The sequence below is a fragment of the Roseococcus sp. SYP-B2431 genome (genome assembly GCF_004336745.1).
GTDB lineage: Bacteria > Pseudomonadota > Alphaproteobacteria > Acetobacterales > Acetobacteraceae > Roseococcus.
Genome location: NZ_SJXD01000029.1, coordinates 57672 through 112170 on the forward strand (window position 1 = coordinate 57672; position 54499 = coordinate 112170).

53 protein-coding genes (1 of these 53 running past the window's edge) are annotated in these 54499 nt (G+C 70.5%); 23 read left to right on the forward strand and 30 right to left on the reverse strand.

Going from position 1 to position 54499, the window contains the following annotated elements; genetic code table 11:
- The 9 genes from EJV46_RS20230 to EJV46_RS20270 form a co-directional block, all read right to left on the reverse strand.
- A protein-coding gene (locus EJV46_RS20230; RefSeq protein ID WP_131550537.1) for a CheR family methyltransferase crosses the window boundary here: on the reverse strand, positions 1-884 show its 5' end (the start). It extends 3514 nt beyond the left edge of the window; only the first 884 of its 4398 coding nucleotides appear in the window; the start codon lies at positions 882-884; its stop codon lies beyond the left edge, outside the window.
- Positions 885-1142: 258 nt separating this feature from the next.
- Positions 1143-2489 carry an HlyD family type I secretion periplasmic adaptor subunit gene (locus EJV46_RS20235; RefSeq protein ID WP_131550538.1) on the reverse strand — a complete coding sequence of 449 codons (1347 nt, stop codon included), beginning with the start codon at positions 2487-2489 and terminating at the stop codon, positions 1143-1145.
- The gene (locus EJV46_RS20240; RefSeq protein WP_131550539.1) at positions 2486-4213 is read right to left on the reverse strand and encodes a type I secretion system permease/ATPase; all 1728 of its coding nucleotides are present in this window, start codon (positions 4211-4213) and stop codon (positions 2486-2488) included. The genes EJV46_RS20235 and EJV46_RS20240 overlap by 4 nt, the downstream gene beginning before the upstream one ends.
- A 336-nt stretch (positions 4214-4549) precedes the next feature.
- Entirely contained in the window at positions 4550-5293 is a 744-nt protein-coding gene (locus EJV46_RS20245; RefSeq protein ID WP_131550540.1) for a THxN family PEP-CTERM protein, read from the reverse strand.
- Between the two features lie 238 nt (positions 5294-5531).
- Positions 5532-6134: a TetR/AcrR family transcriptional regulator gene (locus EJV46_RS20250; protein WP_131550541.1), complete on the reverse strand. Its 603-nt coding sequence runs from the start codon at positions 6132-6134 to the stop codon at positions 5532-5534.
- Positions 6131-6898 carry a GntR family transcriptional regulator gene (locus EJV46_RS20255; protein ID WP_165585640.1) on the reverse strand — a complete coding sequence of 256 codons (768 nt, stop codon included), beginning with the start codon at positions 6896-6898 and terminating at the stop codon, positions 6131-6133. Before EJV46_RS20255 ends, EJV46_RS20250 begins: the two co-directional genes overlap by 4 nt.
- Before the next feature lie 107 nt (positions 6899-7005).
- A complete protein-coding gene (locus EJV46_RS20260; protein ID WP_165585641.1) occupies positions 7006-7959 on the reverse strand; it encodes a tripartite tricarboxylate transporter substrate binding protein in 954 nt (317 codons plus the stop codon).
- A gap of 1 nt (position 7960) precedes the next feature.
- Complete coding sequence (locus EJV46_RS20265) at positions 7961-9361, reverse strand: MmgE/PrpD family protein (protein ID WP_131550544.1); 1401 nt, start codon at positions 9359-9361, stop codon at positions 7961-7963.
- A gap of 64 nt (positions 9362-9425) precedes the next feature.
- Positions 9426-10415, reverse strand: coding sequence for an NAD-dependent epimerase/dehydratase family protein (locus EJV46_RS20270; RefSeq protein ID WP_131550545.1), 990 nt, complete (start codon positions 10413-10415; stop codon positions 9426-9428).
- 252 nt (positions 10416-10667) lie between these two features.
- Here EJV46_RS20270 and EJV46_RS20275 point away from each other — a divergent pair, with 252 nt between their 5' ends.
- From EJV46_RS20275 to EJV46_RS20300, 6 genes are all read left to right on the forward strand, one after another.
- A complete protein-coding gene (locus tag EJV46_RS20275) occupies positions 10668-12026 on the forward strand; it encodes an acyclic terpene utilization AtuA family protein (RefSeq protein ID WP_131550546.1) in 1359 nt (452 codons plus the stop codon).
- A 4-nt stretch (positions 12027-12030) separates the two neighbouring features.
- Positions 12031-12342, forward strand: a complete 312-nt coding sequence (locus EJV46_RS20280) for a DUF4387 domain-containing protein (RefSeq protein ID WP_131550547.1) — start codon at positions 12031-12033, stop codon at positions 12340-12342.
- Between the two features lie 28 nt (positions 12343-12370).
- Complete coding sequence (locus EJV46_RS20285; protein WP_206020887.1) at positions 12371-13753, forward strand: LLM class flavin-dependent oxidoreductase; 1383 nt, start codon at positions 12371-12373, stop codon at positions 13751-13753.
- A 124-nt stretch (positions 13754-13877) separates the two neighbouring features.
- On the forward strand, positions 13878-14705 hold the full coding sequence (locus tag EJV46_RS20290) for an N-acyl homoserine lactonase family protein (protein ID WP_131550548.1): 828 nt from the start codon (positions 13878-13880) through the stop codon (positions 14703-14705).
- Positions 14706-14792: 87 nt separating this feature from the next.
- Positions 14793-15776 carry a tripartite tricarboxylate transporter substrate binding protein gene (locus EJV46_RS20295; RefSeq protein ID WP_131550549.1) on the forward strand — a complete coding sequence of 328 codons (984 nt, stop codon included), beginning with the start codon at positions 14793-14795 and terminating at the stop codon, positions 15774-15776.
- 7 nt (positions 15777-15783) lie between these two features.
- Positions 15784-16677 carry an NAD(P)-dependent oxidoreductase gene (locus tag EJV46_RS20300; RefSeq protein WP_131550550.1) on the forward strand — a complete coding sequence of 298 codons (894 nt, stop codon included), beginning with the start codon at positions 15784-15786 and terminating at the stop codon, positions 16675-16677.
- Positions 16678-16695: 18 nt separating this feature from the next.
- On the opposite strand, the gene EJV46_RS20305 is transcribed toward EJV46_RS20300, so the two are convergent.
- Both EJV46_RS20305 and EJV46_RS20310 read right to left on the reverse strand, forming a co-directional pair.
- Positions 16696-17622 (reverse strand): NAD(P)-dependent oxidoreductase, encoded by a 927-nt coding sequence (locus tag EJV46_RS20305; protein WP_131550551.1) that lies wholly within the window; start codon positions 17620-17622, stop codon positions 16696-16698.
- Positions 17623-17626: 4 nt separating this feature from the next.
- Entirely contained in the window at positions 17627-17959 is a 333-nt protein-coding gene (locus tag EJV46_RS20310; RefSeq protein ID WP_131550552.1) for a carboxymuconolactone decarboxylase family protein, read from the reverse strand.
- Positions 17960-18209: 250 nt separating this feature from the next.
- Here EJV46_RS20310 and EJV46_RS20315 point away from each other — a divergent pair, with 250 nt between their 5' ends.
- The 5 genes from EJV46_RS20315 to EJV46_RS20335 are packed head-to-tail and all read left to right on the forward strand — an operon-like array spanning position 18210 to position 22770.
- On the forward strand, positions 18210-19523 hold the full coding sequence (locus EJV46_RS20315; RefSeq protein ID WP_131550553.1) for an ABC transporter substrate-binding protein: 1314 nt from the start codon (positions 18210-18212) through the stop codon (positions 19521-19523).
- Positions 19523-20260, forward strand: a complete 738-nt coding sequence (locus tag EJV46_RS20320; protein ID WP_131550554.1) for an ABC transporter ATP-binding protein — start codon at positions 19523-19525, stop codon at positions 20258-20260. Before EJV46_RS20315 ends, EJV46_RS20320 begins: the two co-directional genes overlap by 1 nt.
- A complete protein-coding gene (locus EJV46_RS20325; protein WP_131550555.1) occupies positions 20257-20982 on the forward strand; it encodes an ABC transporter ATP-binding protein in 726 nt (241 codons plus the stop codon). The genes EJV46_RS20320 and EJV46_RS20325 overlap by 4 nt, the downstream gene beginning before the upstream one ends.
- Position 20983: 1 nt before the next feature.
- Positions 20984-21838: a branched-chain amino acid ABC transporter permease gene (locus EJV46_RS20330; RefSeq protein WP_131550718.1), complete on the forward strand. Its 855-nt coding sequence runs from the start codon at positions 20984-20986 to the stop codon at positions 21836-21838.
- Positions 21835-22770: a branched-chain amino acid ABC transporter permease gene (locus EJV46_RS20335; RefSeq protein WP_131550556.1), complete on the forward strand. Its 936-nt coding sequence runs from the start codon at positions 21835-21837 to the stop codon at positions 22768-22770. Before EJV46_RS20330 ends, EJV46_RS20335 begins: the two co-directional genes overlap by 4 nt.
- A 13-nt stretch (positions 22771-22783) precedes the next feature.
- On the opposite strand, the gene EJV46_RS20340 is transcribed toward EJV46_RS20335, so the two are convergent.
- The 3 genes from EJV46_RS20340 to EJV46_RS20350 form a co-directional block, all read right to left on the reverse strand.
- Positions 22784-24178 (reverse strand): CoA transferase, encoded by a 1395-nt coding sequence (locus tag EJV46_RS20340; RefSeq protein WP_131550557.1) that lies wholly within the window; start codon positions 24176-24178, stop codon positions 22784-22786.
- 235 nt (positions 24179-24413) lie between these two features.
- Entirely contained in the window at positions 24414-25133 is a 720-nt protein-coding gene (locus EJV46_RS20345) for a CBS domain-containing protein (RefSeq protein WP_165585642.1), read from the reverse strand.
- 115 nt (positions 25134-25248) lie between these two features.
- Positions 25249-26265, reverse strand: coding sequence for an SMP-30/gluconolactonase/LRE family protein (locus tag EJV46_RS20350; protein WP_131550559.1), 1017 nt, complete (start codon positions 26263-26265; stop codon positions 25249-25251).
- Positions 26266-26516: 251 nt separating this feature from the next.
- Between EJV46_RS20350 and nhaA the strand changes: the two genes are divergently transcribed.
- On the forward strand, positions 26517-27713 hold the full coding sequence (gene nhaA / locus EJV46_RS20355) for a Na+/H+ antiporter NhaA (RefSeq protein ID WP_131550560.1): 1197 nt from the start codon (positions 26517-26519) through the stop codon (positions 27711-27713).
- A 12-nt stretch (positions 27714-27725) separates the two neighbouring features.
- On the opposite strand, the gene EJV46_RS20360 is transcribed toward nhaA, so the two are convergent.
- Together EJV46_RS20360 and EJV46_RS20365 are read right to left on the reverse strand one after the other, a co-directional pair.
- Positions 27726-28652 (reverse strand): bifunctional 2-polyprenyl-6-hydroxyphenol methylase/3-demethylubiquinol 3-O-methyltransferase UbiG, encoded by a 927-nt coding sequence (locus EJV46_RS20360; RefSeq protein ID WP_131550561.1) that lies wholly within the window; start codon positions 28650-28652, stop codon positions 27726-27728.
- A gap of 435 nt (positions 28653-29087) precedes the next feature.
- On the reverse strand, positions 29088-30098 hold the full coding sequence (locus EJV46_RS20365; protein WP_131550562.1) for a tripartite tricarboxylate transporter substrate binding protein: 1011 nt from the start codon (positions 30096-30098) through the stop codon (positions 29088-29090).
- A 401-nt stretch (positions 30099-30499) separates the two neighbouring features.
- Here EJV46_RS20365 and EJV46_RS20370 point away from each other — a divergent pair, with 401 nt between their 5' ends.
- Positions 30500-31510 (forward strand): hypothetical protein, encoded by a 1011-nt coding sequence (locus tag EJV46_RS20370; RefSeq protein WP_131550563.1) that lies wholly within the window; start codon positions 30500-30502, stop codon positions 31508-31510.
- A 110-nt stretch (positions 31511-31620) separates the two neighbouring features.
- The gene (locus EJV46_RS20375) at positions 31621-33309 is read left to right on the forward strand and encodes a ShlB/FhaC/HecB family hemolysin secretion/activation protein (RefSeq protein ID WP_131550564.1); all 1689 of its coding nucleotides are present in this window, start codon (positions 31621-31623) and stop codon (positions 33307-33309) included.
- A 138-nt stretch (positions 33310-33447) separates the two neighbouring features.
- On the opposite strand, the gene EJV46_RS20380 is transcribed toward EJV46_RS20375, so the two are convergent.
- Positions 33448-33780 (reverse strand): DUF1491 family protein, encoded by a 333-nt coding sequence (locus EJV46_RS20380; RefSeq protein WP_131550565.1) that lies wholly within the window; start codon positions 33778-33780, stop codon positions 33448-33450.
- 87 nt (positions 33781-33867) lie between these two features.
- On the opposite strand from EJV46_RS20380, the gene EJV46_RS20385 reads away from it, so the two are divergent.
- From EJV46_RS20385 to EJV46_RS20395, 3 genes are all read left to right on the forward strand, one after another.
- Complete coding sequence (locus tag EJV46_RS20385; protein WP_131550566.1) at positions 33868-34080, forward strand: hypothetical protein; 213 nt, start codon at positions 33868-33870, stop codon at positions 34078-34080.
- 2 nt (positions 34081-34082) lie between these two features.
- Positions 34083-34562, forward strand: coding sequence for a glutathione peroxidase (locus tag EJV46_RS20390; protein ID WP_131550567.1), 480 nt, complete (start codon positions 34083-34085; stop codon positions 34560-34562).
- Between the two features lie 97 nt (positions 34563-34659).
- Positions 34660-34926 carry a hypothetical protein gene (locus tag EJV46_RS20395; protein WP_131550568.1) on the forward strand — a complete coding sequence of 89 codons (267 nt, stop codon included), beginning with the start codon at positions 34660-34662 and terminating at the stop codon, positions 34924-34926.
- Between the two features lie 25 nt (positions 34927-34951).
- Here the strand turns inward: EJV46_RS20395 and parE are convergent, their stop codons facing one another.
- The 6 genes from parE to EJV46_RS20425 form a co-directional block, all read right to left on the reverse strand.
- Positions 34952-36925, reverse strand: coding sequence for a DNA topoisomerase IV subunit B (gene parE / locus EJV46_RS20400; protein WP_131550569.1), 1974 nt, complete (start codon positions 36923-36925; stop codon positions 34952-34954).
- A gap of 89 nt (positions 36926-37014) precedes the next feature.
- Complete coding sequence (locus EJV46_RS20405; protein ID WP_131550570.1) at positions 37015-37734, reverse strand: hypothetical protein; 720 nt, start codon at positions 37732-37734, stop codon at positions 37015-37017.
- A 100-nt stretch (positions 37735-37834) separates the two neighbouring features.
- On the reverse strand, positions 37835-38317 hold the full coding sequence (gene dps, locus EJV46_RS20410; RefSeq protein ID WP_131550571.1) for a DNA starvation/stationary phase protection protein Dps: 483 nt from the start codon (positions 38315-38317) through the stop codon (positions 37835-37837).
- Between the two features lie 63 nt (positions 38318-38380).
- Positions 38381-39970 carry an MFS transporter gene (locus EJV46_RS20415; protein ID WP_131550572.1) on the reverse strand — a complete coding sequence of 530 codons (1590 nt, stop codon included), beginning with the start codon at positions 39968-39970 and terminating at the stop codon, positions 38381-38383.
- Positions 39970-41256: an NCS2 family permease gene (locus EJV46_RS20420; RefSeq protein ID WP_131550573.1), complete on the reverse strand. Its 1287-nt coding sequence runs from the start codon at positions 41254-41256 to the stop codon at positions 39970-39972. The genes EJV46_RS20415 and EJV46_RS20420 overlap by 1 nt, the downstream gene beginning before the upstream one ends.
- 55 nt (positions 41257-41311) lie before the next feature.
- Positions 41312-42280, reverse strand: a complete 969-nt coding sequence (locus tag EJV46_RS20425) for a LysR family transcriptional regulator (RefSeq protein ID WP_131550574.1) — start codon at positions 42278-42280, stop codon at positions 41312-41314.
- Between the two features lie 93 nt (positions 42281-42373).
- On the opposite strand from EJV46_RS20425, the gene EJV46_RS20430 reads away from it, so the two are divergent.
- Together EJV46_RS20430 and EJV46_RS20435 are read left to right on the forward strand one after the other, a co-directional pair.
- On the forward strand, positions 42374-43453 hold the full coding sequence (locus tag EJV46_RS20430) for a TauD/TfdA family dioxygenase (RefSeq protein WP_131550575.1): 1080 nt from the start codon (positions 42374-42376) through the stop codon (positions 43451-43453).
- A complete protein-coding gene (locus EJV46_RS20435; RefSeq protein ID WP_131550576.1) occupies positions 43450-44418 on the forward strand; it encodes a tripartite tricarboxylate transporter substrate binding protein in 969 nt (322 codons plus the stop codon). The genes EJV46_RS20430 and EJV46_RS20435 overlap by 4 nt, the downstream gene beginning before the upstream one ends.
- 34 nt (positions 44419-44452) lie before the next feature.
- Here the strand turns inward: EJV46_RS20435 and EJV46_RS20440 are convergent, their stop codons facing one another.
- The 3 genes from EJV46_RS20440 to EJV46_RS20450 all read right to left on the reverse strand — a co-directional run bounded on the left by EJV46_RS20440 (position 44453) and on the right by EJV46_RS20450 (position 46618).
- A complete protein-coding gene (locus EJV46_RS20440) occupies positions 44453-44686 on the reverse strand; it encodes a hypothetical protein (RefSeq protein WP_131550577.1) in 234 nt (77 codons plus the stop codon).
- Between the two features lie 82 nt (positions 44687-44768).
- Positions 44769-45344, reverse strand: coding sequence for a hypothetical protein (locus tag EJV46_RS20445; protein ID WP_131550578.1), 576 nt, complete (start codon positions 45342-45344; stop codon positions 44769-44771).
- A gap of 209 nt (positions 45345-45553) precedes the next feature.
- Positions 45554-46618, reverse strand: coding sequence for a nitronate monooxygenase family protein (locus EJV46_RS20450; RefSeq protein WP_131550579.1), 1065 nt, complete (start codon positions 46616-46618; stop codon positions 45554-45556).
- Between the two features lie 260 nt (positions 46619-46878).
- Here EJV46_RS20450 and glmM point away from each other — a divergent pair, with 260 nt between their 5' ends.
- Genes glmM through EJV46_RS20470 form a run of 4 tightly spaced genes read left to right on the forward strand, consistent with a single transcriptional unit; the run spans position 46879 to position 49876 of the window.
- Complete coding sequence (glmM, locus tag EJV46_RS20455) at positions 46879-48267, forward strand: phosphoglucosamine mutase (RefSeq protein ID WP_240782677.1); 1389 nt, start codon at positions 46879-46881, stop codon at positions 48265-48267.
- A complete protein-coding gene (thiD, locus tag EJV46_RS20460) occupies positions 48264-49070 on the forward strand; it encodes a bifunctional hydroxymethylpyrimidine kinase/phosphomethylpyrimidine kinase (RefSeq protein ID WP_131550580.1) in 807 nt (268 codons plus the stop codon). Before glmM ends, thiD begins: the two co-directional genes overlap by 4 nt.
- A 25-nt stretch (positions 49071-49095) precedes the next feature.
- Positions 49096-49410, forward strand: coding sequence for a DUF167 domain-containing protein (locus EJV46_RS20465; RefSeq protein ID WP_131550581.1), 315 nt, complete (start codon positions 49096-49098; stop codon positions 49408-49410).
- A 43-nt stretch (positions 49411-49453) separates the two neighbouring features.
- Positions 49454-49876, forward strand: coding sequence for a DUF3830 family protein (locus EJV46_RS20470; protein ID WP_131550582.1), 423 nt, complete (start codon positions 49454-49456; stop codon positions 49874-49876).
- 58 nt (positions 49877-49934) lie between these two features.
- On the opposite strand, the gene EJV46_RS20475 is transcribed toward EJV46_RS20470, so the two are convergent.
- The 4 genes from EJV46_RS20475 to EJV46_RS20490 all read right to left on the reverse strand — a co-directional run bounded on the left by EJV46_RS20475 (position 49935) and on the right by EJV46_RS20490 (position 54454).
- Positions 49935-51605 carry a M3 family oligoendopeptidase gene (locus EJV46_RS20475; protein WP_131550583.1) on the reverse strand — a complete coding sequence of 557 codons (1671 nt, stop codon included), beginning with the start codon at positions 51603-51605 and terminating at the stop codon, positions 49935-49937.
- Positions 51606-51608: 3 nt separating this feature from the next.
- Complete coding sequence (locus EJV46_RS20480; protein WP_131550584.1) at positions 51609-52355, reverse strand: arylmalonate decarboxylase; 747 nt, start codon at positions 52353-52355, stop codon at positions 51609-51611.
- Between the two features lie 54 nt (positions 52356-52409).
- Positions 52410-53666: a sensor domain-containing diguanylate cyclase gene (locus tag EJV46_RS20485; RefSeq protein ID WP_165585643.1), complete on the reverse strand. Its 1257-nt coding sequence runs from the start codon at positions 53664-53666 to the stop codon at positions 52410-52412.
- Between the two features lie 113 nt (positions 53667-53779).
- Positions 53780-54454: a GntR family transcriptional regulator gene (locus tag EJV46_RS20490; protein WP_131550586.1), complete on the reverse strand. Its 675-nt coding sequence runs from the start codon at positions 54452-54454 to the stop codon at positions 53780-53782.
- Between the last annotated feature and the right edge of the window lie 45 nt (positions 54455-54499).

Genomic DNA, 54499 nt, shown 5'->3' on the forward strand with positions numbered 1-54499 from the left:
AGCGCCAGGCCTGCGTCGCTGCGGGCGAGCGTGTCGGCGGCCAGCATCGCGGCGGTATAGGCCTCCTCCCCGGTGCCGCATCCGAGGACCCATAGACGTATCTGCTCCCCCGCGGCCGCACGATCGGCGGCGAGAGGAAGCAGAAACCTTTCCTGGAGATCGGAGAGGGCGGCGGCCTCGCGGAAGAACCCCCCGGCATCGCGCCGCGGAAGCTGGTCCGGAGCCTCCTTGGGCATGGGAAGGAGGTGGTGGGAAGGTTGGTCGGGAGCAGCCCAAGGCAGGCCCGCCCCGACCTTCGGCAACGCCAGGCGCGTCGCCGCTTGTGGGGGAGGCGGGTGGACGATCGGCATGGCTCGCTTGTCCAATGCCCGCGCGAGCCCTTCGGCGGCGAAGCTGGCCATGATCGGCCGGCCCGATACGACCCTGCCTCCCGCCTCGCGCACGGCGCGGGCACCTGGCCCGTCCTCGGAGCCGATCCGCGCGAAGGTCAGGGCGCGCGGACCTTCGCTTTTCGCCAGCGCCCGCAGGAACCTGTCATAGGGGTCGTCATCGGTCTGCGGGGGGCCGGCCGCGATGCGGAGCACGCCGTCTTCGATGTCGAGCTGCCCGCAGGCGGGTGCGAGGTGAATCCTGTCGGCCAGGATCCGCATGCCGTCCTGGGCCATGACGATCGGCAGGGGAGGATGCGGGACGAGCAGGGCGGCCGGATCGGGCTCGACTGCTGTCCCGGAAGTGGGGAAGAGGACGAAGCCGGTCCGCGGGTAGTCCGCAAGCAGCTCGATGGCCTCCTCGAGATCGGCGGCGCGAATGCCGGCAATGAACACGGCCGGCTCGACATCGGCGGTGAGCGCAGGATGGTTTGGCGATCCCTCAACCGCCGCCATGCGTTCGGTTCGTCATAAGTCAAACCTGGGATCGTTACAGCTCATCGAGGCACTCTACCCAAGGTAGCGAAGCGAGACAAGAAAAAGACATCCCTACCTAAGTAAGCTAATTTTTGATATAAATTCATTTTTGGGGCAGGCGCAGCAGGAGCGCTGACCGCCAAAAGACGACGAATCCATCCAGCGGTTGTAGCGCCCGACTCCTCGCACGAAGCACCGACGCGCGGGACGTACCGCGCATCGGCGTGCGTCATGGAGCTACTGCTCATGAAAGGCCCGGGCGAGGCTGTCGCGGATCGGCTGGGTCAAGTATCGCCAGAAGCTGCGGTTCCCGATCTGGATATGCCCCTCGACCGGCATGCCTGGGACGAGGGTAACACCCGGCAGCGCCGCGAGTTGCTGCTCGTCGATCCGCAGCTGGGCCCTGAAGTAGCTGGCCCGGCTCTGCGGATCCGTCGTGACGTCGGCTGCCACGAAGGTCACATGCCCGTGCAGCACCGGGATGAGGCGCTGCCGGAAGGCCGGCAGGCGCATCTCGGCCGGCAGGCCGACATGGACGACGTCGATGTCGTGGGGCTGGACGTTCACCTCGGCGACCAGGCGGTCCTCCGCGGGCACGAGGTCCATGGCCGGATCGCCGGCGCGCAGCACCGCGCCGGTGGTGAACTGGCGCAGGTTCACGATGGTGCCCGCCTCCGGCGCCACGATCTCCCGGCGGGCGGAGACGTCGGCCGCCGCGCGCATGCGCTCCTCCGTCTCGGCCAGCCGCGCGGCGACGTCGCGGGCCTCCGTGCCGATCTCCTGCCGGCGCTGGTCCCTGGTCTGGACGATGCCGCCCCGCGCCTCCTCGATGGCGCCCTCCGCCCGCCTGACCTGGCCGGAAAGATCCTGCTGCTGCCCTTCGAGCGCGGCCAGGCCGCGCTGCAGGGCCAGGAGCTCCGGCACGCGCGCCAATCCCTGGCGCACGAGGCCGCTGCGCATGGTTTCCTCCTGCCGCATCAGTTCGAGCTGGCGGCGCGTCGCCTCGATCTGGCCTTCCGCGCCGGAGATCGCCGCCTGCTGCTGGGCCACCCGCGATTCCAGCACCATGAGCTGGCTTGCGAGACTGGCCGTCCGCGCCTCGAAGAGCGCGCGCTGGCCGGCCATCGCCTCCCTGGCGCGGAGGTTCTCCGACACGAGGAGATCCGCGGGAAAGGCGATGGAGGGGGCACCCTCGGCCTCCGCCTCCAGCCGCGCCGCCTGGGCCTGAAGGCCGAAGCGCTGCGCCCGGAGCGCCTCCAGCGTCGCGCCCGACTGCACGTCGTCCAGCCGCATGACGACCGCCCCGGCCTCGACCCGGCTTCCGTCGCGCACCAGGATCTCCCGGACGATGCCGCCCTCGAGGTGCGACAGCGTGCGCCGCGTGCCCTCAACCTTGATGACCCCCGGCGCGATGGCCGCCTCGGCAAGGGGGGCGAGCATGGCCCAGGCCATGAAGCCGCCGAACAGGCCGACCGTCACGAAAAGCCCCGCGCCGACGAGCCAGCCGGTGCGCGGCCGCTCGGCGGCGAGAGGATCGAATTCGAGCCCGATGGGGCGGCGCATGATCTCCTGCCGGGCGCTCATCGCACGTCCTCCGCCGCGGCGACGAACCGGGTCGGGGGCGAGGACGCCCTGAGCCGCCGCGTCACCTCCTCCCGCGGGCCGAAGGCGGCGACGGCGCCATCCTTCAGCAGCAGGACCTTGTCGGCCGCCTGCACCAGGGCAGGACGATGCGACACCAGGACGGTGGTGACGCGCCGTTCCTTCAGCTCGGCCAGCGCGCGGGCCAGCGCCTGCTCGCCCTCGCTGTCGAGGCTGGCGCTCGGCTCGTCCAGCACGATCAGGCGCGGCTCACCGAAGAAGGCGCGGGCGAGGCCGATGAGCTGCCGCTGGCCGCCGGACAGCTGCGCGCCGGCCTCGCCAATCTGCGTGTCGTAGCCGTCGGGCAGGCGGAGGATCATCTCGTGGCAGCCGGCGAGCTTGGCGGCCTCGAAGACCTCCTCCGGCGCGGCCTCGCCCATGCGGGCGATGTTGCGGAAGACCGTGCCCTCGAAGAGCTCCACATCCTGCGGCAGATAGCCGGCATGGCGGCCGAAATCCTCGCGCTGCCAGAGGAAGACGTCCGCCCCGTCGAGGCGGACGTGCCCGGCGGAGGGCGGCGCCACGCCCATGAGAAGCCGCAGCAGCGTGGTCTTCCCCGCGCCCGAGGGGCCGATGATGGCGAGGGATTCGCCAGGGGCGAGCGCGAAGGCCACGGCCTTGATCGCCGGCCCGCTGCCGCCCGGGAAGACGTAGGACAGCCGCTCGACCGAGAGGAACCCGGCGGGCTCGGGCAGGCGCATGCCGGGCGGGCGGAGCCGGGGCAGGTCGAAGAACGCCTGCAGCCGGCGGAAGGCCTGCCGCGCGGCCACCAGCTGCTTCCAGGAGCCGACGAGCTGCTCGACCGGGGCGAGGGCGCGCCCCATCACGATGGAGGCGGCGATGGAGGCGCCGGCGGTCATCTGCTGCTGCAGCACGAGCCAGGCGCCGAGGCCCAGGATGGCGAGCTGCACGGCGAGGCGCAAGAAGCGCGTCAGGCCCAGGATCCAGCCGGCGCGGCTGGCGGCGCGGGCCTGCGGCGGCAGCATGCGGGCCACCTCCTCGCGCCAGCGGGTGAGCACGGCGGGCAGCATGCCCATGCTGTCGATCACCTCGGCGTTCCGGCCGATCGCCTCGGCGCGGCGATGGCCCGCCTGCGCGGCGGTATTGGCCTCGCGGAGCAGCCGCGTGGTGACGGCCTCGCTCACCAGGGCCAGCCCGAGCAGCAGGAGCGTGCCGCCGAGCGCCACGGCGCCGAGAAGCGGGTGCAGCAGGAAGATGACGAAGAGGTAGACCGGCGCCCAGGGCAGGTCGTAGATCGCGAGCATGCCCGGCGAGCCGAGATAGCCGCGGAAGGTGGCAAGGTCGCGCAGGGCCTCCATGCGGTAAGGCCAGCCGCGCAGCCGCGATTCCAGCGCCCGCGCGAAGCCTTCAGGCGCTACGCGATGATCCAGCCAGCCGGCGATGCGCTGCATCACGGCGCCCCGGATCGCGTCCAGCACGGCGAAGACGGCCAGCGCCAGGACCGCGATGGCCGTGAGATAGATCAGCGTGTCGGTGCTTCGGGTGGTCAGCACCCGGTCGAAGACCTGCATCATGTAGAGCGAGATCGTCAGCTGGAGGAGGTTCGCGACGCCGGAGAAGGCGCCGAGGATCCAGAACGTTCCGCGGCAGGAAGAGAGCGCGCGGACAAGGGAGTTGTCGTTGGTCTTCGTATTGGGATGTCGCATGTCGTGTTTGCGCAGCGCGGGTATTCCCGTCGCGTCGCTTCTCTCCGGTCAATGGCGGTTCGGATTCGCTTGGATCGACGCAGAGGAAAGGACGAGCCACCGAGAGCCCGCCGCGACATCCTGATCTGCGCCGCCCGGGCGATCTCCGTGCTTCCGCGGCTCATCTAGGGAAGCGCGAGGGATCGCGCCTGCTCGAGGGGAGGGATGTCCGGCCTGAGGCCCAGGGATGCAAGTCTTATGCGGAGGGAGTCTGGCAAACTTTACACCTTCCCGGGCAGCCAGGTCCGGGAGGAGGAGGGGCCAGCATGCGCCGGCCCCTCCGATCGCCGGTCCAGATCAGTTCTGGCGGCGCCGCCGCGCGGCGGCGAAGCCCAGCAGGCCGGCGCCGAGAAGCGCGAAGGTCGCGGGCTCCGGAACCGGGGTCGGGGCGGTGATGCGGCCATAGAGGCCGATCGAGTTGGAGCCGCCCTCGTTGCTGTTGAAGAAGCTGTTGATGGTGTTGCCGCCGTTGCTGGAGAAGCCGAGCAGCTCGATCGTGTAGGGCACGCCGCCAATCATGAAGGCGGAGGAGGTGGTCAGGTTGGCGAAGGTGATGCGGTCGGCGCAGGGCGAGCCGCCGGGATAGGCGCAGGGCGTCTGGTTGGGCGTCTCGTCGATCAGGAACTGGTAGCTGAACATCTGCGTCGTCGGGACCGCGCCCGCGATCGTCGTGGACAGGTTCAGGCGCGCCGAGCTGGCCGCCGTGCCGCCGTTGATCGGCTCGTTGTAGTGGATCAGCGTGCCGAGCTGGAAGACGGTGTCCGTCTGCACGACCGCGGCGGGCGGGTTGGACGGGTTGAACCCGAGGCCGCTCTGGTCGCCGAAGAAGCTGGCGGGCTGGCCCCAGAAGACCTGCGTGACGGTGTTGTTGCCGCTGCCGGAGGTGTCGAAGTCGATGTTGGTGCCGCCGACCACGTTGGACCAGGACGGAGCGGTCGCGGTGATGGTGACGGGCGCGGCCGAAGCGGCGCCCGGGCCGAAGATCGCTGCCAGCGACAGCGCGGCGGCCGACGCCACGCCGAGGACATTCATATTGAACATGATGGGTTCTCCATTGTTGTTGCCGCGGACGGACCCTTTGAGGGGCGGCGACAACATGGAAAGCAGGTTCCGTGCCAGTCGATAAAACTGTTCTATATCAATCTGATATAATGCATTCGGAGAGGGGCGAGTTCCCCCTTGTAAATGCCGCCGACTCGGCACCGCCGGCCATCGGGATCCAGTTCGGGGGGGCGGCAGGGAATGCGGACGGGATTACCGGCTCCGGCCGGACGAGGCGTCACGGCGCGGCGGAAAACCCGGCGAAGGCCGCATCCACGATCCGGTCGATGAAGGCGTCGGTCACCGTCTCGCCGGAGACGATCTTGCGATAGTAGATCGGCCCGTAGATGGCATCGAGGAACTCGTCCGGGTCCGTCCCCGCCGCCACCTCGCCCGCGCGGATGGCCTGCATCAGCAGCAGCCGCGTCTGGGCCCGCCGCGGACGGGCGATCTGCTCGGAATAGGCTTCGGCCAGCATGGGGTCGGTCTGCTTGGCGCCGATGAGCGCGGTGATCGCCTGGCCCTCCAGGCTGTTCAGCAACCGGTTGGTGGCCTTGAGCTGCCGCCGGAAGCGCTCGCGGTGGCTCCCGGCCGGCCCGTCCTCGGCGATCGGCGCCATCCGCGCGGAGACGCAGGCCAGAGCCACGGCCGCGCGGTTGGGCCACCAGCGATAGATCGTGGTTTTCGCCACGCCGGCCCGCGCGGCCACCGCCTCCATGGTGACGGCGTGGAACCCGCCCTCGGCCAGCAGTTCCGCCGTGGCGGACAGGATCTTTCCGCGGGCTTCGGGGCTGCGCGGGCGGCCCCGGCGCGCGGCCCCCGCCGCCGCCACGGCGGTCACTCCGAGGGGCCGGCCTTGGGCCGGCGCTCGGCGAGGCCGATGGGCGGACGCCGGGCCGACCGGCGCTGCGCCGCCTCGCGCACATCCTGCGTGACGACCCGCACGCGGCTCTCGTAAGCGTGGCGGATATGCGCCCGCGCGGCCTCCTCGGCCCGGGCCGGATCGCGCGCCACGATGGCGGCGACGATCTCTGCATGCTCCTCGATCGCGCTGCCCGAGCGTCCGGGATCGTGATAGGTGGTGCGGCCCAGCAGGGGCACGAAGTTCAGCAGCGCGCGCAGGCTCTTCAGCAGGAAGCGGTTGTGCGCCGCGCGGTAGATGTGCTCGTGGAAGGCCTCGTTCTCGCGCGCCTGGGCCCGCGGATCGTCGCCCAGCGTCCGCATGCCCTCCAGGATCGCGCGCAGGATGCCCATCTCGGTGGTGTCGGCATGGCGCGCGGCGAGCGCGGCGGCCGTGCCCTCGAGCGATTCGCGCGTGGCGTAGAATTCGGCGATGGCGCGAAGGTCGTAGATCGCGACCGAGAGTCCGCCGCCGGCGGCATGCTCCAGCAGCCCTTCGGCCTGGAGTCGGCGCATCGCCTCGCGCACCGGCGTGCGGCTCACCCGCAGCCAGGCCGAGACGTCGACCTCCATGATGCGCTGCCCCGGCTCGATGGTGCCTTCCCGGATGGCCTCGTGCAGCATGTCGTAGGCCCATTCGTTCCGGCCCCGCGCGCCGCGGCCTTCCTCTTCGGGAGGCGCCTCGGTCAGATCCTCGATGGTCATGCTCCTTCCGTCATCCATGGGCCATCATCCGCCGCCGGACCCAACGCAAGAGCCCGCCGCGGCGCAGAACCTACCGACCGCCTCCGACGCCGTGCAAGGAGGCGACCCTATTGGGGCTCGATGCCGGCCATCCGGACGCGCTCGCCCCAGGCCCCGATCTGCTGCGCCAGGAAGCGGCCGAAATCCGCCGAGCCCATGTGCATGGGCGCGAGGCCGAGCGCGACGAGCCGCTGCCCGAAGGCCGCGTCGCGCACCACGCGGTCCAGCGCCGTTTCCATCTGCCGGACGATCTCGGGCGAGGTCGCCGCCGGGGTCACGACCGAGAACCACACGCCGGCATCGAAGCCGGGCACCGCGCTGGCGAGCAGCGGGAGGTCGGGCGCGAGGGGAAAGGCGTTGCCCAGGGTCTGGGCGAGGAGACGGATGCGGCCGTTGCGGCCCTGCTCGAGCCCCGCGCCGAAATCGGCGAAGCTGAAGTCGACGCGGCCGGCCGAGAGGTCGTTCAGCGCATCGGTGCTGCCGCGATAGGGCACGCCCGTGACCTTCAGCCCAGCCATGCGGGCCAGCATCGCGCCCATGATGAGCGAGCCGGCATTGCCGTAGCCATAGGTCAGGTCGCGGCCGCGCGCGGCCTCCAGCCAGGCCGCGAGATCGCCCGGCGCGTTGGGCGGGGCCACCAGGATATAGGGCTGCTCGGCGATCGTGCCGACGGGCGCGAAGTCGCGTGCCGGGTCGTAGGGCAGCCGGCGCACCGTATGCGGATTGATGGCGCCCACCGAGGTGCCCATCATCAGCAGCACGGTGCCGTCGGCCGGCGCGGTCGCGGCGGCCTGGGCGCCGACGACGCCGTTGGCGCCGGGGCGGTTCTCCACCACCACCGGCTGGCCGGTGACGCGGCTCAGCGGCTCGGCGATGATGCGGGCGAGGATGTCCGTGCCGCTGCCGGGCGGGAAGGGCGCGATGAGCCGGATCGGCCGCTCCGGCCAGGCGGCGAGGGCGCGCCCGGCCGGAAGCAGCGCGGGGAGCCCCAGGGCGAGGCGGCGCGGCAGGTTCGGCATCATCTCAGGCGGCTCCGAGCTGGCGCGTGGTCGCGCGGACATCATGCGAGTCGATGGACAGGATGGCGTCGCAGGCGCGCCGGGCGTGCTCCGGCGTGAGATGCATCTCCGCCGCCAGCAGGAATTTGCGCGTGGCGCCCGCGCGGTCGAGCTGGCGCTCGCCGGCGCCGCTGTTCACGCGGACATGGCGGAAGAGGCGGCGCCCGTCCTTCAGCGTGACCTCGACGCCGCCCGAGAAGAATTCCGGATAGCCCGTCTCGGGATCCGCCTCGCAATGCGAGAGCGCGCAAAGCGCCAGGATGCGCTCGTCCTTCAGCGCCTCGGGCCGCAGCTCCGCCAGGCCGAAGCGGCCGAGCCGCAGGCAGGTGGCGACGATGAAGGGCGCGCTGAACTTGGCGGCGTATTCGCCCCGCGGCCGTGCCTTCTCGGCCGCGGGCTCGGCGACGATCGGCAGGGTGATCGCCGGCAGCAGGATGCGGATGCCGGCGATGGCGTTCGTGTCGGGGATCTCCTCGCGCAGCATGATCGCCGCATCGGCGGCGCCATGGGCGAAGTGGCAGACCGGGTAGGGCTTGATGGCGGTGTCGGCGAGGTGCCAGCGCGTGCCCAGCCCCGCATCCAGCTCGGACAGCTCGGCCTCGGCCATGTGCGACTGCAGATGCGAGTCGAAGAGCGCGAATTTTCCCTCGTAGGGCCGCGTCGGGCCGACGAAGCCGTGCTTCGCGAGATGGGCCGCCATGATGCCGGCCACGGCGCCCCAGCCCGGATGGAAGCGCTTGGTCCAGGCGCCCTCCTCCAGGAAGACCTGCACGCCCGAGGCGGTGCTCGCGGTGATGCCCTGCGCGCAGGTGATCCCCGCCGCATCGAGCCCGAGCAGCCGCCCGGCCACCACCGCGCTGCTGAAATGCGAGATCACGCCCGTCGCGTGGAAGCCGGTGTGATGGAAGCCGCCGCGCGCGGCGAGGCCGATGCGGATCGCCGTCTCCATGCCGGCCACATAGGCCACCATCAGGTCGCGCCCATGCAGGTTCAGCGCTTCGCCCAGCGTCAGCGCGCAGGGCAGGGTGGCCGCCGTGGCGTGCACGATGCTGGCGAGATGCGTGTCGTCGAAGTCCAGCCCGTGGATGAGAAAACCATTGGCCAGCGCCGCGTCGCGCAGCGGCAACCGCAGCGCGCGGCCAAGCACGGTGCATTCGCCCGGCCCCGCGAGCGCGGCGATGCCGGCCAGCGTCTTCTCCGCGAAGGGGAAGGCATTGGAGGCCAACCCGACGCCGAGCCCGTCCAGGATCTGGATCCGCGCGCGCTCGCGCACCGCCTCAGGGATGGCCTCGTAGGTCAGGCCGGCGGCGAAACCGGCGATGCGCTCGGCCGGCTTCGTCGTCGTGGTGGCGGCCAGCACGTTCATGGAAGATCCTCCGTGTTTCGGCGGGAAGCCGACGCTGGTTCCGCCCCGGTCGTCCGATCGGGCCCTACCCGCCGTGCTTCTCGCGCCAAGCGATGGTCCGCGCGACGCCGTCGCGCAGCGACACGGCCGGCTTCCAGCCGATCTCGCGCTCGGCCTTGGCCGGGGAGAAGCCGAGATGGTCGCCGCCCGCCGATTTCACCGCGCGCGTGTCCTCGCGATAGTCCGGCTCCAGCTTCGAGTCGCAGACCTCGAGGATGGTGCGGACGAGATCGGTGTGGGTGGTGTCCACGCCGGTGCAGAGGTTGAAGACCTGCGCGCCCTCTCCGTTCAGCATCGCGGCGATGCACCCCGCGGCGACGTCGGTGACATAGACGTAGTCGTGCACCTCGCGCCCGTCGCCGACAATCACCGGCCGCTCTCCGCGCTTGATGCGGTCATAGGTCTCGGCGATGAAGTTGGCGTTCACGGCGCGGGCGTGCTGGCGCTCGCCATAGACCGAGGAGAAGCGCATGCCGCTGAAGCCGACGCCGTATTTCTGCGCGTAGAGCCGGCCGAGCTGCTCGCCCAGCAGCTTCGTCGTGCCATAGACGGCCGCGATCGGTGAGACGCTGGACATGAGGGAGGGGCTGTCCTCCGTCAGCGTGTCGGCGGCCATGTTGCCGTAGGCCGCGACCGAGGAAGAGAAGACGACGTGGCGCACCCTGGCCAGCCGCGCCGCCTCCAGGATGTTCACCATCCCCTCGGTGTTCACGGCCACGCCGAGCGGCGGGTTGTGCGACATAGGCAGGGTCAGAAAGCCGGCCAGGGCGAAGATGCCGTCCATGCCTTCCGAGGCCTCAATGAGCTCGTTGATGCGCAGGATGTCGCCGCGGATGCGCTTGACCCGCGCCTCGCCTTCCAGATGGGCGATGATCTCGGGCGTGCCGAGGGAGAAGTTGTCCAGCAGACGGACCTCGCTGGCGCCGGCCGCCAGCAATTGGTCGGCGAGATGGGAGCCGATCAGGCTCGCCCCGCCACAGATCAGATAGGCCTTGCCGGCAGCCGTTCGGCTCATGCGCACTCCCTTCCGCGATCCCGCATTTTCCGGGGACCTGACGTCGTTTCACCTTGGACGCCGGCGAGGTTTCCACGGCTTCTAGTCTAAGTCAATGCGGATGCGTTTTTGTGCATACACGAGAATCCAGAAATGTGCTTGCCGGCCCGGATCGGCTGTCCTAGCCTGCGCGCAACGTTTCAACAGGTCGGGAGGGAGCGGCGCGCCCGGTGGAGCGGCCGCCGCATCCCGGGCGTGCCTTGGGAATAAGCGATGACGGAAGTTCGCCTCCTCTCCACCAGTGCCATCCTGGGCTACGGCTTCCCCGAGGCCTCCCTGGCCGCCGGGATGGCGCGCAAGCCGCATATGATCGGCGTCGACGGCGGGAGCGTGGATCCAGGTCCCTACTACCTGGGGGCGGGAAAGCCCTTCTGCTCGATCATGGCGATCCGCCGCGACCTGCGGCTGATGCTGCGGGCGGCGACGGAGGCTCGCATCCCCCTGGTCATAGGCACCTCCGGCGGCAGCGGCGGCGAGCCGCATCTGCAGATCGTGGCCGGCCTGGTCCGCGAGATCGCCCGGGAGGAGGAGCTGCATTTCCGCCTGGCGCTCATCCATGCCGAGCCGGAGCGCGCCGACCTGCTGTCCCGCCTCGCCGCCGGCCGCGTGCGCCCGCTGGCGGGCCTGCCGCCACTCGAGCCGGAGGTCGTGGAGCGCGCCGCGCGCATCGTGGGCATGATGGGGCCCGAGCCCTTCCTCAAGGCCATGGAGGGCGGCGCCCAGGTCATCCTGGCGGGCCGTTCCAGCGATCCCGCGCCCTGGGCCGCCGCCTGCCTCCGCGCGGGCCTGCCGCCGGCACCGGCCTGGTATGCCGGCAAGATGCTGGAATGCGGCGCAACGCCCTCCATTCCCAAGGGTCATGACTGCCTGCTGGTGACGGTGCGCGAGGACCATGTGGATTGCGAGCCGCTGAACCCCATCCGCAAGTGCACGCCGCTCTCGATTGCGAACCACAGCCTCCACGAGAATTCCAGCCCAATCCACCATGTCGAGCCGGGCGGCCTGCTCGACACCTCCGGCTGCCGCTTCGACGCACTCAGCGACCGCGCGGTTCGGATCTCGGGCATGAGCTGGGAGGCGAAGCCTTACACGGTGAAGCTGGAGGGCGTGGAACTCGCCGGCCATCGCAGCATCTGCGTCTGCGGCACGCGCGACCCGCTGCTGATCGGCCGCATCGACACCTTCCTCGGCGAGGTGCGCGGCATCGTCGCCGAGAAGGCCGCGGCCTTCGGCGTCGCGCCCTCGCAATACAAGCTCGCCTTCCGCGTCTATGGCCGCGACGGCGTGATGGCCGAGCGCGAGCCGCTGCGGGATGCGTCCCCGCACGAACTCGGCTTCGTCATCGAGGTGGTGGGCGAGACGCAGGAGGTCGCGACCGCGGTGCTCGGCATCGCCCGCACCAACATGCTGCACACGGACTTCCCGGGGCGCCTCTGCCGCGAGGGCAACATGGCCTTCCCCTTCTCGCCCTCCGACATCGAGGTGGGCGCCGTCTACCGCTTCAGCATCTACCACGTGCTGGAGCTGGACGACCCCTGCGAGCTCTTCCCCATCGAATACGAGGAGGTCTGAGGCCATGGCCCTGATCCGCGACATCGCGAAGGTCTGCAAGAGCAAGAACGCCGGCCCCTTCGAACTCACCCTCGACGTCGTCTTCGACGATCCCGCCCTCTACCAGCGCGTGAAGGCGAGCGGCGTCCTGGGCCCCGAGCTCTTCGCCCGCCTCTACGGCGTGAGCGCCAACCAGGTGCTCTTCACGCCCTACGACGCCGCCTCGGCCTTCAAGGCCACCTTTCCGCGCCTCCTCCCCTCGGGCGAGGTCGGCGACACCGACGTCTATGGCTGCCAGCAGCACGCGCCGCTGCTCGACGTCGACCTTCCCGTCTGAACAACGAAGACATCCAGGAGCGCCCCGCATGCCGAAACAGCCCCGCCAGATGGCCATGGTGGCCTTTCTCCAGGCCCAGAACTGCTCGAACCTGCCGGGGTCCTGGCGGCACCCCTCCTCGATGACCGACATGATGTCGCCCGACTACTACCAGCGCATCGCCCGTGTGCTGGAGGACGGCAAGTTCCACATGGCCTTCTTCGACGACCGGCTGGCCATGCCCGACATCTACGGCAACGACTTCCGCAACACGGTGGCCCACGGCGTGCGCGCGGTGAAGCTGGATCCCGTCTCGGTCATGCTGGCGATGGCCATGGTCACGTCCAGGCTCGGCCTGGGCGCCACCTATTCGACGACCTATTACGAGCCCTACCATGTGGCCCGCGTCTTCGCGACGGCCGACCTGATGACCAAGGGCCGCGTCGCCTGGAACGTCGTCACCTCGCTCAACAATTCCGAGGCGCTGAACTTCGGCCAGGACGAGCATCTGGAGCACGACCTCCGCTACGACCGCGCCGACGAGTTCATGGAAGTGGTCATGGGTCATTGGGGCGCCTGGGACGACGACGCGCTCATCCAGGACAAGGAAGGCGACCACTTCGCCGATCCCGACAAGGTCCGGCGCCTCGACCACAAGGGAAAGTTCTTCAATTCGCGCGGCCCTTTCACCGTGCCGCGCTCGCCGCAGGGCCATCCCGTGCTGCTGCAGGCCGGCCAGAGCGGCCGCGGCAAGGCCTTCGCCACGCGCTGGGGCGAGGTGATCTTCGTCGTCTATCCGAGCCTGGAGGCTGGCAAGAAGCAGTATCGCGAGTTCAAGGATGCGGTTGCCGCGGCCGGGCGCGACCCGGACCAGGTGACCGTGGCGCCCGCCTGCTACGTCATCCCCGCCGAGAGCGCCGACATGGCCGCCGAGAAGAAGGCGATCATCGAATCCACCGCACGGCCCATCGACGGGCTGACGCTGCTCTCCGAGGTGCTGAACTACGACCTCGGCCGCAAGCCCTATGACGAGCCGCTGACCGATGCGGAACTTGCCGGCCTGTCCTGGCAGGGCTTCCGGGACCGCGTCATCACGCTGAGCGGCAAGAAGAATCCGAGCGTGCGCGACTTCGTGGAGGTCTCGGGCCGCGGCACCATCCGCGAGCACCATGCCTTCGTCGGCACGCCGAAGATGATCGCCGACCAGATGGAGGAGTGGTTCGTGGGCGGGGCCTGCGACGGCTTCGTCATGGCGGCGACGCATATGCCCGGCAGCTACGAGGATTTCGTGCGGCTGGTGGTGCCGGAGCTCCAGCGGCGCGGGCTGTACCACAAGGACTATGCCGGCTCGACGCTGCGCGAGAACCTGGGCATCGCCCGGCCGACGGCGGCGCAGTGCCGCGACTATGCCCGCCCGCTCCAGGACGCCTGACGCATTTCAGGGCCGCTTGACTTCAGCGCTACGAGCCGTAGCGTAATAGCCAAGCGACGCCGCGAACGGACGTCTGCGTGGGGGAGTTGAACATGGTCCAGGGCATCCGCCGGGCGGTGCGCCGATGAGTGGCGTCTATGATCTCTACGCCATTCGCTACGCCGCTCGCGCCGCGAAGCGCCAGGAGCACTTCATCGGCGGCGACCCGCATGACTCGCCCATGCCCATGGATTATTTCGTCTGGGTGGCCGTGGACGGCGAGCGCGCCATCGTCGTGGACACGGGATTCACCGAGGAGGTGGCGGCGCGGCGCAAGCGCGAGTTCCTGCGCTGCCCGATCGATTCCCTGAATCTGGTGGGCGTCGATCCCGCGAAGGTCCAGGACGTGGTGCTGACGCATCTGCACTACGACCACGTGGGCAATTTCCACAAGTTCCCCGTGGCGCAGTTCCATCTCCAGGAGCCGGAGATGCACTATGCCACCGGCCGCTACATGCGCTTCCCGAAGCTCGCGCATTCCTTCGAGCCGGACGACGTCGTCGGCATGGTGCGGCTGAACTTCGCCCGGCGCGTGCGCTTCTACAACGGCATGAAGGAGATCGCGCCGGGCATCACGCTGCACCGCATCGGCGGGCATTCCGCCGGCCTGCAATGCGTGCGCGTGAACACGAAGCGCGGGCCCGTGGTGCTCGCCTCCGACGTCACGCATTTCTACGAGAACATGGAGAGCGGCCGGCCCTTCACCACGGCCTTCCATATCGGCGAGATGCTGGAGGGCTTCGAGACGCTGGAGGAGCTGGCGCCCACCCACGAGCACATCATCCCCGGCCACGATCCCGAGGTGATGCGCCGCTATCCCGCGCCCCGGCCCGACCTCGCGGGCATCGTGGCGCGGCTCGACGTCGATCCCGTGGGCGGGCCGGCGCCCGGCCCCAGCCATCCGCCTCACTAGCGCATCATCCGGCCAGACCGAACGGAAAAGTCCCTTGGCGATCGCGTCCGCCGGCTGGACCGCCAGCCCAACGATAAGGAGGAACGAATGTCCCCAGAAGGAATGTCCCGCCGCCACATCCTCGGCGCCGCCGCGGCCGGAGGGGCTCTCGCGGCGCGCGAGGCCCGGGCCCAGAACTGGCCCGAGCGGCCGATCCAGCTCGTCATCGGATTCCTGGCCGGCGGCTCGAATGATTCCGTGGCGCGGATCATCGCGCCGCGCCTCGGCGAGCTTCTTGGCGGCACGGTGCTGGTGGACAACCGCCCCGGCGCGAGCGGCACCATCGCCATGGTCCATGTCGCCCGCGCGGAGCCCAACGGCTATACGCTGGCCCTCGCCGGGGCGAGCCCGCTCTCCATCAGCCCGCACACCTATGCCAGCATCCCCTACGACACCTCGCGCGATTTCGTGGGCGTCGCGGGCGTAGCCCTGACGCCCGAGGTCATCTGCGTGACGCCCAATCTGGGACCGCGCAACCTCGCCGAGCTTGTGGAGCTCGGAAAGCGGCGCGACCTGACCTTCTCCTCCTCCGGCAATGGCGGCCTGCCGCATCTCGCGATCGAGCTGCTGCGCCGATCGGCCAATATCCGCATCATCCATGTGCCCTATCGCGGCGCCATGCCGGCCGCGGTGGATACCATCTCCGGACAGGTGAACGGGATCATCATGGACCTGCCGCCCCTCGCGCCGCTGATCCGCGAGGGCAAGCTCCGGGCGCTGGCCGTGGCGAGCGAGCGCCGCGCCTCGCTGCTGCCGGATCTGCCCACGACCGTCGAGCAGGGCTTTCCCGAAGTGCTGGCGACCAACTGGTTCGGCGTCATGGCGCCTGCGCGCACGCCGCGGCCGATCATCGAGAGGCTGCATCGGGCGATCACCGAGGTCGCGAATTCTCCCGAGATCCAGGCGAATTTCCGCGCCCAGGGCATCGAGGCCATGACCATGCCGACGCCCCAGGCCTTCGACGACTTCGTGAAGCGCGAGGCCGAGCGCTGGGGCGTCATCGCCCGCGCCGCCGGCGCCCGTGCGGACTGACCGCGGCATGGAAAAGATCGGCTTCGTGGGCCTGGGCAAAATGGGCGCACCCATGGCCCGCAACCTCCTCAAGGCCGGCCATGGGCTGGTCGTGCACGACATCGACGCGCGAAAGGTGCAGGAGCTGTCCTCCCATGGCGCGGAGGTCGACGCCCGTCCTTCCGCCATTGCGCGCGGAACGTCGCGGACGATCTGCATGGTGGAGACCACGGCGCAGGCCGAGGAGGTCATCACCGGCGCGGACGGCTTCCTGCACGGCGCCGCGCCGGGTCATGTCGTGCTCTGCATGAGCACGATCGATCCCCTCGCGCTGCGGCGGATGGGCGGCGTGCTGGCGGAGCGGGGGATCGCGCTGCTGGACGCGCCGGTCAGCGGCGGCGTCACCGGCGCGGAGGAGGGCACGCTCAATGTCATCGTCGGCGGCGACAAGGCGACCTTTGCCGCCTGCGAGCCGATGTTCCGCGTCTTCGGCCGCAACGTCTTCCATGTCGGGCCGCTCGGTAACGGCCTTGCGATGAAGCTGCTGAACAACATGCTGCTCCAGGTGAACACCGTCGCGGTGGCGGAGGCGATGGTCTTCGGCACCAAGGCCGGCCTCGATCCGCATCAGATCATCGAGGTGATCGGCGTCTGCACCGGCCGCAGCAACGCCTTCGAGCGCAGCGCGCCGCGCATGGTCAACCGCGACTTCACGCCCGCCGGGACCGTCGACATCGCCTTCAAGGATCAGGAGCTGGAGACGGGCTTCGCGAAGGCGCTCGGCGTGCCGATCCTGCTCGCGAACGTGACGCAGCAGGTCTACCAGATGGCGCGCGCGGCCGGCTATGCGAAGGAAGAGAGCGCCTCGATCGTCAAGGTGCTGGAGCGGCTGGCGGGGGTGAAGGTCGGCGGCACGTCCTGAGCCGCCGACCCTTCCGCCCTACTTCGCGTCGAGCACCGCCTGCACCGCCGCCGGATCGCACTTGATCTCCACCCCGGCGCGCTCCAGCTGCAGCTTCATCGGAATGCGCGAGTCCAGCGCATCCCAGCCGCGGTTCCGCCCCTCGGTCATCTCCTCCATGACCAGGTTGCACAGCCGCATCGGCACGCCGACCTCGCGCCCCAGCCCGACCGCGAGGCTCACATCCTTGTGCGCCAGCTTCAGCGCGAAGGCCGGCGGATCGTAGCTGTCGATCAGGAACTGGTCGGCGATGCGGTCGAAGGTGCGGCGCCGGCCGAGCGAGCCCTGCCGCACCGCCTTCCACAGCTCCAGCGGATCCATCCCCGCCTTCACGCCCATGGAGAAGACCTCGGCCATCACCGTCTGGATCGCGTAGCCGGACATGTTGTGCACCAGCTTCGCCACCGTGGCCGAGCCGATCGGCCCGATATAGGCCGCCTGGTCGCCGATCGCGTCGAGCACCTTCTTGTGCCTGTCGTAGGTGGGCTTGTCGCCGCCCACCCAGATCGCGAGCTTGCCCGACTGCGCGCCCTTCGGCCCGCCGCTCACGGGGGAATCGAAGGCCTGCGCGCCCTTCTCGGCGAGCGCGGCATGCACGCGCCGCATCATCGCCTGGCTGTTGGTCGAGAGGTCGAAATAGGCCATGCCGGGATGCGCGCCCGCGGCCAGCCCGTCCGGCCCGAAGACCACCGCCTCCACCTCCGGCGGGCCGGGCAGCGAGGTGAAGACGACGTCGCATTGCTCCGCGACGTCGCGCGGCGTCGCCGCCCATTCGGCCCCGGCGGCGACGGCGTTGTCCGCCGAGGCCTTGCGCATGTCGTTGACGACGAGCCTGTACTGCGACTTCTGCAGGTTGGCGGCCATGCTGGCCCCCATCGTGCCGAGGCCGATGAATCCGATCTTCATGAGGTCAGGCCTTCTTGTCTTCGGCTTCGAACACGTCGACGGCGACGTGCGAGGCGGTCATCGCCGCGGGCCAGCCGGCATACATGGAGAGATGGGTGATGATCTCGCTGACCTCCTCGCGCGTCAGCCCATTGCCGAGGCCGCGGCCGATATGGCTTTCCAGCTGATCCTTCCAGCCGAGCGCGACCAGGGCCGCGATGGTCACCATGCTGCGGTCGCGCTTGCTGAGCTGCTCGCGCTCCCAGAGGTCGCCGTAGACGTAGGTGTTCGTCATCTCGACGAGCTTGGGAAATTGCGCCTTGAGGCGGTCGCGCCGCGCGGAGGGTGGGGCTGCCATGGACGTGCTCCTGCTTCTGGTTCTTGGCGAAGGCGGCGCTTCGACGGCCGCTTCCGTGCGTCGATCTTAGGCGCGCGGCGCCCGCTCGCAAGGCAATAAGAGACGATACGTAGCGAAACTCTCCGGCGCGCGAAGGCGGTCGCCTCGACGCCGCTGTCCGCGTTGTTTTGCTTGACCGCGGCGGAGCAACCCGCAACCCTCTGACCATAAGGGTGCGGCCGGAGAGTCGCAGCACGCAGGGAGTCCATGCATGTCCGTTTCTCGTCGCGGCCTCGTCGCCGGCAGCGCTGCGCTGCCCTTCGCTCCGCTTCCCTTCTCCGCGATGGCCCAGCCCGCGAGCGGCCCGCCCATCCGGATCGGCGTCATGTTCGACCTGTCGGGGCCCTTCGCGGCGGCCGGATCGCAGGCCTGCGCCGCCGGCGCCGAGATTGCCTTTGAGCTGTTCAACGAGCGCGGCGGCGCCGGCGGACGCCCCGTGCAGGCCGTCGCGGCGGATAGCCAGAGCCGCGCCGAGGTCGCCATCAACGAAGCGGAACGCCTGATCAGCCAGGAGCGGGTGGACGTGGTGATGGGCGTCTTCAGCTCGGCCCATGCCATGCCGCTCGCCCAGCGCTTCGAGGCGCAGAAGAAGCTGCTCTGGATCACCACGGCGATTTCCACGGCGGTCATCAAGGGGCGCAACTTCACCCATGTCTTCCGGCCGACCGTGCATTCCGATCAATACGGCGAGGCCTCGGTCCAGTTCCTGACCGAGCACAGCGAGCGCGCCTTCCGCATCGCGCCGAACAACCTGAGGGTCGCCATCATCCACGAGGACGGGCCCTACGGCACCGGCGTGGCGGCGTCGTCGGAGATCCTGGCGAAGGCGGCCGGCATGCGGGTGGTCCTGCATGAAGGCTATTCCGCCACCGCGCCCGACCTCTCGACCCTGGTGACGAAGCTCCGCCGCGAGCGGCCGGACGTCATCCTGCACACCGGCTACAACCCGGACATCACGCTCTTCCTCCGCCAGGCCAAGGCGGGCGGCCTGCGCACGCGGATGATCATCGGCCAGGGGGCCGGCTATTCCCAGATCGATCGCCTGACCGAGACCTTCGGCGCGGAGGTCAACGGCTTCTGCAACGTCGACCCGGCCGGCACGCAGATGCTGGAGCCCGACAAGCTCACCCCCGCGGTGCGCGAGCTTCGTCAGGTGATGATGCAGCGCTACGAGGCCAAGACCCGCGCACGTGACCTGCCGACCCACGCCTCCACCGGCTTCAACAGCGCCTGGACCTTCCTGGAGCACGTGCTGAAGCCCGCGGTGCGCGAGGGCGACGGCAGCATCCAGGCGATGATCCGCGCGACGCAAAGCGTGGACCTGCCGGTCGGCGGCACCATCCAGGGGCATGGGCTGAAATTCTATCCGCCGGGCCATGAGATGGCCGGCCAGAACGAGCGCAGCTCGACCGTGGTGATGCAATACGAGGCGGCGCGCGCCAAGGTCGTCTGGCCGACCGCCATCGCCAGCGGGCCGCCCGTGCTGCCCTTCCCCGCGAGCAGCCCCTTCGCGCTGAGGAGCTGATGCTTCTTCAGGTTACGGGGCTGACCAAGAAATTCGGCGGCTTCACGGCGGTGGACGATGTCAGCTTCAACGTGGCCCAGGGCGAGATCCTGGGCCTGCTGGGCCCCAACGGCTCGGGCAAGTCCACCACCTTCAACTGCATCGCGGGGATGCTGCGGCCGACCTCGGGCAGCGTGAAGCTGGACGGCGAGGAGATCGCCGGCCTCGTCGCGGACCATGCCTGCCGCAAAGGAATCGGCCGCACCTTCCAGATCCCTCGGCCCTTCCGCGAGCTTTCGCTGCTGGAGAACGCGTCGCTCGCCGCCTTCTACGGATCGAGGGAGCGCATCGGCCGGGCGGAGGCGGAGCGGCGCGCGCGCGATGCGCTGACGCTGGCCCAGCTGCCGGCCGATGCCACCGCCTCGGTGCGCGGCCTTGGCGCGGCGGGGCTTAAGAAGCTGGAGCTGGCCCGGGCGCTCGCCACCCAGCCCAAGCTGCTGCTGGCCGATGAGAGCCTGGGCGGCCTCGATGCCGGCGAGATGCGCCAGGCGGCCGACATGCTGAAGCACATCCGCGACATGCGTGGCATCACCATCGTCTGGGTCGAGCATATCATGGGCGTGCTGCTCTCCGTGGTGGATCGCGTGGTCGTGCTGGATCATGGTGCCGTCATCTTCCAGGGCACGCCGCGCGAGGCGCAGCGGGACGAACGGGTCGCCGAGGTCTATTTGGGCCCGCCGGAGACGCGCGCCGCATGAGGGCGGAAGAGCCAGCCCTCGTCCTGGAGGGAGTCCGCGCCGGCTACGGCGATTTCCAGGCCCTGTTCGATGTCGGCCTGCGCGTCAGCCCCGGCGAGGCCGTGGGCGTGGTCGGCCCGAACGGCGCCGGCAAGACGACGCTGCTCCGCGTGATCTCGGGCATGGTGCGGCCGCGCAGCGGGACCGCGCGCTTCGGCGAGATCGACATCGCGACCACGCCGCCGCATGCGCTGCCGGCGAGCGGCATCGCGCATGTGCCGGAGAACCGGCGCCTCTTCCCGCATCTGACGGTGGAGGAGAATCTGCGCGTCGGCGCCTATATCCCGGCCGCGCGCAAGCGCTTTGCCGAGCGCGCCGACTATGTGTACCGCCTCTTCCCGAAGATGGCGCAGCGGCGGCATCAGCTCGCCGGCACCATGTCGGGCGGCGAGCAGCAGATGTGCGCGATCGGCCGCGCGCTCATGTGCAGCCCGCGCATCCTCCTGCTGGACGAGCCCTCGGCGGGCCTCGCGCCGCTGGTCGTCGCGCAGGTCTTCGAGCTGGTGAAGCGCATCCGCGACGAGGGGCTGACCGTGCTCATCGTCGAGCAGAACGTGGCGCAGGTGCTGCGCGTCGTGGACCGCGCCTATGTCCTCGATGCCGGCCGCGTGGTGGCCGAGGGCGCCTCCGCCGAGCTGGCGGCCGACCCGGCGATCCGCAATTCCTTCCTCGGTGGGCACTGACATGGATCCCTTCCTGCTTGAGGCCCTCCTCAACGGCATCCTGCTGGGCGGCGTCTTCGCGCTGCCGGTGCTGGGCTGCAACCTGGTCTTCGGCGTCGTGGACGTGGTGTGGCTCTGCTACGCCGAGCTCGTGATGGTGGGCATGTACGGCGTCTGGTTCCTGCACACGCAGCAGGGCTGGCCGCTCTATTTGGCCTTCGCGGCCGCCTTGCCGCTGGTCTCCGCGCTCGGCGTGCTGCTGCATCTGCTGGTCGTGCGGCCGCTGCTGGGCGCGCCGCCCATCAACCAGCTGCTCGCGACGGGCGGCGTGCTCTTCCTGCTGCAGGGGGGCGCCATGCTGGTCTTCGGCACGGATTTCCGCAGCCTCGGCGTCGAGCTGCCGCCGATGGAATGGCAGGACGTCTTCATCTCCGGCACCAAGCTCGCGGCCTTCTGCGCGGCGCTGGTGGGGGCGGGGGCGCTCTGGGCCTTCCTGAAGTTCACCTATGTCGGCATCGCGATCCGCGCCATCGCGCGCGATCGCGAGGTGATGCCGCTCATGGGGGTCGACCCGCGCCGCGTCTATGTCGTGGCCTCGGCGGTGGGCGGCGCGCTGGCGGGGCTGGCGGCCTGCCTGCTGGTCGTGCAGCTCGACGTGCACCCCTTCATCGGCCTCTCCTTCGGGCCGATCACCTTCATGATCTGCGTGATGGGCGGGCTCGGCAACATGCTGGGCGGTTTCCTCGCCGCCTTCCTGATGGGCGTCATCGTCTCCACCGGCAGCTTCTGGTGGAACACGGAGATGAGCTACGTCATCGCCTTCGGCTTCTTCATCGTGGTGATCTTCGCGCGGCCGCGGGGGCTCTTCGCCCGATGATCCCTGCCGTCGTCGCGATCGTCGCGGTCCTGGCCGTCGTGCCGCTGCTCGGCACGCCGGACTACTTCCTGCATCTCGGCATCACCTCGATGCTGATGGCGGTCTCCGGCACGGGCTGGGCGATGATGGGGCGCTTCGGCCTGGTCTCGCTGGGTCATGGCGCCTTCATCGGCACGGCGGCCTATGTGATGGCGCTGCTGTGGAACGAGGCGGGGCTGACGCCCTGGCTCGGCCTGCCCATCGGCGTGGGCGCGGCGATGCTCCTGGCGGCGCTGCTCGGCTATCCCTGCTTCCGGCTGCGCGTGGTGGGCCATTACTTCGCGCTGGTGACGCTCGCCGCTGGTGAGATCGTGCGCCTGCTGATCGTGGCGCTGCGCGAGCATACGGGCGGCTCGCTCGGCATGACGCCGCGCCTTGCGCCGGACGCGCCCTTCCTCGCGATGCAGTTCTCCAAGACCGGCTTCTGGTGGATGGCGCTGCTCGTCTGGGTCTTCGGGCTGGCGGTCTGGTGGATGCTCGACCGCAGCATGTCCTCCAAGGCGCTGGCCGCGATCAACGAGGACCAGGATGCGGCGGCCTCCATCGGCATCCAGGTGACCTCGGAGAAGCTGCGGGTGACGATCATCTCCGCCGGCATCGCGGCGCTGGGCGGGGCGCTGGGGGCGCAGTACCGGCTCTACCTCAACCCGGAATCGCTCGCGGGGATCGGCATCTCGCTGCAGATCGTCTTCGGGGCCATCGCGGGGGGCATGTATTCGATGCTGGGGCCGAGCGTCGGCGCGGTCTTCACCATCGCCCTGGAGGAGGTCCTGCGCGTGGGCTTCGGCACGGCCTTCATCGGAGCGGCGCCCTTCGTCTATGGCGTGCTGCTCGTGCTCTTCATCCTCTTCCTGCCGCGCGGCATCGTGGGATTCTTCGCAAAGCGACGATGAGCCGACCGGGAGGTCACGCCGTCCAGCGCGGCTCCGAGCCGCCGAGCTTCCGCGCGGGGATCTCCGTGCCGATCCGCACCCCCGCGATCTCCAGCGGCGGCCGGACGCGCCGGGCCGGCCCCCAGCTGGTCTCCTCGATCGCCTCCGACAGATCGGCCTCGCCGACCGGCGCCAACGGCCCCTCCTCGGGCGCGGGCCGCGAGACCAGCAGCGCCGCAGTGCGGGCGAGCGAGGTGCGCGAGGCGGAGCCGAGCCCTTCCGTCACCCGCCGCGTCAGCCCGCGCATCGCCGCGGCGGCCAGGATATAGCCGGTCGCGTGGTCCAGCGCCTGGACGGGCAGGGGCGTGGGCTTGCCGGCGCCGGCGCGGCGCATGCCCTCGTCGGCGATGCCGGAGCTCATCTGCACCAGGCTGTCGAAGCCGCGGCGGCCCGCCCAGGGACCCGTCCAGCCATAGGCGTCGAGCCGCACGTCCACGAGGCCCGGGCGCAGGGCATGGCGCGCCCCGGTGCCGAAGCCGAGCCGCTCCAGCGCATCCGGCCGGTAGCCGTTGAGGAAGATGTCGGCGCCGCGGAACAGCTCGGCGAGGCGATCCTTCCCCTCCGGGCTGCGCAGGTCCAGCCGGGCGCAGCGCTTGCCGAGCGAGATCTCCGGGACGATGCCGGGCTCCTCCCAGCCGGGCGGATCGATGCGCAGCACCTCCGCGCCGAGCAGCGCCAGGAAGCGCGTGGCGACCGGCCCGGCCAGCACGCGCGTCATGTCGAGCACGCGCAGCCCCGCGAGGGGACGCGCCGGATCGAAGGGCCAGTCGCGCTGCGTCGCGGCGCCGGTCGTCTCGATCCAGAGCGGCGGCTCCTGCGCGACGGCGCTGCCCTGCGGGTGCTCCGCCCAGGCCGCGAGAGAGCGCATCGACGCCGCGCAGCCGCCGGCGGCGACGATCGCGGCTTCGAGCTCCTCCGCCGACCAGGTCGCCACGGCCCTGGCCACCGCGGCCTTCTCGGGCGGCGCGCCGAGCACGGCGAGCGCGGCGGCGCGGTGGTGCGGCGCATTGGTGTGCAGCTTGATCCAGCCGTCCCGCGTGGCGTAGTCGCCGGCCACCACGTCCCAGGTCTCCGGCATTTTCCAGCCCTGCGGGCGGATCGACCAGCCGAACCAGAAGGAGGCGAGGCGGCGGTCCACCGCGACTTCCGGCATGGCGCCGATGCGGGCCGCGGCCAGCTCGGCGGCCGCTAGTCCGGCCGCCGCCACCGAGGCCGCGGCGATCGGGGTCGCAGCGAAGGCAGAGGTCAGCCCGCCCTCGCCGGTGAAGCGTGCCCTGGCGAGATGCGCCGCATCCCCGCCGATCCCGGTCCAGATGTCCTGGAGGAAAACGGCCTCGGTGCCGGCATGGTCGTGTGTCGCCTGATCCATCGGCTGTGCTCCTGCCCGTATCCGGCCAGCGCACGCCCGTTCCGGGACGCCGTCAATATTGCGCCCCGGGCTGGTCCTCGCGCCGGCTTCTCGGGCCACGGCTTCCGAACGGCCCCCTCGGCCGGCAAGCTGGCTGGCGACCGGCGCGACGCCCAGTATCGACCCGGCCCCTCCCGCTACGAGCGGCTGGTCGACGGCACCAGGCTGACCGTGCCTCGGATGATCTGGGGCAGGCTCAGAGGAGCACGCCCGGCAGGAAGATCGGCGCCTTCTCCATCCGGTCGACCACCTGCCGGACGCCGTCGATCCGGCTGGCGAGGACGCAGAGGCCCTGGCGGATGGCTGCGGAATGCACGAAGCCATGGAAGGTGACGACGCCGTCCGCGACCTCCGGGGAAATATAGAGGCTGTCGGCCCAGGGCTCCTTCTTGATCTCGCGCCGCAGGGCGGCGGCGATCCGGTCATCCTGGTTCCGTTCCGGCGCGGCGATCCCGCCCGGCGGCTGCATTGCCGCGAAGAGCAGGTCGGCCCGGGACACCATCCCGACGAGCCGGCCGTCCGCGGTCACGATGGGCAGCCGCTTGATGCGGCGCTCCTCCATCAGCCGGGCGCAATGCGCGGTCGTGGCCTCGGGCGTGGCCGTGACCAGCTCGGTCGTCATGATGTCCCGGGCGGTCCGCCCGTGGGTCCGCGCATAGCGCCGCGCCTCGGCGTCGTCGTCGCGCAGCAGGCGGGCGATCCAGGACCGCACGGGATCCTCCGATCCGGCGACGCGGCGCAGCAGGTCGGCCTCCGTCACGATTCCCAGAAGCTGCCCGGCCGTGTCGGTGACCGGCACCGAGGAGATGCCCTTCTCGCTCAGCAGGCGCGCGATCGCGTGGACCGGCATGTCGGGCGGCACGGTGACGAGGGTGGCCGTCATCAGGTCGCGCGCAAGGAATGTCTCGGTCGTCATGGCACTCTCCGGTCGATCAGCATCGCATGATCCGCTGCCGGTGCTTCCGCCGGCAGCGGCCATGCTACGCATTTGGCGCATAGGCCGGGAAATGCCTTGATATGCGTCAAGCCTCTTACCCGCCCGGCGCGCCCTGCGTGTTCACGTAGAGCGAGTAGAGCGACTTGCTCGCCGTCATGAACAGCCGGTTTCGGTGCCGCCCGCCGAAGGCGACATTGGCGCAGCGCTCGGGCAGGCGGATATGGCCGATCGCCGCCGCGTCCTTGTTGAAGACGCGCACGCCGTCGAACTCGGGCGTGCCCATGCCCCAGCCGCACCAGAGGTTGCCGTCCACGTCCACACGGAAGCCGTCCGGCGTCTCGCCGTCCCTGCACTGGACGAAAATGCGGTTGTTGGAGAGGCGGCCCGAGGAAGCATCCACGTCGAAGACGCGGATGACGCGCGGGGTGGCCGCGGCCTCGACCACGTAGAGCTTCGATTCGTCCGGCGAGAAGGCGAGGCCGTTCGGGCGCCCGATGTCGCCGGACGCGACCGTGACCTGCCCCGTCTGCCCGTCGATCCGGTAGATGTTGGTGGGCAGCTCGGGCTGGGCCATCTCGCCCTCGTAGAAGCCGAGGATGCCGAAGGGCGGGTCGGTGAACCAGATGCTGCCGTCCGACTTCGCCACCACGTCGTTGGGGCTGTTGAGGCGCTTGCCGTCGAAGCGGTCTGCCAGGACGGTGATGCTGCCGTCGAACTCCGTGCGGGTGACACGCCGGGTCAGGTGCTCGCAGGTGATAAGGCGCCCCTGGCGGTCGCGGGTGTTGCCGTTGGCGTTGTTGGACGGGCCGCGGAACACGTCCACATGGCCGGTCTCCTCCGACCAGCGGAGCATCCGGTTGTTCGGGATGTCCGACCAGACCAGGCAGCGGTGGTCGCCGAACCAGGCCGGCCCCTCGCTCCAGCGCGCCCCGGTCCAGAGCTGCTCGACCCCGGCGAGCGCCAGGCGGTAGCGGTTGAAGGAGGGGTCGAGCACCTGCACGGCAGGATCGGGGTAGCGTTCCACGTTCTGGCTCCGGGCTGAGGAGAGGAGAGCGGGCAAGGCGAGCACGGCCCCTGCGGCCGAAAGCAGGCCGCGGCGGTTGGCGTCCATCTGGGTTCCCTCCGAGTGTTCTTGTCGGGCCGTTGATCGGCCGCAGCCACGCTAACACGGAGCCCCGCGGGCGCCAGCCTGGAGGTGGGCCCAGGCCGGCGGGCTTCGGCGCGCGAGGAACCCGGGCCGGCACGGTTGCGACCGCTCGATCCGGTGCCATAATGCCGGCCGGGTGTCGGCGCTTCACGGGCGTGGACAGGTTTCAGCGTTGGTCGGGCCGCCAACGCTGGTGATCCATGCCCGGAGGCCACATGGCCCAGACCCGCTACGTCCCCCCCAGCGCCCTGCGGCGTTTCCTCGACAATCAGTCCTCCGCGGGGCTGGTGCTGATGGGGGCGGCCGCGCTCGCGCTGCTGATCGCCAATTCGCCGTTCCGGCCCGACTATGAGGGCCTGCTGCAACGCCATGTCGGTCCGTTATCCGTCGAGCACTGGATCAACGACGGGCTGATGGCCGTGTTCTTTGTGCTCGTCGGCCTCGAGATCAAGCGCGAGGCGGTCGTCGGCCAGCTGTCCACCTGGTCCCGCCGGGCCTTGCCGGGAATCGCGGCTGCCGGCGGGATGGCGGTTCCGGCCCTGGTGTATCTGGCCTTCAATCCGGGCCTCACGGCGCATGGCTGGGCGATACCGGCCGCCACGGACATCGCCTTCGCGCTCGGCGTCATCTCCCTGCTCGGCAAGCGGGTTCCAGCCTCGCTACGGGTGTTCCTGGCGGCCCTCGCCATCATCGACGACCTGGGCGCCGTCCTCATCATCGCCCTCTTCTACACCGCAGGACTGTCCCTTCCCGACCTGGCGGGGGCCGCGGTCGTGATCGCGGTGCTGGCCGGGATGAACAGGCTCGGCGTGCGGCGCCTGACGCCCTATCTTCTCCTGGGCCTCGTGCTCTGGCTCCTGGTGCTCCGATCCGGCGTCCATGCCACGCTCGCCGGGGTGATCCTGGCCTTCGCCATCCCTCTGCGCCCTTCTGGGGACCGGCTGGACGGGGAGCAAGGCAGCCCGCTTCTCCGGCTGGAGCTTGCGCTCCACCGGCCCGTCGGCTTTCTGATCGTGCCCGTCTTCGGGCTGGCCAATGCCGGGGTGCCCTTTCTGAACCTCTCGGCGGAGACCCTGGCGTCCTCCGTGACGCTGGGCGTCGGGCTCGGCCTGCTGCTGGGCAAGTTCGTCGGTGTGTTCGGCTTCGCGACCCTCGCCATTCGCCTCGGGATCGCGGATATGCCGGCCTATGCGGGCCGGCTCCAGCTCGCCGGGACCGCGCTGCTGTGCGGCATCGGCTTCACCATGAGCCTGTTCATCACGCTTCTCGCCTTCCCCGGCGATCCGCTCCTGCAGGCCCAGGCGAAGCTCGGCATCCTGGCGGGATCCTTCCTCGCCGGCCTGCTGGGCTGCGTGGTGCTCCGGCTCGCGCCCCAGGACTGGCCGGGCACGCCGTCGCGGCCCGGCCCATGATTCAGCTCGGCCTCACCGCCACAGCGTGTCGGCGACGTCGCGCTTCAGGCGGCGGTAGGTCGCCCCGATCCACGCTCCGCCGAGGATATAGGCCAGCGGGCTGATGGGGTTGAACCCGGCGCGGACGCGCTCGGCCAGGGTGGGGTCGGGCCGCAGGTCGCAAGACCCGCGCGTGTAGACGGCATTGGTGCCCTGCCGCGGAAAGCGGGGATCGAGGCACAGGCCCGCCGACGAGGCGAGCAGGTCCAGCGTCTCCGGAAGGAAGCCGTGCACATGCGCGAAGTGCAGCCGGTCGAAGGCCGGCCTGGGAGAGGGCCCCATGTCCGGCACGGCGAGATAGAGCACGCCCTCGGGCTTCAGCAGCGCCACCAGACTCCGCAGCGTCCCGAGGGGATCCCGCAGGTGCTCGAAGACGTGGTTGCTCGTGATGGCATCGAAGGGCTCTTCCGTTTGCGGAAGATCGGAATGAACGCTCAGCCCCAGGCCCCGTGCGTAGCCCGCATAGGCTTCGCCCGGTTCGACCCCCACCATCGTCCACTGCCGCCGGCCGCCTTCCGCCAGGAACTCGCCGGAGCCGCAGCCGTAGTCGAGGACACGGGCGCCCGGCGCGAGGACCGGCGCGAACAGATCGGCCCGCCGCACGGCTTCCGCGCGCGTCCGCACCAGGTGCCGGCGCGGCGGGCCGCTCCCCGCCAGCTGATAGTCCAGCCGATAGGAGTGGCGGTAGTAATCGGCGAGCTCGGCCTCCGTCGGCATGGGGTCCGTCCGGATGAGGCCGCAATCCGAGCAGACGACGGTGTTGAGCCGCTTGATCCGCCGGTCGTATCCCGACACGGGCAGGGTCGCGGAGGCGCCGCAGATGTTGCAAGCCTCCTTGCGGCCGACATAGTCGTAAGGGCGCAAGGGGACGAAGCGGGCGAGGCCGGCGAGACGCTGCATGAGGAGGTTCCTGAAGAAGAGTGCACGTGCTCGCTAGGCCGCCCAAGCGGGGTGCTGCCCGGAACAGGCCGAAGCAGAAGCGGTTCGTTGACCGGTGTTCAGAGCGCCCCGCGCCTCACGGCGGAGTGCGGGCCGTTCCCTCGGGCGGGAGGCTTTTCATTGCTATCGATTCATGACTGAGGGCCGCGCCAGGCCATCACCGCAAGCGCCGGCTGTGTTGCCGGAAGGCCCCGAACTCGGTGAAACGAGCCGGATCGGTGTGCAAGCCCGCGAAATTCCCTCGACATCGCCAGGAGGGCGACGCCTTCCCTCGCACCGTGGCGCATGCGGCCTGAAGAGCCCAGTGTGGTGTCTGCCACGCGATGCATGACTGGAGTTTTAGCCGCCGCGAGGGCCTTCGCAATCCACCTGCCGCAAAAAGGCTGAGCGCCGCTCTCAATCCGCCCTGGCCCCGGAGACCCGGACCACTTCCGTCCACCGCGCCATATCCTCGCGCATGAACTGCCCGAACTCCTCGCGGCTGGTCGGCGCAGGCTCGGCCCCACCGTCGCGGATGCGCCGCGCCACCGCCGGCTCGTTCAGCGCCGCGACCACCAGCCGGTTCATCGCCTCCAGCACCGGCTCGGGCGTGCGCGCGGGCGCGACCACGCCGAACCAGGCCCGGACGTCGAAGCCGGGTGCGACGGTCTCGGCAAGCGTCGGCACGGCCGGCTCGCTCGGCCAGCGCTGTGGCGTGGTGACGGCGAGCAGCCGCAGCCGCCCTTCGCGGACATGCGGCATGTAGACCGGGATGTTGTCGATCACGGACTGCACCTGACCGCCCAGGAAATCCGGCAGCAGCGGGCCGCTGCCACGATAGGGGACGTGCACCATGTCGGTGCCGGTGCGCAGCTTGAAGTATTCCTGCGTGACATGGCCCGAGGTGCCGTTGCCGGGCGAGGCGCAGGTGACGCGGCCGGGCTGCGCCTTCGCCAGCGCCACGAACTCCTCGATGGTCCGCGCCGGCACGCTCGGATGCACGAGGACGCCATTGGCCACGACCGAGATCATCGAGACGGGCGCGATGTCGCGCAGCACGTCGTACTGGATCTGGCCGGCGCGCAGCGCGGCGCCCGCCGTCATGGAGATGGAGGTGGACATGAGGGTGTGCCCGTCCTCCGTGCGCGCCAGCAGCTCGTTGGCCAAGGTGCCGCCGCCGCCCGGCCGGTTCTCCACGACCACCGCCTGGCCGAGCATCGCGCTCAGCCGCTCCGAGAGGAGGCGCGCATAGACGTCGGGCAGGCCAGCCGGCGGGAAGCCCACGAGCATGCGGACCGGGCGGCTGGGCCATCCGGCCAGGCCCGAGCCGGTCGGCGCCGAGCCGGGCGACGCCGAGCCCTGGGCCATGGCGCGCGCGCCGGGCAGGGGCAGCGCGGCCGCCATGCCCAAGAGGAGCCGTCTTTTCATTCCGTCGTCGTCCCCACAGTCCTGGCGCGCAGTCCAGCACGACACGCGGCCGAGGACGAGCGGTCTTTATAAGGAAAAAGGCGGTTTCCGCTCGCGGAGCCCCAGGCCGCAGGTGCGCTCGGCCTCCGGGGCAGCACGGCCTGGGACAAACCGTGGCGCTGCGGATGCCGGAGTTCCAGCACACCGGCATGCGACTTCTTGGGCGGAGCAGCGTTGGACGACATCCCATAAACATATGTTATCGAGCGCTGGGATTCTTCGATAAAGTAACACAAAAAAGCACAAAACACCGCTTTATCTGTTATTTTATGCGGAAATAGATTCAATCAGAATGTGAAATTAATTTCGGTAAGCGGCATTACCTTCCTGCCGGGGAAGAAATTCCGGGTAAGGAGAAGAAAATGCACAACCTGAGCGAAGTTATTGTGCGGTGCAGTATTGCTGCGCTTCTGATGTCGTCGGTCGCGGCCTGCTCGGGACGCTCGTCCGGTGGCTTCGCCGCCGGGGACGGCGCCGCCGTTGGAAGCGGATCCGGCGGTGGATTGTCGGGTTCGGGATCGTCCGGATCCAGCGGCAACGGGTCCGGTTCCGCCAGCAACGGCGCGGCCGGGGGCAGCGGAGCCGGTGGGGCGAGTGGCGGCGGCACCATGGCGACAGGCCCGCAGGGGCCCGCCGGTCCCACGGGACCCGCCGGCGCACAGGGCCCGGCCGGTGCCGTGCTCGCCGGCACGCTGGGCGGGGCGGCCGCGGTGAATGCCGGAGGGCTGCAGGTCGGCGGCGCGGGCCCCGACGGGGCCGCCGGAACCGCCGCAGTCTCCGTGCTCGGACCGGCCGCGGCGCCCAATGCGCCCGTGAGCGCGAGCGTTCTCTCTGGACCCGGCAATCAAGTGCAGGGCCTTTTGACCGGCGTCACCAGCACGGTGTCGAATCCCTCCACCCTCGGCAACAGCGTCCTGGCGACGACCGAGCCGCTGCTCGGCGCCTCCGGCACGCTGCCCGTGGTGTCGCAGGTCACCAACGGGATCCTGCCGACGGCGCCGGCGGGCTCCGTCCCGCTGGCGGGCGCGACGCTCGGTCAGACCGCGTTGCTGGGCAACGGGACCACGCCGTCGCTGGTCAATGCCGGCGTCATCTCGCCGACGGCCGCTTCAGGCTCGCCGATTACGGCCAATGTGCTGAGCGGCGGGTCCGGAGCGGCGCTTGCGGGCGCTGGCGGCGGCGTGCTCGCCGGGGCCACGGGCGCGGTCGGCGGGGTGGTCAGCGGCGTTGCCGGCGCCCCTGCGTCGGGTGGCGGCGCGGCGACCGGGGTCGTCGGCGACGTGGCCCGCCCCGTCCAAGGGCTCGTGGGCGGAACGCTCAACACGGTCGGCGGGGTGCTCGGCAACACCACCGGCGGGCTTCTGCGCCGGTAGGGCGGAGCTCCGGCGGAAGGGGGCGTGGCCCATCAGGCCGCGCCCTTTTTCTTGGCCGATCCGTACCGAGCGACGATCCCCCAACGACTTTGGTGCAAAAGAGGTCCGGAATGACCCGTCTCCCGGCCATCGCGATGCTGGCCCTTCTCGTCCTTCAGCCCGGCGCGGCGCTGGCCCAGGCGGGCCTCGGCCCCCGGGGTTTCGACACTGACCGTCCCGATATCGCGCCGCCCCGCCCGCAGGGCCGCACCGCCATCCCGCCCTCCGACCGCGAGGTCGTGCGCGCCGATCTCCCCGACATCACCATCCGCGACGTGGCCGTGACCGGCGAGCAGCTCGTCGAGCGGGCCGTCCTCGCGAGCGCGGCGGCGCCCTTCGCGGGGCGGCGCCTGACTCGCGAGGTCATCAACGAGCTGAGCAACGCCATCGCAGCCGCGCATCGCGAGGCCGGCCTCGCCCTCTTCGGCGTGGTGGTGCCGCGGCAGGATTTCGCCCAGGGCGTCGTCATCGTCCGCGTGATCGAGGGCGAGGTCTCCGAGATCGCCATCGAGGGCGACACCGAGGGCGCCGATCTCCGCCTCACCCGCGCCCATGCCGAGGCCCTGCGCGGCGAGCGCCCGCTGCGCCGCGCCACGCTGGAGCGCGCGCTGCTGCTGATGGCCGATATCCCCGGGCGGCGCGTCACCGGCCGGTTCGAGCAACTCGGCGAGCCGGGCAAGGTGCGGCTGGTGCTGAACATGCGCCGCATCTCGCTGCGCTACGGGCTGGGCTTCGACAACCTGGGCGCCGACTTCCTGGGCAATGTGCAGATCACCACCGGCGTCACGCTGAACGCGCTGCTGCAGGAGGGCGATTCCACGCGCTTCACCGTCGGCTTCCCGGTCGTGGATTTCGAGCGCTTCACCTATTTCGGCTTCCGCCACCAGCAGCCCGTCGGCACCAGCGGCATGACCGTCTCGGTCAACGCCACCCATCTGAAGCAGCGCGTGACGGGCACCTCCAATCTCAAGGGCGAGACCACGACCGTCAGCCTGCAGGCCGCGTATCCGGTGATCCGCACCCAGATCGAGACCCTGCAGGTCTTCGGCAATTTCGACGTCGTGGATTCCCGCATCTCCGTGCCGCTCGGCCGCCTGGCGGACGAGGCGACGCGGGTCGTGCGGCTGGGCGCCGTCTACGGCGTCGCCAACGAGGCGCAGACGCGAGGCGGCTCGCTCGCCGTCATCCTCAGCCAGGGGATCGATGGCGCGGGCGCGCGGCAGCGGCTGAGCTTCTTCTACGGCGGCCCGGCCTTCACCAAGGTGACGGCCATCGCCAACTACACGCATGCGCTCTGGGGCCAGCGCTTCGTGCTGCGGCTGCGCGCGCTCGGGCAGTACACGGAGGACCGGATGCCCTCGACCGAGTTCTTCACCTATGGCGGCGTGATGTTCGGCCGCGGCTTCGAGGCGGCGACGCTCTTCGGCGATCGCGGCATCTCGGCCTCGGCCACGCTCGCCATGCCCTTCAAGACGGTGATGGACGTGGACAGCCTGGCCGCCGGCCGCTCGGAGTTCCTGACCCGGGCGATCCGCGGGGCGGAGGCCTATGTCTTCGTCGATGGTGGGCGGGCGGAGAACCTCGCGCCGGCGCCCGCCCCGCGGGGAGACCGCGCGGCCTCGGCGGGCTTCGGGCTGGGCTTCCCGGTGGGGGAGGAGACCAACCTCAACCTGGAGGTGGCGGTGCCCTTCCTCCGGCCGCACAATCGCGAGGTGGATCGTGGAGCGCGGTTCGTGGCGGTGTTCCGGCGGAACTTCTGACCTCCGCCCAGGCGTGGAGCCTGGCCAGAAGCTCCGGCGCGACGGGGATGCGGCGGCGCCGGCGTCCGTCAGGCAATCGAGCAGCAGATCCACCCGTTCGGGGCCCCGCCGCCCGTCGTGCCGGGGGCGAGAACCGGCTCAGAGAATCCGCGCCTCGAAGGGCGGCAGATAGTCCGGCGCCTCGAATTCCAGCACCCAGAGGTCCGGGTCGCGCTTCACCTGGCGCTCGACATAGGCGTCGGCCGTCTCGCGATCGACCGGGGCGGGGCCGGTGCCGCGCACCCAGGCGGGGCGGCCCTCGGCGTCGCGGGCCTGGGACAGCACGACCTGGCCCTCCCGGCCCTCCAGCACGCAGAGCATCCCGCCGGAATCCGGGTCGCCCTTGCGGAGCACGGCGGTCGGGCGGCCCGCCATGTCCGACATGCGGATGGCCATGGAGGCCCAGATATGCGCTTTGACGCGTGCGTCCATGACGCCTGCGTTAAGCGCTGCGGGCCGCTTGCCGCAACCCCCGGCGATGGGCACAAAGGGCGGAATCGATCCCCCCGGAGTTGAGTGATGGACGCGAAGAAGCTCACCGAAGGCCAGCGCAGCTACGAAGCCAAGCGGGCGGCCAAGGCCGGCATGAGCCTGGAAGCCTGGCTGCGCGACAAGGAGAAGCGCGCGAAGGAGGAGGCCGCGGCGGCCGCCAAGGTCACGGTGGCGGAGGCGCCGGCGAAGAAGCCTGGCTTCTTCTCGCGGCTGATGGACCGCGCGCACAAGCCCATCTGACCTTGACCACCGCCTTCGATTTCTCGGCGCGCGACCTCACGGGCACGGAAGTGCCGCTGGAGCGCTTCCGCGGCCAGGTGCTGCTGATCGTCAACACGGCCAGCAAATGCGGCTTCACGCCGCAATATGCGGGGCTTGAGAAGCTCCACGTGGAATTGTCGGGGAGGGGGTTCGCGGTGCTCGGCTTCCCCTGCAACCAGTTCGGCGCTCAGGAGCCCGGCGACGCCGCCGAGATCGCGAGCTTCTGCAGGCTGACCTACGACGTGAACTTCCCGCTCTTCGGCAAGGTCGAGGTGAACGGGGCCGGCGCGCATCCGCTCTATGTCTGGCTGAAGACCCAGGCCAAGGGCTTCCTCGGCACCTCGTCCATCAAATGGAACTTCACGAAGTTCCTGGTGGACCGGGGCGGGAACGTCGTCCGGCGCCATGGGCCGGCGACGAAGCCGCAGGCAATCAGAAGCGGGATCGAGCGTCTGCTCTGAGACCGGCGCGCCACGAAATTTCAGCCTCCGCGAAGCGCCCGGCCCCGCTCGGCGTTTCGCAAGCCATCGAGGGCCGAACCACCCCAGAGGGCTGACCATGGACACTGTTCCTTCCACCGAAATCGCCGCCGGCCATAAGGCCATGAACGAGGACATCGCGGCGCTGCGCGCGCAGGTCGATGCCCTGACGGGCGACAGGCTGCATCCGGTGGTGGTCGCGGGCGCGGATTATGCGCAATCCGCTGTCGACTGGGTGGAGAGCGGGGCGGAGCGCTGGGTGTCGAAGATCCGCGACCGGCCCCTGGCGAGCATCGGCATTGCCGCCCTGGCGGGCTACGTCCTGGCCGCGATGCGACGGCGCTGACGCAAGGCGCGTCCGCGAGGCAGTCTCAGGCGTCGACGGCCTCCACATCCAGGGTCGCCGCATTGTCCTGGATGAACCTGAACCGGAGTTCCGGCTTGCGCCCCATCAGCGCCTCCATCAGTTCCGCCGTCCTCGCGCGCTCCTCGGGCGGCAGCACGACCTTCAGCAGGATGCGCTTGGCCGGCGCCATGGTGGTCTCCTTCAGGACGGCCGCCGGCATCTCGCCGAGGCCCTTGAAGCGGCTGACCTCGACCTTCTGATTCGGTTTGAAGTGCCGTTTGAGCTGGCGCTCGCGGTCGGCGTCGTCCATCGCATATACGTTCTTGTCGCCGGCCTGCAGGCGGTAGAGCGGCGGCTGCGCGAGATAGACCTTCCCCTGCCGCACCAGCTCCGGCAGCTCCTTGTAGAAGAAGGTCATCAGCAGGGCGGCGATATGCGCGCCGTCCACGTCGGCGTCCGTCATGATCACGACGCGGCCGTAGCGCAGCTTCTGGATGTCGAAGCGGTCGCCGACGCCGCAGCCCAGCGCCTCGATGAGGTCCTTCAGCTCCTGGTTGCCGCGCAGCTTCTCGGCCGAGGCGCTGGCCACGTTCAGGATCTTGCCGCGCAGCGGCAGCACGGCCTGGGTCTCGCGGTCGCGCGCCTGCTTGGCCGAGCCGCCGGCGCTGTCGCCCTCGACGAGGAAGATTTCCGTGTTCACGCTGCTCTCGCTGGAGCAGTCGGTGAGCTTGCCCGGCAGGCGGAGCTTGCGCGTGGCGGTCTTGCGCGGCGTGTCCTTCTCGGCGCGGCGCCGCAGCCGCTCCTCCGCACGCTCGACGGCATAGGCCAGCAGGTTGTCGGCATTGGCCGGATCGCCGGCGAGCCAATGGTCGAAGGGGTCGCGCAGCGCATTCTCGGTCAGCCGCTGGGCGTCGCCATTGGTCAGCTTGTCCTTCGTCTGGCCCTGAAAATGCGGGTCGCGGATGAAGACGCTGAGCATCCCTGCCATGCCGCCCAGGATGTCCTCGGCGGTGATGCCGGCGGCGCGCTTCTCCTTCTTCATCTCCCCATAGGCGCGCAGGCCCTTGAGCAGCGCGCCGCGCAGCCCGGCCTCGTGCGTGCCGCCCTGGGGGGTCGGGATCGTGTTGGCGTAGGTGGAGAGGAACCCCTCGCCCTGGTCGAGCCAGGTGATGGCCCATTCGCAGCGGCCGGCGAAACCGGGAAACTCGGCGGTGCCGGCGAAGGGCGCGGGCACCACGGCCGGCTTGCCCTCGACGGCGGAGGCCAGGAAGTCCGAGAGGCCGCCGGGGAAGTGCAGCACTGCCTCGGCCGGCGTGTCGCCGGAAACCAGCGCGGCGTCGCAGCGCCAGCGGATCTCGACGCCGCGATAGAGATAGGCCTTGGAGCGGCAGAGCCGGAACAGCCGCTCGGCGCGGAATTGCAGCGCGCCGAAGATCTCGGGATCGGGCTTGAAGCGCAGCAGCGTGCCGCGCCGGTTGCGGACTTCGCCCTCGCGCTTGAGCTTGCTGGTGGGCTTGCCGCGCGAATAGCTCTGCCGGAACAGCTCGCCGCCGCGCGCGACCTCGACTTCGAGGGTCTCGGCCAGGGCATTCACCACGCTGCTGCCCACGCCGTGCAGGCCGCCCGAGGTGTCGTAGGCCTTGCCCGAGAACTTGCCGCCCGAATGCAGCGTGGTGAGGATCACCTCCAGCGCCGACAGCTTCGGGAATTTTGGGTGCGGGTCGACCGGGATGCCGCGGCCGTTGTCGCGCACGGAGAACCAGTTCCCGGCTTCCAGCACCACGTCGATGCGGTCGGCATGGCCGGCCACCGCCTCGTCCATGGCATTGTCCAGGATCTCGGCGGCGAGGTGGTGGAGCGCGTTGTCGTCGGTGCCGCCGATATACATGCCGGGGCGCCGGCGCACGGGCTCGAGCCCCTCCAGGACCTCGATATCGGCGGCGCTGTAGCTGGAGGCGGCGCCGGCCTTGCCGCCGCGCCCCCCGAAAAGATCGTTCATGATGTGTTCGCTGTCCCCGGGCCGGACCTTACCCGAGGCCCGGAGTCCTCCGCAACCTCGGCGCCCGGGCGGGAAATAGGCGCCCGGAGTCAGGCGACCCTGCGGCTCCGCTCGCGCCCGGTGGGGGCGGCGGGCCAGGTGGACAGGAAGTTCCGCGGCGAGGTCCGCAGCTTGGCCATGCCGATCCCGCTGATGATCGCGTCCAGGCTGTGGCTGTTGTCCCCGCGCTTGGGCACGACGATCTCGTGACCGACATGCGAGCCGAACTCGCCGACGAAGTCGCCCTTCACCGTGAAGCAGATGCCGATCGTGTCGGAGGTGTTCCGCGCCAGCGCGGAGCGGATCATCTGCTGCGGCTTGAAGAGGTTGAAAGCCGACATCTTCAGGTGCGAGGCCATGCCCGGCCCGTTGAAGGAGATGAAGGGCAGCCCCGACCAGTTGCCCACCACCTGGGCCAGCCCGCCGCCCAGGGAATGGCCGCAGATGCTGATGGGGCGGCCGAAGGCGTTGTCCTTGGCCCAGTTCACCATGGCGAAGGCGCTGCCGGCCATGTTGGGGATGACGTTGACGCCGATGCGGATATTGCCGGAATTCTGGGAAACGGGCGCGGTGGTCAGGCTGCCCTTGGTGCCCGAGAAGCCAACGATGATCTCGTCGCGCGTCTCGAAGACGCCGCCCTGGTAGCCGTTGCCGTACCAGGTGGCCCATTCCCATTTCTGGACGGTCCATTCGCCCGGGGCATCCACCGCGGACCCCGCCCGGGCGTAGCAGGCCTGGGCGATGTCCACATAATTCTCGATCGTCGCCATTTTTGGGTCGTCTCCGCCGGAACCTCAACATTCGTGGGGCGGAACGGCGCGGTCAACAACCCAATGATGACGATGGGCCCGATAGGGCGGGCCTATCGCTTCAGGCGAGGTGGGCTTCCAGCATCCACAGCGCCTTGTCGAGCAGGCGCGAGGTGGCGGTGAAGAGGTCGGCCGTGTCGGCGTCGCCGGCCTCGGCCGCGGCGTCGATCGCCTCGCGCGAGGTGGCGGCCAGCGCGCCGTAGCGGTCGGCCAGGGCGGCGACATGCGCCAGCCCATCCTTGAGATCGGCCGGGTAGGGCGCGAGGCGGGTCGCGGCGCCGACCTGCTGCGTCGTGCCGGCAGGCGTGCCGCCGAGCTGGACGATGCGCTCGGCCGTGTCGTCCACGGCGCCGCCGAGCTGGTCGTAGAACTCCTCGAACTTCGCGTGCAGCGCCGCGAATTGCGGGCCCTTGACGTTCCAATGCGCCATGCGGACGGCATTGGTGAGGTCCATGAGGTCGGCGAGCGCGGCGTTCAGCAGGCCGACGCTGGTGAGGCGGGCGTTCTCGCCCAGGGTGTTGCGGGTCTTCGCGAGCTTGGCCATCTGATCTCTTCTCCTGCGCTTCCGACTATGGGAGCTGGGCGGCCGACTTGCCAATGACGCGGATCAAACCCTGACATTCACATATCGCGTGGCTTCGGGACCGCTGTCCCGCGCGTCGAACGCGGCGGCACGGGCGAGGAGGGCGCGGTCCTCCGCCGTCAGCCGCGCGGCCTCGCGCAGATGCTCCTCCCAGCTCTCGATGGTCCAGAGCTCCACCCAGCGCTCGGGATGGGCCACGTCCTCGTAGAGGCGCCAGAGCGCCGCGCCGCCGCGCAGCCGGACGCGCCGGCACTCGGCCATGGTCGCGCGGAAGCGGTCCCGGTCGGCGGGCGCGACATGGTAGCGCACCACCTCCAGCACGCGGTTCTCGCCCTCGTGCAGCATGGCGCGCAGCTCGGCGGCGGCGGGCTCGGGGCGGGCCAGCGCCACCTTGGGGGGCGGCGCGGCCGCGTCGCCCTCCAGCCGCCAGCCGCGCACGCCGATCGCGCCGGCCACGGCGCCGGCCGCGAAGAGGGCCATGGTGAGCTCGACGCCCAGCCGGCCCGCCATCCAGCCGGCGAGGGCCGAGCCCAGCGCCATCGCGCCGAAGAAGCACATCTGGTAGATGCCGATCGCCCGCGCGCGGACCCAGGACGGCGCCGCCATCTGCGCCGAGGCCTGCAGCGTCGAGGCCGCGGAGATCCAGGACACGCCGTAGAGCAGCATCCCCAGCGCCGCGAAGGCCCAATGGTGCAGCGCCGCCAGGATCAGCAGCGAGAGCCCGCTCAGCAGCGAGGACCAGAAGACCAGCCCCGAGCGGTCGAGCCGCGCGCGCATCGCCGGCAGGACGAAGCCGGCCGCGACGGCGCCCGCGCCCATGCAGCCCAGCAGCAGGCCGAAAGCCTGGGGACCGAGGGCCAGCGTCTCGCGCACCAGCAGCGGCAGCAGGCCCCAGACCGCGGAGCCGAAGAGGAAGAAGACCACCGCGCGGAGGATGGCCGCATGCATGGCCGGCGTGGCCGCGACGAAGCGCGCCCCCGCCCGGACGGCGGAGAGAAAATGCTCGCGCGGCATGCGGGAGGCGATCTTCTCGCGCTTCCAGAGGAAGAGGGCGACCACAAGGGTAAGGATACAGAGGGCGTTCAGCGCGAAGGCCGCCTCGATGCCGAACCAGGCGACGACCAGGCCGCCGATCGCCGGGCCGACCGCGCGGGTCAGGTTGAAGCCGATGCCGTTGAGGGCGATGGCGCCGACCAGGTCCTCGCGCGGGACCAGCTCGGGCGTGGTGGCGGCCCAGGCGGGGAAGGTCATGGCGAGGCCGGCGCCCAGCGCGAAGGTGAAGGCGATCAGCCCCCACGGCCCCAGCGCGCCGCTCCAGGTCATCAGGCAGAGCAGGGCGGCCATCAGCATCATCCAGAGCTGGGCGCCGATGAGGAAGATCCGCCGGTCCATGATGTCGGCCAGCGCACCGGCCGGCAGGGCCAGCAGGAAGACCGGCAGCATGGAGGAGGCCTGCACGAAGCTGACCATCATCGGCGCGGGATCGAGGCTGGTCATCAGCCAGCCGGCCGCCGTGTTCTGGATGAAGAGCCCGGTGTTGGAGGCGAGGTTGGCGATCCACAGCAGCCGGAAGGCCGGATGCCGCAGCGGCGCGAAGGCGGCGGGGCGGCGCATCAGATCACGGCGAACTTGAAGGCGCAGAGCCCCGCCAGCACCCAGACGGCGCCGTGCACCTCGCGGGCCCGGCCGGCCAGGGTCTTCACGCCGGCATAGGCGAGGAAGCCGAGGCCGATTCCGGTCGTGATCGAGAAGGTGAAGGGCATGGCGAAAACGGTGATCATGGCGGGCAGGTACTCGGTCTCATCGTCCCAGTGCAGGCCCTTCAACGCCTGGGCCATCAATCCGGCGACAAAGATCAGCGCCGGCGCGGTCGCGAATTCTGGCACCGAGGCGGCGAGCGGCCCGGCGAAGAGCGCCAGGAGGAAGAACAGCGCGACCGCGAAGGCGGTGAGGCCGGTGCGGCCGCCCTGCTGGATGCCGGCCGCGCTCTCGATGTAGCTGACCGTGGTGGAGGTGCCGAGCGCCGCGCCGATCATGGCGCCGCCGGAATCGGCGAGCAGCGCGCGGCCCAGCCGCGGCACGCTGCCGTCCTCGCGCATCAGCCCGGCGCGGTGGGTGGTGCCGATCAGCGTGCCGGCATTGTCCAGCAGGTCCACCAGGAAGAAGGTGAAGACCATGCCCAGCATGCCGATCGAGAAGACGGCGCCGATGTCGAGCTGCAGGAAAGTGGGCGCCAGGGAGGGCGGCGGCGCCAGCACGCCGTGGAAGGTGGTGAGGCCGAAGGGGATGCCGGCCAGCGCCGTGGCGAGGATGCCGAGGAGGATGGCGCCCGGCACGCGGCGCGCGGCGAGCGCGGCCATCAGCAGGAAGCCGCAGCTGCCGAGGATGACGGGCGCGGAGGCGATGTCGCCCATGCCCACCAGCGTCGCGGGGTTGGCGACGACGAGGCCGAGATTCTTCAGCCCGATCAGGCCCAGGAACATGCCGATCCCGGCGGCGATGCCGAGCTTGAGAGAGAGCGGGATGCCGTCGATCAGCCATTCGCGGAGGCGCGAGACGCTGACGGCGAAGAAGATCAGCCCCGAGACGAAGACCGCCCCCAGCGCCGCCTGCCAGGAGATCCCCTGGGCGCCGACCACGGTGAAGGCGAAATAGGCGTTGATCCCCATGCCGGGCGCGAGCGCGATGGGGAGGTTCGCGATGAGCCCCATCAGCGCCGAGCCGATGGCGGCGGCCAGGCAGGTCGCGACGAAGGCGGCGCCGGGGTCGATCCCGGCGGCGGCCAGGATCTGCGGGTTCACGACCAGGATATAGGCCATCGTCAGGAAGGTGGCGGCGCCGGCCGCGATCTCGCGGCGGAGATTGGTGCCCTGCTCGGCCAGGCCGAAGAATCGCTCCATGGACGGCGCCGCTCCCTGTTGGCGGGCGGACGTTAGGCAGATGGGCGAGTCGCTGTCACCCGCGATGGCTCAGCCATCCCTGGCGGATCAGGCTGGCCCGGTCGGTCAGCAGCTCGATGCCGGGATCGCGCAGCTGCCGCAGCTGCGCCAGCGCTGCCAGCACCACCTCCGCCGCGGCCGGCGTGAGCGAGCGGCCGGCCCGCCGCGCCAGCGAGGCCGTGCGATGGACCGCCGGCACCAGCTCCCGCCAGGCCAGGCCGGATCCGCCCGAAGGCCGCGCCGCCAGCGCCGGCACGGCGCCCACGCCGACGCCGCTTTCCACCAGGCTCCGCAGCGTCGTCATGCTCGAGACCTCGTAGCGCAGGCCGCGCACGGCCTGGGCGCCGTCGCGATCCTGGTCCAGCAGGCGCCGCATGCCGTTGAGCTGGCTCATCCCCACCAGCGGGAAATCCGCCAGCACGCCCCAACCGAGGCTCTTCCCGGCGCGGGCCAGAGGGTGGTCGTCCGGGCAGAGCAGGCCGAAGCGGTCGCGCATCAGCGGGATCGCCTCGATGCCCGGCTCGGGGCTCGGCAGGGTGGTGACGGCGAAGTCGAGCTCGCCGGCCAGCAGGCGGCGGGCCGCGCCTTCGGTGTGCTCCTCGATCAGCCGCACGGCGATGCCGGGGAAGCGCTCCGCCACATCCCGCAGCGCCGGCGCGATCACCGGGCCGATGAAGGAGGCGGTGGCGGCCATGACCACCAGGCCGCTCTGCCGGTCGGCGATGGCGCGCAGGTCGTCGACGGCGCGCTGCATCTCGTCGAGCAGGCGTTCGGCGGTGACCATGAAGCGCTCGCCATGGGCGGTGGGGGCCACAGCGCGCGTGCTGCGGTCCAGCAGGCGCAGCCCGACCTCCTCCTCCAGCCCGCGGATCGCCATGGTCAGCGCGGATTGCGTGAGGTTCAGCTCGCTGGCGGCGCGGGTGAAGCTGCGGGCCCGGGCGACGGCGAGGAAGGCGCGAAGCTGGCGCAGGGTGATGTTGGTCATAAGCCGATCTTATGAATGGCCGCGAAAAATGAAATGGACCCGCGGCGGGAAGCACCGCAGCCTGCCGCCAGGAAATAGACTTCGGAGGAATACATGTCCCACGCCCTCGCCGAGGCGCCCTTGGTGCTGCCGCCCGGCCCGATCGGCGGCCCCGCCGCCTGGACCGGCCCGCAGATGATCCGGGACGGCTCCTGGCTGCACCAGTTCACGCCCGCGGAGCTGGCCGAGATCGACGCCGCCATCCACGCGCACCAGGAATCGGGCCAGGAGATGGGCCGCATCTCGCGCGAGACCTTCCGGCTGCCGACCCTGGCGCCGGTTCTCGCCGGCGTGGTGGAGCAGATGCTGCACGGGCGCGGCTTCGTGCAGTTCCGCGGCTTCCAGGTGGCGAAGTACACGACGGAGCAGGCGGCGATCGCCTATCTGGGCATCGGCGCGCATCTCGGCAGCTTCCGGTCGCAGAACGCCAAAGGCCACCTGCTGGGCCATGTGCGCGACCTGGGCCTGGACATCAGCAAGCCCACGACCCGCTACTACCAGACCAACCGCGAACTCGAATACCACACGGATTCCTGCGACATCGTGGGGCTGCTGTGCCTGAAGACCTCGCGCAGCGGCGGCGAGAGCATGATCGTCAGCTCCGTCACCCTGCATGACGAGATGCTGAGGCGCCGCCCCGATCTCTACGAGCAGCTCTTCCACGCCTTCCCGACGGATCGCCGCGGCGAGATTCCGCCGGGCATGCTGCCCTGGTTCGAGGTGCCGGTGTTCAGCTGGCACGAGGGCCAGCTCACGACGATCTATTCCGGCCAGTACATCCGCTCGGCGCAGCAGAATTTCCCGGAGGCGCGCCGGCTGACCGCGCTCGAGCGCGAGGCGCTGCACCTGTTCGACGACCTGACGCGCGACCCCACGCTGAACCTCAAGATCGAGTTCCGCCCCGGCGACATGCAGTTCCTGCACAATCACCAGATCCTGCACAGCCGCACCGATTTCGAGGACTGGCCCGAGCCGGAGCGCCGCCGCCACCTCTTCCGCCTCTGGCTGGCCCCGGAGGGCGGCCGTCCGCTGCCGCCGAGCTTCGCGCAGCGCTACGGGCAGCTCACGCCCGGCGACCGCGGCGGCATCGTGACGAAGGACACGGTCCTGAAGTTCGTGCTGGAGCCGCAGTGAAGGCGGGTCTCTCGCGGCGCGGCCTCCTGGCCGCGCCGTTGCTGCTCGCCTCCGGCCGGGCGCTCGCCCAGCCGGCCTGGCCGGTGCGGCCGGTGCGGATCATCGTGCCCTTCCTCCCGGGCGGCATCATCGACAATCTCGCGCGGATGATCGCCGAGCCGCTGCAGCGCAGCCTCGGCCAGCCCTTCGTCGTCGAGAATCGGGGCGGCGCGGGCGGCAATGTCGGCACGGCCCTCGTCGCGCGGGCGAAGGGCGACCCGTACACGCTGCTGCTCGGCAGCTCCGGCCCGCTGGCGGTGAGCCCGACGACGGAGGCGAGCCTCGCCTTCGACCCGGCGACGGACTTCTCGCCCGTCACCATCCTCGCGCGCACGCCGCTGGTGCTGGTGGTGCCGGCCAACTCGCCCTGGCGCGATCTCCGTTCCATGATGGATGCGCTGCGCGGCGCCCGGCAGGACGTGATGTATCCCACGCCCGGCCTGGGCTCGCCGCAGCTCCTGGCCGGCGAATCCCTGCGCCAGCGCGTGGGCTTCCCGGCCCAGCCCGTCCACTACAACGGCAGCGCGCCGGTGGTGATGGCGATCGTGGCGGGCGAGATGCCCTATACCTTCGAGAACCTCGTGCTGGTGGCCCAGCAGGTGCGGCAGGGCGCCTTGCGCGCGCTCGCCGTGACCAGCGCGGAGCGCGCGCCCATGCTGCCGGACGTGCCGACCATGTCGGAGGCGGGCCTGCCCGGCTTCGAGGCGGGCGGCTGGTACGGGCTGCTCGCCCCGGCGGACATGCCGGCCGGGGTCGTTCCGCGCCTGCATGCGGCGACGGTCGCGGCCCTCGCCGAGCCCGAGGTGAAGCGACGGATCTCCGAGATGGGATCGCCCAACATCTCCAGCACGCCGGAGGAGTTCCGCGCCATGATCGCCGCGGAGACGGTGAAATGGCGCGACGTCCTGCTGGCGAGCCGGCGGTGAACGGCGGGGCGGCGGCTGCCGCCGGCCTCCCGTCTCAGCTCCGCGGCAGGCCTTCGCCGCGGAAGCCCTCCGGCGGCGGCTCCTCCGCCGGGGCGCGCTGCGGGGCCGCCCTGGCCTGCCGCCAGGCCATGAGGCGCTCCTTTTCGTCGGCGCCGCCGCGGCCGCCGAAATGCGCCATGGCGCCGGAATAGGACTTCGCGAAGCGGGCGTGTCCTACTGTATCGGCGAGCCTTTCGGCCATCTCGTTGCGAGGGGTCTGATTGGCCATGCTCCGTCTCCCATGGATACCGATCGAAGAACCCGGGACCGGACGGCCAGTTGCCGTTGGGCACTCATCGCCATTCCGCATGTCACCGGGGGCGGGCATTCCCACGCGAAGCGGCAGCGGGCTGAGCCGGAACGCACTCCATCCTCGCGGCAGCCGCCGGTGAGCGACGCCAGACGTACAGGCCGTCACTCATGCGGAAGTTGAGCCAGCCATGCGATCTTCCCGGCCCGATCTGCGGGACGAAGCGCCCTCGCTCGTTGCCCCAATCGTCGAATTCGCAGCCGACGCGCCACTCGCCGCGCCGATGCTGCACCATCACCACCCCCTGCGCCTCCGCGTTGCCCCTCATGTAGGGCCAGGTGAACAACAGGAAGACGTCCGGCAGCCCGTCCCGGTTCAGGTCCTTGACGATGTAGAGGAGGTGGCGGGAGGGATCGAAATTGTAGGAACGGCCGGTGTCGTTGTCCCGGCCTTGCCGATCGCCGTCCATATTGATTTCCATGGCCCGGGACGGCTCCAGATCGGTCTGCCGCAAGGCATGCAGGGCGTCGGACACCAGCGGGTTGAACGCATTCCAGGCGACAGGTTCGGCGGAAGCAGACGGCGGCCATCCAAGAAGGATGACGGATGGCAGAGCTGTTCTCAACAGCTTCCGCATCACCGCAACCGCACATACGGCGTTTGTTCGAATATCGAACTCATGCGCTCGACCCCGTTTGCCTCGCATTCCATAGCCGAAGTCTCCTGTGGGGCGTCTCGTCTCCTCCGCGGCAATTTGCTCTCGCCAGGCTTGGTTCGGCTGGCCCGGCCGGGCCTCAAACCGGCGACGAATATGTCCTTATTTTATTCTATCGGGTTTCAAGTGCCTTACCTCGGCAGCAGCTCCTCGGCCTCGCTCCAGATCCGCCGCACCAGCTCCGCCGCCGGCTCGGCGCGCGTCATCGCCACGCCCTGTCCGGCCCAGAGCTGCATCCGGCTCGCATCCCCCTCCTTCGCCGCGGCCGCGCGCATCGGCGCCGTGAGGATGCGCTGGAGCGGATAGGGCGCGGGCGGCACGCGCTCGAACAGCGCCGTCGCCCGGTTGCCGATGCCGCGCGCGAGCCGTCCGCTCAGGCCGCGCGTCATCACCGTGTCCTCCGGCGCGGCCTGGGCCAGCGCCTCGGCCCAGGGGGCCGCGATCGCCGTCTCGGGGCAGCGCAGGAAGGCCGTGCCGAGCTGCACGGCGCTCGCCCCCAGCGTCAGCGCCGCCGCCACGCCGCGCCCGTCCATGATCCCGCCCGCCGCGATCACCGGGATGGAGAGCGCGTCGGCCAGGCGCGGGATCATGGCGAAGAGGCCGATGAGCTGCGCCTCCGCCGCCTCGGGGGAGAAGCTGCCGCGATGGCCGCCCGCCTCGGCGCCCTGGGCGACGACGGCGTCGGCACCGGCCGCTTCCGCCTCGCGCGCCTCGGCCAGCGTGGTGGCGTTGCAGATCCAGAGGATGCCGCGCGCCTTCAGCTCCTTCACGAAATCGGGCTCCCACAGCCCCATGATGGTCGAGACCACGGCCGGCCCGGCGGCCAGGACCGCATCGCACTGCGCCTTGAAGTCCGGCAGGAAGGGGCCCTCGCCGAGCGCCGGCGGCTCCGGGCCGAGCGTGGCCAGGGCGGCGCGGGCGGCCTCCTCGCGGGCGGGGTCGCGCACCGGCTCGGGATCGGGCGCCCAGAGGTTGATCTGGAAGGCGCCATTGCTCCCCGCGCGGAACTGTCGGGCCCAGTCGGCGATCTCGGCCGGGCTCGACTGCAGCGCGCCCATGCCGCCCATCGCGCCGGCATGGGCCACGGCGATGCCAAGCCCGGGCGGCGAGGCGCTGGCCATCGGCGCCTGGAGGATGGGGACGCGCAGGCCGAAGCGGGCGCAGAAGGCGAGGGCACGTTCGCGGGCGGAGGACATGCGGGGAAGGCTGCCCCCGCGCCGCGCGCCTGTCCACAGCCGCGAGACTTGCGCGGGGCGAAACCGGCTCACTGTAGGCGCGACTTGTTTGACTTTGGCGTCCGGCAATATTCGTGGAAAAGCGTCGGCGGATTTTCCACTATCCGGCGAGCGGCGGCGGGCCTCCCGTCCTCCGTCGGCGGGAATCCGGGCCCGGGTCCTGGCGTCCCATCATTGTCCCCTCGGCCGAGAGGCTGTAGCAGCCCGGAGGCTGCCAACGCATGACGAAGCTGATGACCCTCAAGACCCTCCCCGGCGCGCCCCGGCGCAAGCTCTTCGGCACCGACGGCATCCGCGGCACGGCCAACCGCGCGCCCATGGATGCGGGGACGGCGCTGCGGCTCGGCCAGGCGGCGGGGCGGTTCTTCAACCGCGGCGCGCACCGGCATCGCGTGGTGATCGGCAAGGACACCCGGCTCTCGGGCTATATGCTGGAGCCGGCGCTGACCGCGGGCTTCGTCTCGGCCGGCATCGACGTGGTGCTGGTGGGGCCGCTGCCGACGCCGGCCATCGCGCTGCTGACCCGCTCGCTGCGCGCCGACCTCGGCGTGATGATCAGCGCCTCGCACAATCCGCATGAGGACAACGGCATCAAGCTCTTCGGCCCCGACGGGCTGAAGCTCTCAGACGAGCAGGAATGCGCCATCGAGGCGCTGATGGAGGGCGACCTCACCGCCGCGCTGGTCACGCCCGAGCGGCTCGGCCGCGCCTCCCGGCTCGAGGACGCGCCGGGCCGCTACATCGAGGCGGCCAAGGCCAGCTTCCCCCGCGGCCTGACGCTGGAGGGGCTGCGCATCGTGGTCGATTGCGCGCATGGCGCGGCCTACAAGGTGGCGCCGACCGTCCTCTGGGAGCTCGGCGCCGAGGTGGTGAGCGTGGGCGTGGCGCCCGATGGCTTCAACATCAACCGCAACGTCGGCTCCACCTCGCCCGGCCAGCTCGCCGCGCTGGTGACCGAGCGCCGCGCCGATCTCGGCATCGCGCTGGACGGCGACGCGGACCGCGTGGTGCTGGTGGACGAGAAGGGCCAGCTCATCGACGGCGACCAGATCCTGGCGCTGATCGCCGCCTCCTGGGCGCGGCAGGGGCGGCTCAAGGGCGACGCGCTGGTCGCGACCGTCATGAGCAACATGGGGCTGGAGCGCTTCCTCAAGGCCAAGGGCCTCGGGCTGCATCGCACCAATGTCGGCGACCGCTACGTCAGCGAGCGCATGCGCGAGACGGGCTGCAATCTGGGCGGCGAGCAGTCGGGCCATGTGATCCTAAGCGACTTCGGCACGACCGGTGACGGGCTGGTGGCCGCGCTGCAGGTGCTGGCCGTGCTGGTCGAGCGGAAGCGGCCGGCGAGCGAGGCCTGCCGCCAGTTCGAGACGCTGCCGCAGCGCCTCGTGAACATCCGCTTCACCGGCGTCTCGCCGCTGAAGGATGCCGGCGTGCAGAGCGTCATCGCGGCCGAGGAGAAGGCGCTGGGCGAGGCCGGCCGCGTGCTCATCCGCGCGAGCGGCACGGAGCCGGTGATCCGCGTGATGGTCGAGGCGGAGGAGGAGGGGCGGCTGAACCAGGTGCTCGACAGCCTCTGCGGGACGATCCGGTCCAAAGTCTCGGCATGAAAGGCCGCGTGCTGATCTGCGCCGGCTCGGATTCGGGCGGCGGCGCGGGCATCCAGGCGGATATCAAGGCGGTCACGGCCCTGGGCGGCTTCGCCATGACGGCGGTCACCGCGCTCACCGCCCAGAACACGCTCGGCGTGCAGGGCGTGCTCGGCGTGGAGACGGGCTTCATCCGGCGGCAGATCGCCTGCGTGCTGGAGGACCTCGGCGCGGACGCGTTCAAGACCGGCATGCTGCACGACGTGCCGACCATCGAGGCGGTGTGCGACGAGCTCTCGGCCCGGGCGCCCGGCGTGCCGCTGGTCGCCGATCCGGTGATGGTGGCCAAGGGCGGCCATGCCCTGCTGGCGCCGGACGCGGTCGCGACGCTGAAGCGCCGGCTGCTGCCCATCGCCGCCCTGGTCACGCCCAACCTGCCCGAGGCCGGGGTGCTGGCCGGCTTCCCCGTCACGGACGAGCCCTCGATGCGCGAGGCGGCCAAGGCCATCCTCGCCATGGGCGTGCCGGCGGTGCTGCTGAAGGGCGGCCATATGGAAGGCGAGGTCCTGGTGGACCTGCTGGCCACCGCCGAGGGGGTCATCCGCTTCGAGGACCGCCGCGTCGCCACGCGCCACACTCATGGCACCGGCTGCACGCTGGCCTCGGCCATCGCGACCGGCCTGGCCCAGGGCCTGGCGCTGGAGCCGGCCGTCGCGCGGGCGCGGCGCTACGTGCGGGCCGCCATCCTGGCCGCGCCCGGCTATGGCGCCGGCCATGGCCCGCTGGACCATGGGGTCACGGTGGAGGCCGGGCGCTTCGGGTGATTCCCACCGCCGCAACCGTGGGCTGATGCCTGTCACGCCGATCGCCAGGGGAGTCCGGCTGGCCGTCCGTCTGACGCCGCGCGCCTCGCGCGACGGGGTGGACGGGGTGGTGGAGGGGCCCGACGGGCGGCGGATGCTGCAGCTGCGCCTGACCGCGCCGCCGGTGGAGGGCGCCGCCAATGCCGCGCTCATCGCCTTCGTCGCCAAGGCGCTGGGGCTGCGCAAATCCGAGGTCGCGATCGTCTCCGGCCAGAAGGCGCGGATCAAGCTGCTGGAGCTGTCGGGCGATCCGGCCGGGCTGGCCGGCCGCGTGGCCGCCTGGATCGCGGACTCGACGTGACGCCGGCTCCGTGCTTTGGGCGAAGGAGGAGAGGGAGACGGGCGTGACGGACATCATCATCGACATCGGCGGCGAGACATTCGAGGCGGCCTTCGAGGCGAAGGACGCGCCCAGGACGGTCGCGCGCTTCCGCGAGCTGCTGCCCTATCGCGACCGGATCATCCATGTGCGCTGGAGCGGCGAGGCCTGCTGGATCCCGATGGGCGAGCGCGACCTGTCGATCGGCTACGAGAATGCGACGAGCTATCCGGCGCCGGGCCAGGTGATCGTCCATCCCGGCCATGTGAGCGGGGTGAGCGAGACGGAGATCCTGGTGGCCTATGGGCCCTGCTGCTTCGCGAGCAAGGCCGGGCAGCTGGCGGGCAACCACTTCCTGACGATCCGCGGCGACCTGGAGCGGCTGGCGAAGGTGGGCCGCTCGGTGCTGTGGGACGGCGCGAAGGCGATCGAGTTCCGCGCGCCCTAATTGATCGAAGGTGCAGGAAACTGAGTTTCCTGCCGGGGTGTTTGAGGGGCGGCGCCCCTCACTTCTTCCCGAGAAAGGCTTCGGCTTCCCCGACCACTTCCGCCAGCGCCCCTTCCGCGAAGGGCGACACCAGCCCGGCCGATGTCACGAGCTCCTGGAACGGCGCCGAGCCGCCGCGGGCGCAGAGCGCGACATAGGCGTCGAGCGCGGCCTTGGGATCCTGCCGCGCCTTCACCCAGAACTGCAGCGCGCAGCACAGCGCGAGGGTGTAGTCGATGTAGTAGAAGGGGCTGTTGTAGATGTGGTGCTTGGCCTGCCAGCGCCCGCCCTTCGCCAGATAGCCGATGTCGCCATGGTCGGACCACGGCATGTAGCGCGCCTCGAGACGCTTCCAGATCGCGTGGCGCTCCTCCGGCGTGGCGTCGGGATTCGCGAAGACCTCGTGCTGGAAGTGATCCACGCAGACGCCGTAGGGCAGGAAGGCCAGCGAGGAGATGACGTGCATCCGGCGGAAGCGGTCGGCCGCCTCCTCGCCGACGAGCAGGCCCATCTGCGGATGGGTGAGGAATTCGAGGCTCATCGAGTGGATCTCGCAGGCCTCCATGGTCGGCCAGAGCTGGTCGATGCCCGGCAGGTTCCGGCTCTCCCAGCACTGGAAGGCATGGCCCATCTCATGGGTGAAGACGCCGATGTCGTGATGCGTGCCGTTGAAGTTCGCGAAGATGAAGGGGGCGCCGAAGGACGGGAAGGAGGTGCAGAAGCCGCCGCCGGCCTTGCCGGGCCGGTTCTTCAGGTCGAGGAAGCCGCCGGCCCGCATCATCCGGTAGAACTCGGCCAGGCGCGGGTCCATCCGGTCGAACATGGTCTGCGCGGCTGACACGAGCGTGTCGTGGTCGCCGATGGGCTTCGGGTTGCCGGCCGGGTCGATCAGCGCCTCGTCCCAGGACATGACCTTGTCCCAGCCGAACTCGGCGCGGCGCGCCTCCAGCAGCCGCGCGACGAGCGGGACGACGTGCTCGGCCACCTGGTCGCGGTAGCGGGCGACGTCCTCAGGGCCGTAGTCGGTGCGGCGCATGCGGCGATAGGCCAGCGGGGTGAAGCTCTCGTCGCCCAGCTTGCGCGCCATGCCGTGGCGCAGCTTCACCAGCGCGTCGTAGATCGAATCCAGCTCGGCGCCGTTCTGCTCGAAGAAGGCCCAGCGCAGGGACTCCGCGCGGTGCCGCATCTCGCGGTCGTCGCTCTCGGCATAGGGCGCGAGGCCGGAGAGGTTCACGGCGGCGCCGTCGATCTCGAAGCTCGCGGAGGCCAGCAGCTCGGTGTAGCGGGCGGTGAGCTTCGACTCCTCTTCCAGGTCGGCGGCGATGGCCGGATCGAAGGTGGTGATGTCGGTCTGCCAGAGGCGCAGGACGTGCGGGCTGACCAGCGCCTCGACGCCGGCGCGGTCGGGGTCGTCAATGAGCCGCTTCTTGATGGCGACCTCGTGCTCGGTGGCGACGGGGGCCAGGGCATCGGCGTATTCCCGATCGACCTTGGCCTCGGGGCTCCTGGTGTCCTGGGCGAAGCGCAGATGGACCAGCGCGCTCCAGCTGTCCGTGGCGCGGCGCGCCGCGTCCCATTCGGCAACGGCCTCTTCGCGCGAGCCGCCGTCGAGCTCCGCCGCGATGTGCTTCGCCTCCGCGGCCAGGGATTCCGCCGTCGGCTTCGGGGCCGAGATCTCGTCGAAGCGCATCTGCTAAAACTCCGCCATGAGGCGGCCGAAGCCGTCCAGCTTGTCGTGGATGCCGTTGGCGCGCAGCGCGTGCCACCAGGTGGCCGTGTTGATCGCGACGACGGGCTTGCCCAGGAAGAGCTCGGCCGCCGCGGCGAGGCGCACCATGGAGAGGTTGGTGCCGACCTGGAGGATGGCGTCGACGTCATCGCCGTCCAGCGCCTTCAGCTCCTGCGCGAGGACGGAGGGCGGAACCTCGGCGATGGCCGTCCAGCGCCGGCATTGCAGCGCGCGGTCCCGAACGACGGAAAAGCCCATGTCGGAAAAATAGCGCGCGACCTCGGCGTTCATGCTGGGCCAGTAGGGCGAGAGGATCGCGATCCGCCTGATGCCGCCATAGGCGTTCAGCGCCGCCGCGCTGGAATGCGAGCCGACGCTGATCTTCACGCCGCTCTCCTCCTCGACCTCGCGCACGAAGCGGTCGGCGCCCTTGACGCCGTCGAAGAAGGTCACCGAGCTCATGCCCATCACGAGGTAGTCGGGCTTCGCGGTCATCACGCTGCGCACGGCGTCGAGCGTGTTGTTGCCGATCACCTCGATGCCGGCCCGGAAGGTCTCGTTGCTGACGGCGTCGGTGTCGGGGGTGAAGATGCGGCTGTAATGCGCGGTGACGCCGGCCGGGCGCATCATGTCGAAATCGGGCTGCACCACGGTGTTGGTGGAGGGGCCCAGAACGCCGAATGTCTTACGCCAGCCCAGGATGTCGGGCATCGCATGCTCCTGTTGACCACGAGGGAGCTTAGGGCCGGATCCGCCCCGGCGTAATCAGCCGGCCTGCCCGTGGCCCGACGCGGCGGCCAGGACGACGCGGTTCCGGCCGCCCGCCTTGGCCTCGTAGAGGGCGCGGTCGGCGATGGCGACGATCTCTTCCGGAGTGCTTTCCGCGTCGGAGACCACCGCGATGCCGAAGCTCGCCGTGATGGGCCGGATCACCCCGCCGAGGTCGAAGGGGTCGTCGGCGATGGCCGCGCGGTAGCGCTCGACGGCGGCCGGCAGATCCGCGGCGGGGGTGTCGCCGATGAGGATGAGGAACTCCTCGCCCCCATAGCGTCCGAGGTAGTCGCCCGGCCGCAGCAGCCCGCCGATGCGCGCCGTGAAGGCGCGCAGCGCCTCGTCGCCGGCGGCGTGGCCATGAGTGTCGTTGATCGACTTGAAGTGGTCGATGTCGGCCAGCACCAGCCCGAGCGTCTTGCCCGAGGCGGCACCGGCCCGCATGTGCCGCTCCAGCGCAAGCAGGAAGGCGCGGCGGTTCAGCACCCCGGTCAACGGATCGCGATTGGCCGCCTCCTGAAGCTGCTCGGCCTGCCGCAGGAGGAACTGGTTGCGCTCGACCAGTTCCTGGAAGAGCTTGCTCTTGTTGATCAGGACGGCGACCTGTCCGGCGATCTGCCGGAAGACCGCCTGGTGGATGTCCCGGTAGACGTTCGTCTGGTGGCTGGTGAAGAACAGCACCCCCAGCGGGCGGCCATCCACGAAGAGCGGGCAGGTCAGGCTGGAACGGCCGCCCTCGGCGACGATGTTCCGCGTGGCGTCCGAGGCCGGATGGCGCGCCAAATGCTGCTCCAGATCGTTCAGGATGCGCGGCTCCCCCGTCCTGAACACCTCGCGGAGGCTGCTTCCCACCAGGGGGCGCGAATAGCCCTTGTTGATGCGCATCGGCCCCATGTTGGAGCGCGCCCAGAAGGACGTCAGCCGCGTGCCGCCCGAGGAGAGGAAGGCGCAGCCGATCCGGTCATAGGGAATGATGCCGACGAAGCCGCGGAAGATGCTGTCGAGCACATCCTCCACCAGGATCTCGCGCTCGGCCGTCAGCACCACCTGGTTCAGGCGCGAGAGCTCGGCCTCGCGGCGGCTGATGGTTTCCGACAGGAGCTGCAGCTCGCGGCCGAGGCGGGCCAGCGGGTTGTCGCCGTCGGCGACGGGCGGGGGCACGTCCTTGCCCTGCCGCAGCGCGCTGACCCAGGCGGTGTAGGCGTCGAGCCCCTGGCGCAGCACCTCGTCGCTGGGTTCGTTCGTGGTCATGGCGCTTCGGAACATCTCGGCAGGTCGCGAATGGGAGCTGGTGGGGGCGCGGGTGACCACGGGAGGTAGTGCCGCTGTCCCTGGGGGACAAGGCGGGGAAGGTCGCGGCTGGCCTACCCGCCCGGCGCGGCCATCGGCACGCCCGAGACCTGCACCAGCCAGGCCAGCCGCTGCCGCTGCGCGGCGCGGGAATGCCGCCGGGCCGCTTCCTCCGCCGCCGCGCCGTCACGGGCGCGCAGCGCGGCCGCCAGCACCAGATGCTCCTCATGCGCCTGCTGGGCGCGGCCGCCGATGGTCAGCAGCGAGGGCAGCAGCGCCATGGTGGCCGAAAGCTGCTCCAGGCTGCGCAGCAGATAGCGGTTGTGCGCGGCGAGGTAGAGCAGGCCATGCAGCCGCTGGTTCACCGCGGCGAGCTTCGGCGCGTCGGCGAAGCTCGCGGGCTCGCCGGCGACCAGCTCCTCCATGGCGGCGATCTCGGTCTCGCTGGCATGCTGGGCGGCCAGCCGGGCCGCGGCGCCCTCCAGGATCTCGCGCATCACGTAGAGCTCGACCACCTGGGCGTGGTCCGGCCGGCTGACGGCGAGGCCCCGGCGCGGCTCGTGGGTCAGCAGCCCCTCGGCCTCCAGCCTGGCGATGGCCTGGCGGATGGGGGTGCGCGAGACGCCGAAGCGGGCGGCGAGATCGGTCTCCGTCAGCCGCACGCCGGGCGGCAGGGTCCCGTCGCGGATGGCCTCGCGCACGCGCGCATAGGCCTCATGGCCGCGTCCGGGATGGGCAGGGCTGTCCATGGAGGCAGGCTACCCCATCTGGACATGCTCGGATACAGCCGGATA

What these genes read in the sequence shown, in the direction of transcription:
- EJV46_RS20330 (WP_131550718.1), top strand. Translation starts at nt 20,984, where the DNA reads ATGGATCCCTTCCTGCTTGAGGCCCTCCTCAACGGCATCCTGCTGGGC.
- EJV46_RS20335 (WP_131550556.1), top strand. Translation starts at nt 21,835, where the DNA reads ATGATCCCTGCCGTCGTCGCGATCGTCGCGGTCCTGGCCGTCGTGCCG.
- EJV46_RS20285 (WP_206020887.1), top strand. Translation starts at nt 12,371, where the DNA reads ATGCCGAAACAGCCCCGCCAGATGGCCATGGTGGCCTTTCTCCAGGCC.
- EJV46_RS20375 (WP_131550564.1), top strand. Translation starts at nt 31,621, where the DNA reads ATGACCCGTCTCCCGGCCATCGCGATGCTGGCCCTTCTCGTCCTTCAG.
- EJV46_RS20490 (WP_131550586.1), bottom strand. Translation starts at nt 54,454, where the DNA reads ATGGACAGCCCTGCCCATCCCGGACGCGGCCATGAGGCCTATGCGCGC.
- EJV46_RS20315 (WP_131550553.1), top strand. Translation starts at nt 18,210, where the DNA reads ATGTCCGTTTCTCGTCGCGGCCTCGTCGCCGGCAGCGCTGCGCTGCCC.
- EJV46_RS20325 (WP_131550555.1), top strand. Translation starts at nt 20,257, where the DNA reads ATGAGGGCGGAAGAGCCAGCCCTCGTCCTGGAGGGAGTCCGCGCCGGC.
- EJV46_RS20280 (WP_131550547.1), top strand. Translation starts at nt 12,031, where the DNA reads ATGGCCCTGATCCGCGACATCGCGAAGGTCTGCAAGAGCAAGAACGCC.
- EJV46_RS20290 (WP_131550548.1), top strand. Translation starts at nt 13,878, where the DNA reads ATGAGTGGCGTCTATGATCTCTACGCCATTCGCTACGCCGCTCGCGCC.
- EJV46_RS20395 (WP_131550568.1), top strand. Translation starts at nt 34,660, where the DNA reads ATGGACACTGTTCCTTCCACCGAAATCGCCGCCGGCCATAAGGCCATG.
- EJV46_RS20425 (WP_131550574.1), bottom strand. Translation starts at nt 42,280, where the DNA reads ATGACCAACATCACCCTGCGCCAGCTTCGCGCCTTCCTCGCCGTCGCC.
- EJV46_RS20245 (WP_131550540.1), bottom strand. Translation starts at nt 5,293, where the DNA reads ATGTTCAATATGAATGTCCTCGGCGTGGCGTCGGCCGCCGCGCTGTCG.
- EJV46_RS20345 (WP_165585642.1), bottom strand. Translation starts at nt 25,133, where the DNA reads ATGACGACCGAGACATTCCTTGCGCGCGACCTGATGACGGCCACCCTC.
- EJV46_RS20385 (WP_131550566.1), top strand. Translation starts at nt 33,868, where the DNA reads ATGGACGCGAAGAAGCTCACCGAAGGCCAGCGCAGCTACGAAGCCAAG.
- glmM (WP_240782677.1), top strand. Translation starts at nt 46,879, where the DNA reads ATGACGAAGCTGATGACCCTCAAGACCCTCCCCGGCGCGCCCCGGCGC.
- EJV46_RS20320 (WP_131550554.1), top strand. Translation starts at nt 19,523, where the DNA reads ATGCTTCTTCAGGTTACGGGGCTGACCAAGAAATTCGGCGGCTTCACG.
- EJV46_RS20260 (WP_165585641.1), bottom strand. Translation starts at nt 7,959, where the DNA reads ATGATGCCGAACCTGCCGCGCCGCCTCGCCCTGGGGCTCCCCGCGCTG.
- EJV46_RS20420 (WP_131550573.1), bottom strand. Translation starts at nt 41,256, where the DNA reads ATGGAGCGATTCTTCGGCCTGGCCGAGCAGGGCACCAATCTCCGCCGC.
- EJV46_RS20305 (WP_131550551.1), bottom strand. Translation starts at nt 17,622, where the DNA reads ATGAAGATCGGATTCATCGGCCTCGGCACGATGGGGGCCAGCATGGCC.
- EJV46_RS20310 (WP_131550552.1), bottom strand. Translation starts at nt 17,959, where the DNA reads ATGGCAGCCCCACCCTCCGCGCGGCGCGACCGCCTCAAGGCGCAATTT.
- EJV46_RS20275 (WP_131550546.1), top strand. Translation starts at nt 10,668, where the DNA reads ATGACGGAAGTTCGCCTCCTCTCCACCAGTGCCATCCTGGGCTACGGC.
- EJV46_RS20450 (WP_131550579.1), bottom strand. Translation starts at nt 46,618, where the DNA reads ATGTCCTCCGCCCGCGAACGTGCCCTCGCCTTCTGCGCCCGCTTCGGC.
- EJV46_RS20485 (WP_165585643.1), bottom strand. Translation starts at nt 53,666, where the DNA reads ATGACCACGAACGAACCCAGCGACGAGGTGCTGCGCCAGGGGCTCGAC.
- EJV46_RS20405 (WP_131550570.1), bottom strand. Translation starts at nt 37,734, where the DNA reads ATGGCGACGATCGAGAATTATGTGGACATCGCCCAGGCCTGCTACGCC.
- thiD (WP_131550580.1), top strand. Translation starts at nt 48,264, where the DNA reads ATGAAAGGCCGCGTGCTGATCTGCGCCGGCTCGGATTCGGGCGGCGGC.
- EJV46_RS20350 (WP_131550559.1), bottom strand. Translation starts at nt 26,265, where the DNA reads ATGGACGCCAACCGCCGCGGCCTGCTTTCGGCCGCAGGGGCCGTGCTC.
- EJV46_RS20430 (WP_131550575.1), top strand. Translation starts at nt 42,374, where the DNA reads ATGTCCCACGCCCTCGCCGAGGCGCCCTTGGTGCTGCCGCCCGGCCCG.
- EJV46_RS20475 (WP_131550583.1), bottom strand. Translation starts at nt 51,605, where the DNA reads ATGCGCTTCGACGAGATCTCGGCCCCGAAGCCGACGGCGGAATCCCTG.
- EJV46_RS20295 (WP_131550549.1), top strand. Translation starts at nt 14,793, where the DNA reads ATGTCCCCAGAAGGAATGTCCCGCCGCCACATCCTCGGCGCCGCCGCG.
- EJV46_RS20365 (WP_131550562.1), bottom strand. Translation starts at nt 30,098, where the DNA reads ATGAAAAGACGGCTCCTCTTGGGCATGGCGGCCGCGCTGCCCCTGCCC.
- EJV46_RS20360 (WP_131550561.1), bottom strand. Translation starts at nt 28,652, where the DNA reads ATGCAGCGTCTCGCCGGCCTCGCCCGCTTCGTCCCCTTGCGCCCTTAC.
- EJV46_RS20415 (WP_131550572.1), bottom strand. Translation starts at nt 39,970, where the DNA reads ATGCGCCGCCCCGCCGCCTTCGCGCCGCTGCGGCATCCGGCCTTCCGG.
- EJV46_RS20270 (WP_131550545.1), bottom strand. Translation starts at nt 10,415, where the DNA reads ATGAGCCGAACGGCTGCCGGCAAGGCCTATCTGATCTGTGGCGGGGCG.
- EJV46_RS20340 (WP_131550557.1), bottom strand. Translation starts at nt 24,178, where the DNA reads ATGGATCAGGCGACACACGACCATGCCGGCACCGAGGCCGTTTTCCTC.
- EJV46_RS20255 (WP_165585640.1), bottom strand. Translation starts at nt 6,898, where the DNA reads ATGACCATCGAGGATCTGACCGAGGCGCCTCCCGAAGAGGAAGGCCGC.
- parE (WP_131550569.1), bottom strand. Translation starts at nt 36,925, where the DNA reads ATGAACGATCTTTTCGGGGGGCGCGGCGGCAAGGCCGGCGCCGCCTCC.
- EJV46_RS20480 (WP_131550584.1), bottom strand. Translation starts at nt 52,355, where the DNA reads ATGCCCGACATCCTGGGCTGGCGTAAGACATTCGGCGTTCTGGGCCCC.
- EJV46_RS20440 (WP_131550577.1), bottom strand. Translation starts at nt 44,686, where the DNA reads ATGGCCAATCAGACCCCTCGCAACGAGATGGCCGAAAGGCTCGCCGAT.
- EJV46_RS20265 (WP_131550544.1), bottom strand. Translation starts at nt 9,361, where the DNA reads ATGAACGTGCTGGCCGCCACCACGACGACGAAGCCGGCCGAGCGCATC.
- EJV46_RS20465 (WP_131550581.1), top strand. Translation starts at nt 49,096, where the DNA reads ATGCCTGTCACGCCGATCGCCAGGGGAGTCCGGCTGGCCGTCCGTCTG.
- EJV46_RS20380 (WP_131550565.1), bottom strand. Translation starts at nt 33,780, where the DNA reads ATGGACGCACGCGTCAAAGCGCATATCTGGGCCTCCATGGCCATCCGC.
- dps (WP_131550571.1), bottom strand. Translation starts at nt 38,317, where the DNA reads ATGGCCAAGCTCGCGAAGACCCGCAACACCCTGGGCGAGAACGCCCGC.
- EJV46_RS20445 (WP_131550578.1), bottom strand. Translation starts at nt 45,344, where the DNA reads ATGCGGAAGCTGTTGAGAACAGCTCTGCCATCCGTCATCCTTCTTGGA.
- nhaA (WP_131550560.1), top strand. Translation starts at nt 26,517, where the DNA reads ATGGCCCAGACCCGCTACGTCCCCCCCAGCGCCCTGCGGCGTTTCCTC.
- EJV46_RS20370 (WP_131550563.1), top strand. Translation starts at nt 30,500, where the DNA reads ATGCACAACCTGAGCGAAGTTATTGTGCGGTGCAGTATTGCTGCGCTT.
- EJV46_RS20240 (WP_131550539.1), bottom strand. Translation starts at nt 4,213, where the DNA reads ATGCGACATCCCAATACGAAGACCAACGACAACTCCCTTGTCCGCGCG.
- EJV46_RS20235 (WP_131550538.1), bottom strand. Translation starts at nt 2,489, where the DNA reads ATGAGCGCCCGGCAGGAGATCATGCGCCGCCCCATCGGGCTCGAATTC.
- EJV46_RS20300 (WP_131550550.1), top strand. Translation starts at nt 15,784, where the DNA reads ATGGAAAAGATCGGCTTCGTGGGCCTGGGCAAAATGGGCGCACCCATG.